At 66.5% G+C, this 56426-nt stretch carries 50 protein-coding genes (1 of these 50 running past the window's edge); 26 read left to right on the top strand and 24 right to left on the bottom strand.

Annotation, left to right across the window (positions count from 1 at the left end):
- The 3 genes from GTK09_RS03615 to GTK09_RS03605 form a co-directional block, all read left to right on the top strand.
- A protein-coding gene (locus GTK09_RS03615; protein ID WP_163461132.1) for a heme biosynthesis protein HemY crosses the window boundary here: on the top strand, positions 1 to 311 show its final stretch. The gene continues 1291 nt to the left of window position 1, outside the view; 311 of the gene's 1602 nt are visible here — the last part of the coding sequence; the start codon falls outside the window, past its left edge; it ends in the stop codon at positions 309 to 311.
- An 81-nt stretch (positions 312 to 392) separates the two neighbouring features.
- Complete coding sequence (locus GTK09_RS03610; RefSeq protein ID WP_163461131.1) at positions 393 to 854, top strand: tellurite resistance TerB family protein; 462 nt, start codon at positions 393 to 395, stop codon at positions 852 to 854.
- Between the two features lie 232 nt (positions 855 to 1086).
- Entirely contained in the window at positions 1087 to 1788 is a 702-nt protein-coding gene (locus GTK09_RS03605) for a glutamine amidotransferase (protein WP_246217683.1), read from the top strand.
- Positions 1789 to 1852: 64 nt separating this feature from the next.
- Here GTK09_RS03605 and aroQ read toward each other — a convergent pair whose 3' ends face one another.
- From aroQ to GTK09_RS03590, 3 genes are all read right to left on the bottom strand, one after another.
- Positions 1853 to 2302: a type II 3-dehydroquinate dehydratase gene (gene aroQ / locus GTK09_RS03600; RefSeq protein ID WP_163461129.1), complete on the bottom strand. Its 450-nt coding sequence runs from the start codon at positions 2300 to 2302 to the stop codon at positions 1853 to 1855.
- Positions 2303 to 2414: 112 nt separating this feature from the next.
- Positions 2415 to 3590 (bottom strand): GNAT family N-acetyltransferase, encoded by a 1176-nt coding sequence (locus GTK09_RS03595; protein WP_163461128.1) that lies wholly within the window; start codon positions 3588 to 3590, stop codon positions 2415 to 2417.
- 345 nt (positions 3591 to 3935) lie between these two features.
- Positions 3936 to 4490 carry a DUF924 family protein gene (locus tag GTK09_RS03590; RefSeq protein WP_163461127.1) on the bottom strand — a complete coding sequence of 185 codons (555 nt, stop codon included), beginning with the start codon at positions 4488 to 4490 and terminating at the stop codon, positions 3936 to 3938.
- A 96-nt stretch (positions 4491 to 4586) separates the two neighbouring features.
- Between GTK09_RS03590 and GTK09_RS03585 the strand changes: the two genes are divergently transcribed.
- Entirely contained in the window at positions 4587 to 4847 is a 261-nt protein-coding gene (locus GTK09_RS03585) for a sulfurtransferase TusA family protein (RefSeq protein WP_312869602.1), read from the top strand.
- A 76-nt stretch (positions 4848 to 4923) separates the two neighbouring features.
- Here the strand turns inward: GTK09_RS03585 and GTK09_RS03580 are convergent, their stop codons facing one another.
- A complete protein-coding gene (locus GTK09_RS03580; protein ID WP_163461126.1) occupies positions 4924 to 6153 on the bottom strand; it encodes a CobW family GTP-binding protein in 1230 nt (409 codons plus the stop codon).
- A gap of 9 nt (positions 6154 to 6162) precedes the next feature.
- Positions 6163 to 7815 (bottom strand): D-alanyl-D-alanine carboxypeptidase family protein, encoded by a 1653-nt coding sequence (locus GTK09_RS03575; RefSeq protein WP_312869601.1) that lies wholly within the window; start codon positions 7813 to 7815, stop codon positions 6163 to 6165.
- A 243-nt stretch (positions 7816 to 8058) separates the two neighbouring features.
- On the opposite strand from GTK09_RS03575, the gene GTK09_RS03570 reads away from it, so the two are divergent.
- Positions 8059 to 9228, top strand: coding sequence for a M20 aminoacylase family protein (locus GTK09_RS03570; protein WP_163461125.1), 1170 nt, complete (start codon positions 8059 to 8061; stop codon positions 9226 to 9228).
- A 10-nt stretch (positions 9229 to 9238) separates the two neighbouring features.
- Here the strand turns inward: GTK09_RS03570 and argB are convergent, their stop codons facing one another.
- Entirely contained in the window at positions 9239 to 10138 is a 900-nt protein-coding gene (argB, locus tag GTK09_RS03565; RefSeq protein ID WP_163461124.1) for an acetylglutamate kinase, read from the bottom strand.
- Positions 10139 to 10370: 232 nt separating this feature from the next.
- Here argB and GTK09_RS03560 point away from each other — a divergent pair, with 232 nt between their 5' ends.
- Positions 10371 to 10940, top strand: coding sequence for a histidine phosphatase family protein (locus GTK09_RS03560; protein WP_203560874.1), 570 nt, complete (start codon positions 10371 to 10373; stop codon positions 10938 to 10940).
- Between the two features lie 3 nt (positions 10941 to 10943).
- Here GTK09_RS03560 and GTK09_RS03555 read toward each other — a convergent pair whose 3' ends face one another.
- The 3 genes from GTK09_RS03555 to GTK09_RS03545 form a co-directional block, all read right to left on the bottom strand.
- Positions 10944 to 12851, bottom strand: coding sequence for a propionyl-CoA synthetase (locus GTK09_RS03555; protein WP_163461123.1), 1908 nt, complete (start codon positions 12849 to 12851; stop codon positions 10944 to 10946).
- 90 nt (positions 12852 to 12941) lie between these two features.
- On the bottom strand, positions 12942 to 13334 hold the full coding sequence (locus GTK09_RS03550) for a response regulator transcription factor (RefSeq protein ID WP_163461122.1): 393 nt from the start codon (positions 13332 to 13334) through the stop codon (positions 12942 to 12944).
- Complete coding sequence (locus tag GTK09_RS03545) at positions 13334 to 14821, bottom strand: RAD55 family ATPase (protein WP_163461121.1); 1488 nt, start codon at positions 14819 to 14821, stop codon at positions 13334 to 13336. The genes GTK09_RS03550 and GTK09_RS03545 overlap by 1 nt, the downstream gene beginning before the upstream one ends.
- A gap of 234 nt (positions 14822 to 15055) precedes the next feature.
- On the opposite strand from GTK09_RS03545, the gene GTK09_RS03540 reads away from it, so the two are divergent.
- Positions 15056 to 16573: a sensor histidine kinase gene (locus tag GTK09_RS03540; protein WP_163461120.1), complete on the top strand. Its 1518-nt coding sequence runs from the start codon at positions 15056 to 15058 to the stop codon at positions 16571 to 16573.
- Positions 16574 to 16625: 52 nt separating this feature from the next.
- Here the strand turns inward: GTK09_RS03540 and GTK09_RS03535 are convergent, their stop codons facing one another.
- Positions 16626 to 17252 carry an HAD family hydrolase gene (locus GTK09_RS03535; protein WP_163461119.1) on the bottom strand — a complete coding sequence of 209 codons (627 nt, stop codon included), beginning with the start codon at positions 17250 to 17252 and terminating at the stop codon, positions 16626 to 16628.
- Entirely contained in the window at positions 17239 to 18369 is a 1131-nt protein-coding gene (gene mutY / locus GTK09_RS03530) for an A/G-specific adenine glycosylase (RefSeq protein ID WP_163461118.1), read from the bottom strand. The genes GTK09_RS03535 and mutY overlap by 14 nt, the downstream gene beginning before the upstream one ends.
- A 216-nt stretch (positions 18370 to 18585) precedes the next feature.
- Here mutY and GTK09_RS03525 point away from each other — a divergent pair, with 216 nt between their 5' ends.
- The 3 genes from GTK09_RS03525 to ppdK all read left to right on the top strand — a co-directional run bounded on the left by GTK09_RS03525 (position 18586) and on the right by ppdK (position 23108).
- Positions 18586 to 19122, top strand: a complete 537-nt coding sequence (locus tag GTK09_RS03525) for a DUF721 domain-containing protein (protein ID WP_163461117.1) — start codon at positions 18586 to 18588, stop codon at positions 19120 to 19122.
- Positions 19123 to 19268: 146 nt separating this feature from the next.
- A complete protein-coding gene (locus GTK09_RS03520; RefSeq protein ID WP_246217682.1) occupies positions 19269 to 20054 on the top strand; it encodes a DsbA family protein in 786 nt (261 codons plus the stop codon).
- A gap of 393 nt (positions 20055 to 20447) precedes the next feature.
- On the top strand, positions 20448 to 23108 hold the full coding sequence (gene ppdK / locus GTK09_RS03515) for a pyruvate, phosphate dikinase (RefSeq protein ID WP_163461116.1): 2661 nt from the start codon (positions 20448 to 20450) through the stop codon (positions 23106 to 23108).
- Between the two features lie 61 nt (positions 23109 to 23169).
- Here the strand turns inward: ppdK and GTK09_RS03510 are convergent, their stop codons facing one another.
- From GTK09_RS03510 to GTK09_RS03500, 3 genes are all read right to left on the bottom strand, one after another.
- A complete protein-coding gene (locus GTK09_RS03510) occupies positions 23170 to 24951 on the bottom strand; it encodes an SLC13 family permease (protein WP_163461115.1) in 1782 nt (593 codons plus the stop codon).
- Between the two features lie 404 nt (positions 24952 to 25355).
- Positions 25356 to 25844, bottom strand: coding sequence for a chemotaxis protein CheW (locus GTK09_RS03505; RefSeq protein WP_163461114.1), 489 nt, complete (start codon positions 25842 to 25844; stop codon positions 25356 to 25358).
- Positions 25844 to 27622 (bottom strand): methyl-accepting chemotaxis protein, encoded by a 1779-nt coding sequence (locus tag GTK09_RS03500; protein WP_163461113.1) that lies wholly within the window; start codon positions 27620 to 27622, stop codon positions 25844 to 25846. The genes GTK09_RS03505 and GTK09_RS03500 overlap by 1 nt, the downstream gene beginning before the upstream one ends.
- Before the next feature lie 997 nt (positions 27623 to 28619).
- Here GTK09_RS03500 and GTK09_RS03495 point away from each other — a divergent pair.
- Entirely contained in the window at positions 28620 to 29522 is a 903-nt protein-coding gene (locus GTK09_RS03495; RefSeq protein ID WP_163461112.1) for a LysR substrate-binding domain-containing protein, read from the top strand.
- A 72-nt stretch (positions 29523 to 29594) separates the two neighbouring features.
- Here GTK09_RS03495 and GTK09_RS03490 read toward each other — a convergent pair whose 3' ends face one another.
- A complete protein-coding gene (locus GTK09_RS03490; protein ID WP_376767940.1) occupies positions 29595 to 30374 on the bottom strand; it encodes a cell wall hydrolase in 780 nt (259 codons plus the stop codon).
- A 247-nt stretch (positions 30375 to 30621) separates the two neighbouring features.
- Between GTK09_RS03490 and GTK09_RS03485 the strand changes: the two genes are divergently transcribed.
- From GTK09_RS03485 to GTK09_RS03475, 3 genes are all read left to right on the top strand, one after another.
- Entirely contained in the window at positions 30622 to 31068 is a 447-nt protein-coding gene (locus tag GTK09_RS03485) for a host attachment family protein (protein WP_163461111.1), read from the top strand.
- A gap of 302 nt (positions 31069 to 31370) precedes the next feature.
- Complete coding sequence (locus GTK09_RS03480; RefSeq protein WP_163461110.1) at positions 31371 to 31718, top strand: hypothetical protein; 348 nt, start codon at positions 31371 to 31373, stop codon at positions 31716 to 31718.
- A 268-nt stretch (positions 31719 to 31986) separates the two neighbouring features.
- A complete protein-coding gene (locus GTK09_RS03475; protein WP_163461109.1) occupies positions 31987 to 32967 on the top strand; it encodes an SH3 domain-containing protein in 981 nt (326 codons plus the stop codon).
- A gap of 268 nt (positions 32968 to 33235) precedes the next feature.
- Here the strand turns inward: GTK09_RS03475 and GTK09_RS03470 are convergent, their stop codons facing one another.
- From GTK09_RS03470 to GTK09_RS03460, 3 genes are read right to left on the bottom strand one after another with little or no spacing between them, the layout of a single operon-like run.
- The gene (locus GTK09_RS03470; protein ID WP_163461108.1) at positions 33236 to 33694 is read right to left on the bottom strand and encodes a GNAT family N-acetyltransferase; all 459 of its coding nucleotides are present in this window, start codon (positions 33692 to 33694) and stop codon (positions 33236 to 33238) included.
- A gap of 8 nt (positions 33695 to 33702) precedes the next feature.
- Positions 33703 to 34167, bottom strand: a complete 465-nt coding sequence (locus tag GTK09_RS03465) for an NUDIX hydrolase (RefSeq protein ID WP_246217681.1) — start codon at positions 34165 to 34167, stop codon at positions 33703 to 33705.
- 5 nt (positions 34168 to 34172) lie between these two features.
- Positions 34173 to 35009: an AAA family ATPase gene (locus GTK09_RS03460; protein ID WP_163461107.1), complete on the bottom strand. Its 837-nt coding sequence runs from the start codon at positions 35007 to 35009 to the stop codon at positions 34173 to 34175.
- 334 nt (positions 35010 to 35343) lie between these two features.
- On the opposite strand from GTK09_RS03460, the gene GTK09_RS03455 reads away from it, so the two are divergent.
- Positions 35344 to 36543 carry an MFS transporter gene (locus GTK09_RS03455; protein ID WP_163461106.1) on the top strand — a complete coding sequence of 400 codons (1200 nt, stop codon included), beginning with the start codon at positions 35344 to 35346 and terminating at the stop codon, positions 36541 to 36543.
- Here the strand turns inward: GTK09_RS03455 and GTK09_RS03450 are convergent.
- On the bottom strand, positions 36510 to 37193 hold the full coding sequence (locus GTK09_RS03450) for a DapH/DapD/GlmU-related protein (protein ID WP_163461105.1): 684 nt from the start codon (positions 37191 to 37193) through the stop codon (positions 36510 to 36512). The genes GTK09_RS03455 and GTK09_RS03450 overlap by 34 nt on opposite strands.
- A complete protein-coding gene (locus GTK09_RS03445) occupies positions 37168 to 38358 on the bottom strand; it encodes an OpgC family protein (RefSeq protein WP_163461104.1) in 1191 nt (396 codons plus the stop codon). Before GTK09_RS03445 ends, GTK09_RS03450 begins: the two co-directional genes overlap by 26 nt.
- A gap of 195 nt (positions 38359 to 38553) precedes the next feature.
- On the opposite strand from GTK09_RS03445, the gene GTK09_RS03440 reads away from it, so the two are divergent.
- The 4 genes from GTK09_RS03440 to GTK09_RS03425 all read left to right on the top strand — a co-directional run bounded on the left by GTK09_RS03440 (position 38554) and on the right by GTK09_RS03425 (position 42358).
- Positions 38554 to 38703 carry a hypothetical protein gene (locus GTK09_RS03440; RefSeq protein WP_163461103.1) on the top strand — a complete coding sequence of 50 codons (150 nt, stop codon included), beginning with the start codon at positions 38554 to 38556 and terminating at the stop codon, positions 38701 to 38703.
- Positions 38704 to 38782: 79 nt separating this feature from the next.
- Entirely contained in the window at positions 38783 to 39373 is a 591-nt protein-coding gene (locus GTK09_RS03435; RefSeq protein WP_163461102.1) for an SCO family protein, read from the top strand.
- 178 nt (positions 39374 to 39551) lie between these two features.
- Positions 39552 to 41465, top strand: coding sequence for a cation:proton antiporter (locus tag GTK09_RS03430; RefSeq protein WP_163461101.1), 1914 nt, complete (start codon positions 39552 to 39554; stop codon positions 41463 to 41465).
- A 2-nt stretch (positions 41466 to 41467) separates the two neighbouring features.
- Positions 41468 to 42358, top strand: coding sequence for a 50S ribosomal protein L11 methyltransferase (locus tag GTK09_RS03425; protein ID WP_163461100.1), 891 nt, complete (start codon positions 41468 to 41470; stop codon positions 42356 to 42358).
- A gap of 126 nt (positions 42359 to 42484) precedes the next feature.
- Here GTK09_RS03425 and GTK09_RS03420 read toward each other — a convergent pair whose 3' ends face one another.
- Positions 42485 to 42688 carry a hypothetical protein gene (locus GTK09_RS03420; protein WP_163461099.1) on the bottom strand — a complete coding sequence of 68 codons (204 nt, stop codon included), beginning with the start codon at positions 42686 to 42688 and terminating at the stop codon, positions 42485 to 42487.
- 256 nt (positions 42689 to 42944) lie between these two features.
- On the opposite strand from GTK09_RS03420, the gene GTK09_RS03415 reads away from it, so the two are divergent.
- Complete coding sequence (locus GTK09_RS03415; RefSeq protein WP_163461098.1) at positions 42945 to 44765, top strand: aminopeptidase P family protein; 1821 nt, start codon at positions 42945 to 42947, stop codon at positions 44763 to 44765.
- A 40-nt stretch (positions 44766 to 44805) separates the two neighbouring features.
- On the opposite strand, the gene GTK09_RS03410 is transcribed toward GTK09_RS03415, so the two are convergent.
- Positions 44806 to 45228, bottom strand: a complete 423-nt coding sequence (locus tag GTK09_RS03410; protein WP_246217680.1) for a BA14K family protein — start codon at positions 45226 to 45228, stop codon at positions 44806 to 44808.
- Between the two features lie 276 nt (positions 45229 to 45504).
- On the opposite strand from GTK09_RS03410, the gene GTK09_RS03405 reads away from it, so the two are divergent.
- Positions 45505 to 46143 carry a DsbA family protein gene (locus GTK09_RS03405; RefSeq protein WP_163461097.1) on the top strand — a complete coding sequence of 213 codons (639 nt, stop codon included), beginning with the start codon at positions 45505 to 45507 and terminating at the stop codon, positions 46141 to 46143.
- A gap of 629 nt (positions 46144 to 46772) precedes the next feature.
- On the opposite strand, the gene GTK09_RS03400 is transcribed toward GTK09_RS03405, so the two are convergent.
- A complete protein-coding gene (locus GTK09_RS03400) occupies positions 46773 to 47678 on the bottom strand; it encodes an ATP-binding protein (RefSeq protein WP_163461096.1) in 906 nt (301 codons plus the stop codon).
- Between the two features lie 263 nt (positions 47679 to 47941).
- On the opposite strand from GTK09_RS03400, the gene yajC reads away from it, so the two are divergent.
- The 5 genes from yajC (at position 47942) to GTK09_RS03375 (ending at position 54289) form a co-directional block, all read left to right on the top strand.
- Positions 47942 to 48286 (top strand): preprotein translocase subunit YajC, encoded by a 345-nt coding sequence (gene yajC, locus GTK09_RS03395; RefSeq protein WP_163461397.1) that lies wholly within the window; start codon positions 47942 to 47944, stop codon positions 48284 to 48286.
- Positions 48287 to 48413: 127 nt separating this feature from the next.
- Entirely contained in the window at positions 48414 to 51011 is a 2598-nt protein-coding gene (secDF, locus tag GTK09_RS03390) for a protein translocase subunit SecDF (protein ID WP_163461095.1), read from the top strand.
- 3 nt (positions 51012 to 51014) lie between these two features.
- Positions 51015 to 51398, top strand: coding sequence for an Mth938-like domain-containing protein (locus GTK09_RS03385; protein WP_163461094.1), 384 nt, complete (start codon positions 51015 to 51017; stop codon positions 51396 to 51398).
- A gap of 122 nt (positions 51399 to 51520) precedes the next feature.
- Complete coding sequence (locus tag GTK09_RS03380) at positions 51521 to 52375, top strand: phytoene/squalene synthase family protein (protein ID WP_163461093.1); 855 nt, start codon at positions 51521 to 51523, stop codon at positions 52373 to 52375.
- A gap of 93 nt (positions 52376 to 52468) precedes the next feature.
- Entirely contained in the window at positions 52469 to 54289 is a 1821-nt protein-coding gene (locus GTK09_RS03375) for a DUF4153 domain-containing protein (RefSeq protein WP_163461092.1), read from the top strand.
- A gap of 61 nt (positions 54290 to 54350) precedes the next feature.
- On the opposite strand, the gene trmFO is transcribed toward GTK09_RS03375, so the two are convergent.
- A complete protein-coding gene (trmFO, locus tag GTK09_RS03370; protein WP_163461091.1) occupies positions 54351 to 55772 on the bottom strand; it encodes a methylenetetrahydrofolate--tRNA-(uracil(54)-C(5))-methyltransferase (FADH(2)-oxidizing) TrmFO in 1422 nt (473 codons plus the stop codon).
- Positions 55773 to 56426: the final 654 nt, after the last annotated feature.

Genomic DNA, 56426 nt, shown 5'->3' with positions numbered 1-56426 from the left:
TCTCCGCGCAGGCGCATGTTCTCGACGAAACGAAGGTTGTGGCGACCGAAGCAGCGTCCGCGCCGAAACCGGTCTCGCATTCGGCCGAGGGCGGCGCGACGTCCGAAATCTCGGGCGAAAGCAAATCGGCTGAGAAATCTCGCCCGGCGGGCTCGCAGCCGGAATCGCCTGCGGCGAAATCGGCCGAAGCGCCGAGCAATGGCAGCGCGGCGGCATCGTCGAAAAAGGCGGAAACCGGCAAGCCGGCCCCGACACCAAAGGCCGAATTCGGTCCTAGCAGCCCAGAGCGCAAGGAAGCGCGGTTCGGCTGATTTATTCCCGCGAGATCCTTCGAGGCGGTCGAAGTCGCTTCGAAGGTTCCCGCGAGGGGCTGGCCAAGACGACGAGGACGCATGTTCGAGCAGATCAAAGAGTTCTTCCGCTCGGTTGTCGTCGGCGACGAGAATGGCGGCGACCGCCGCGAGCACGAGGTTCGCGTGGCGAGCGCCGCTCTGCTCTTCCACATCATCGAGGCCGACGGCATCGTCACCGATGAAGAGCGCCAGCGACTGATCGACGTCCTCGGCGGGGAGTTCGGGCTTTCGGTGACGGAGGCCGAGCGCCTGGCGGGGGAGGGCAAGCTGGCGGACCAGCAGTCGGTCGACCTCTACCAGTTCACCTCGGTCCTCAAACGCGAGCTCGGCGAGGACCATCGCATTCGTTTCGTCGAACTCCTGTGGGAGGTGACCTATGCGGACGGGGAGGTGCACGAGCTCGAGGACAATCTCATCTGGCGGATCTCCGAGCTGCTCGGCGTCTCGACCCGCGAGCGCATGCTGATGAAGCACGAGGCGGCCGGTCGCAAGAGCGGATAGGGGCGGAGGATCGACCGCCGCCGAGGCCCGGTCGGCACGCGACTTGCTTTTCTTGCATCGAAGCCCTTTGCGGCGTAGCCGAAGGGTGATGAAAACCGAGCTTTCCGACGCAACGACCGGGTTGCACCATAGAGCCATGGCATTTCACGAGCACTCACCGACCAATGATGCGGCGCCGGCCCCGAACTTGGGGCAGCCGGAATACGTTCTCGACGCGGCGGACACCCGGCCCATGCTGATCGTGCTGCACCAGGAGACGTCGACGCCCGGGAGAGTGGGCCAGGTCCTGCAGCGTCACGACATTCGGCTCGACATCCGCCGGCCGGTGCTCGGCGACGCGCTTCCCGAAACCCTCGACGAGCATCGCGGCGCCATCGTCTTCGGTGGACCGCCGAGCGCCAACGACGCGCACGACTACATCAAGGCGGAGATCGATTGGCTGAAGGTGCCTCTGGCCGAGGAGCGCCCGTTCCTCGGTATCTGCCTCGGGGCCCAGATGCTGGCGAAACACCTCGGGGCCGGCGTCGCCTCCCATCCCGAGGGCTACGCGGAGGTCGGCTACTATCAGCTGCGCGTCACGCCGCACGGACGGCAGGTCCTGCGTCACTGGCCGGAGATGGTCTATCAGTGGCACAGGGAAGGCTTCGATCTGCCGCGGGGCGGCAAGCTTCTGGCCGAGGGCGACTGGTATCCCAACCAGGCGTTTCAGTATGGACCGGCGGCTTATGGTGTCCAGTTTCACGCCGAACTGACGCTCGCGATGATGCATCGCTGGACAACCCGCGGGCATGAGCGGCTGCGCCTGCCGGGAGCGCAGGCGCGCCGAGCCCATTTCGACGGCCGCGGCGTCTACGACGCGCCGATCCTCAGATGGCTGGAAGCATTTCTGGCGCGCAGTTTCGGCCGTCGGGTCACAGCCGGCGAGGCCGGCTGACGGGCGCCACCGTTCCTGCGCCCTCTCGGCATGCCGGAGCGTCCGAGCAAACGATGCCCCGAGCTCAGCCCTTGGCGTTCGCCTCGATGAGTTCGACCGCGCGCAACAACGCGAAATCGTACCCCTTTGTCCCGAAGCCGGCGATCACGCCCTCCGCCCGTCCTGAGACGAAGGAATGGTGGCGGAATTCCTCGCGCTTGTGGATGTTCGAGATGTGGACCTCGAAGACGCAGCCCTCGAAGGCGTTGAGCGCGTCGAGGATCGCGACCGAGGTGTGGCTGAAGGCGCCGGGATTGATCAGGATCGCCTCGGCCGCTTCCCGCGCCTCGTGGATCCAGTCGATGATCTCGTATTCCCGGTTCGACTGGCGGCAACGCAGCGCGTGGCCGCGTTCGTCCGCCGTCCTTTGCAGCCGCGCCTCGACGTCGGCCAGCGTCTCGGTGCCGTAGATCGCCGGCTGCCGCTTTCCGAGCAGATTGAGGTTCGGTCCGTTGATGCAGAAGATCGTTGCCATGACGCGAATTAACTGCCGAGGGGCGGCGAATGCAAGGCCGCCACCGCCTTGCGAGGCGGCGATGGTCACGCGACGGGCAAACGCGTCGACGTCGTTGCCTCAGCCGGTGGCATTAGCGCCGCAGTAGCGTCTCGCTGACCCATTCGCGGGCGATCCGGGTGAGGTTGCGCGACCGACTGCCGCGGGCGATGCCCTTGACGGCCGCCTCCACCGCCTTGTCGCTGCCGGGGCGAAGGCCCACGACGTGGATCGCGATCGGCAGACGCTCGGGCCAGAAGCGGTTCATCACGAGATTGTCGGGCATCGCGCAGGAATCGGCGGCCTTGATCGCCGGATCGGCGATCAAGGCGCGGGTCGTCTCGTCGATGAGTTGCTGGCCCGGCGAGGCTTTGGCGAAGCTTTCGTCATAGGCCATCTTCCAGGCGAAAGCCTGGCCTGCCTGGATGAGGACGACGAGGCTCGCCACCGGCCGTGCCCCGGCGAGCAGCGTATAGATCCGGGCCCGACCGTCGGCTGCGATCTCGTTGACGGACTCGCGCGCGAAGGCGGCGCGGTAGCGGTCGAGCACCATGGCGCTGCGCGCCTTGCCCTTCCAGCCGCTGGCTTCGAGCGAGAGGAATTCCTCGAGCGCCGTTCTGACGGAGGAAGCGTCGCGTGAGACGTGCAAGCTGACCGGCCCGTGAGCCTCCAGCAGGCGACGCTGACGCTGGAGTTCGCGTCGGCGGCGCGGCGAGACCGACGACGACAGATAGTCGGCTGCTTCGCTCTTCACCAGGCCGGCGCGCTCGTAGGCATCGACGGTGGTGAGCGGAAGGCCTGCCGTCCGGGCAGCGTTTCGAAGGGCTGCGGCAAACCGGCCATCGGTGCGGGTCTCCGGCAGGACGAGAACGCCCGGCAGACCTGCGCCGGCCTCCACGAGCATTTCGAAGAAGCCCAGCAGCGTCTCTTCCGGGTCGTCGCCGTCGAGCGGCAAAGTGCCCAGTCGGCCGAACGGATGGACCCAGGCCCTGATCGTCGAAACGCCCCGCACCGGGGACGTCCGCTCGATGGTGTAGGGCATCAGCAGACGCAGCCTGCTGCGCGCCGATCCTTCGTCGCGAAGCACCATCAGGCGAACGTTTCGGTCGTCGAGCCGGGGCATGGCCGGCACGAAGAATCGCGGATCGAAGAAGACGTTCGGCTCGATCGATCGACGCGACAGATGCTGCAGTTCCTCGATCAGCCCGAAGGCCTGCTCGGGACGATAGATCGTGAAGCGTCGCGTGCCGCCGCTTCGCGCCACTGCCACGTCGAACTCCGTTGGCAACGCGCGTTCGCTCCGCCGCTCCTTCGAGCGAGGGGTGCGCGAGTCCGTCACCTCCGCTTCGCGGGCGGAAGCGGCGCCCAGGGACGGATCGGATGGCAGTTCATCGAACCCGATGGGAGTGCGCTCCATACTCGGCATATTCGCAAACACGCTCGTTGAGACGCCGTCGTCGGTGTCACCTGCCGTCAGCTTCGCAGAGAGTTTTTAACAATTCGTCGTAGATCCCACGACGGACGTATCGTCGCGCCTGCCAAGGCATACCTCAGCATTCCGGCGACAGAAGCGACTGTCCGGCTCTCCCGGGTCGCCGGGCTGCGGAAAGGACGCTCAGCCGGCAAAGCCGCCCTGATCGAGATAGGCCTCTTCCGCTTCGGTGGGCTCGCGACCGAGAATCGGATTTCGATGGGGAAAGCGGCCGAACTTGGCGATGATATCGCGGTGCTCCTCGGCAAATCGGACATTGCTCTCATCGCCGATTCGTTCCATCCAGGCGACGCACTCCTCCTGATCGGCATGGGCCTCGGAATGCATGAAAGGCATCGCCAGGAACTGGTTCACGTCCTCCGCCACGACTTCGTGATCGCCGCGCTCCAGTGCGATCCGGGCGATCGCCAGGGCCTTGCCGTCGGTCGCAAAGGCAAGCGGACTATTGCGAAACATGTTGCGCGGAAACTGATCGAGAAGGATGATCAGGGCGAGGGCGCCATTGGCGTTCTCGGCCCAATGGTCGAGTTCGCCCCGCGCCGCCATCTCGTAGAGGTCGCCGTAGCGCTGTCTGATCGTCTCGTCGAAGGTTTCGTCCTTGCCGAACCAACGTTGCGGGCCCGCCTCGCGCCAGAAGTCGACGATCGTCTGGGGGTCGGCAGAAGATGAGTGCGGCATGGTCGGGACTCTCCGGCGAAAACGACGGGTCCGGCTCCGGCGGACCCAAGCGGCACAGATAGGAATGCGTGGGCGGGCGTCACAGTGGATGATGTGGTGAAAAGCGCAACGGGCGACAGGACGGAGACGGCCGTCGAGATCGACCTCAGAGGCCTGCGATGCCCAATGCCCGTGCTCCGGACGCAAAAGCGCCTGAAGATGATGCAGAGCGGCGATCGGCTGCGCGTTCTGGCAGACGATCCGCTGGCGGCGCTCGACATCGCCAATCTCTGCCGCCAGGAGGGGCACAGGCTGGTCGAAAGCCGCCGGGTGGAGGCCGCCACCTGCTTCGAGATCGTCGTCGGCGGAACGGACTGATTCCGGACGGGCGGTCGCCTCGGCGCCCTTGCCTGATGCTGTGGAGATCGCCGTTTGCGCGATGCCGGTGTTTCCTTCAACGCTGGAAGGCGACACCGGGAATGGCGAGGGGATTGGCCTCGACCGCCGTCCGGTCCGCGGCATCGGGAGCGATCCCGCCGGTGAAGGCCGAGAACAGGTCGCGCGCATAGCGCTCGTCGAGACCCTGGCCGATCAGGACGATGCGCGTCATCGGCGGCGTCTGCCCCGGCCATCCCGGCAGCTGCGTCGGCGGATGCATGAAACCCTGAACACCATGGAGGACCAAGGGGCGGCCGGGACTCTCGGCAAGGAGCACGACGCCCTTCATCCTGAGAATGCGTTTGCCGGCCGTCTCGGACAGGATCTGCAGGAAGCCGGCGATGGCGTCGAAGGGAACCGGCCGATCGGTCTCGAGCGAGAACGACCGGATGCCGTCGCGGCGATGCTCGTGATCGTGCCGACGGTCGTGGTCGTGGTCGTGGTCGTGGTGATCGCCATGGTCATGGCCGGCGTGAGCGTGGTTCCCGTGGTGATGGCTCGCGCCATCCTCGCCGCCTCGCCGACCCGGGGAAGAGGCGTCGACATGTGCGTCCCCGGTCTCGCCGAGCCAGGCGGAGACGCCTTCGCCCCGCGACAGCGCATCGGAAAGCCCGCAGCCGACGAGAATGCCCTCGGCCCCTTCGATCGCCGCCGCATCGACGATCTTTGCCCGCGGGTTCACCCGCCCGACGGCACGGCGCGTCGCCGCCAGGCTCTCGGGGGAGGCGAGGTCGGACTTCGTCAGGACGATGCGATCGGCGACGGCCACCTGCCGCCGGCTGTCCTCATGCTCGGCGAGCGTCCCGGCACCATTGGCCGCGTCGACCACCGTGACGACGCCGTCCAGCGCATAGGCCTGCGACAGCACCGGGTGGGACATCAGCGCCGCGAGGATCGGGCCGGGATCGGCGAGCCCCGTCGTCTCGACCACGACCCGCTTCGGCAGCGCATGATCGAGGTCCGCCCCCGTCCCCTCGGCAAGTTCGACCAGCGTGTCGACGAGTTCGCCGCGCACCGTGCAGCAGAGGCAGCCGTTCGACAGCGAGATCACGCCGTTGCTGGAAACCGCCTCGATCAGCAGCGGATCGATCGCCGCCTCGCCGAACTCGTTGACGACGACGGCGGCATCGGCCAGAGCCGGATCGCCGATCAGGCGGTTGAGGAGGGTCGTTTTGCCTGCCCCGAGGAAGCCGGTCAGGAGGGTGAGCTTCACGGGCGGACGAACCGTCGAGTCGGATCGGGTCATCGCGCCACCTCAGTTCGTCGCATGGTCGGGCGATGTCTCGCGTTGGCCAAATGCGGCGGGCCGAAGGTCGAAGCGGGCCGCGCTGTCGAGGCGCGGACCGCGCTTGGCCATCGGGCTGCGGACGCCGAGCGGAAACCGCAGACGGCTCTCGCCGCCGCTGTAGGAATTGACGGCCGCGGGCTTTTCGGCCGGCCCGTCGGCGGTCGGCAATGGCTGTTCGCGCGAAGGCGTCGCGGCCGTCCCGGCATCCACGGCCGGCTCGGCGCTCTCCTTCGATGGGTTCGGCATCGAAGGGCCCGGCTCAGGCGTCTCGGCGTTCTCGACGCTTTCGACCACGGGCGGCGTCGGGCGCGGTGTCGGGATCGGAATGCCGAAATTGGCGATGATCGAGACGCCCGGTGCGACGAGATCGTTGCCGCTGGCGCCGCCGAGGCCGACCTTCACCGTCACCGGCGGCCGCTTCATCTCGGTGAGGTAGGGCGAGCCGAACATCTCCTCGCGGTCGCTTTCCTCGACGCGCTCGTTGGCCCGCGCCGTGCGGCCGACCTGGGAGCAGATGTAGTCCGAGACGTCGAGCGGCTCGCCGGACGAGACCGGCAGGTCCTCGACCGTCACGTCCTTGGTGGCGGGATCGGTCTCGAAACCGGCCTGGAGGATCGCCGCCGACAGGCGCTCGCGCTCGATCGTGCCGTTGGCGCCGAGGACGACGGCGACGAGCGTGCGGCCGTCCCGTGTCGCCGAGGAGACGAGGTTGAAGCCCGAGGCGCAGATATAGCCGGTCTTCATGCCGTCGGCTCCCGCGAAGCGGCCGAGCAGCTTGTTGCCGTTCTTCATAAGGGCCTTGCCGTTGGTGATCGCCTCGACGTCGAAATAGCCGGAAAAGGCGGGAAATTCGCGGCGGATCTGGACGGCCAGAATGGCGAGATCCTTGGCGCTCGAATGCTGCCCCTCGCCGGGCAGGCCGTTCGGGTTGATGAACCGGGTGTCCTTCATGCCGAGCCGTTCCGCCGCGGCATTCATCATCGCGACGAAGCCTTCTTCCGATTCGCCGGCGAGACTCTGGCCGATCGCCATGGCGATGTCGTTTGCCGACTTCACCAGCATCATCTTCAACGCATTGTCGAGGCGGATGACCGAGCCGGCGGGATAACCCATCTTGCTCGGCGCCTGGGCGGCCGCGAGGCGGGTCACGATGACCGGCGAATCCAGCTGGACGTCGCCGTCGCGTAGCGCCTTCAGTGCCAGATAGGCCGTCATGAGCTTGGTGGTCGAGGCCGGATAGCGCCGCTCGGTGGCGTTCAACTGGGACAGAACCTTGCCGGTGGCGACGTCGACGACGATGCTCGACATGGGCTCCGCGGCGGGCTTTGCCTCAGCCGCCGGCACGGGCGTCTCGGCCGCCTCGGCATCCGCGTCCGCCTCCGCCGGCGGGGCCGGAGCCGCGGCTTCGCCCGGTTCCGCCGGAGCCGGCGCGCTTTCGGCCGCAGGCTTGCTCGCAGGCGCCGCCTCGCCTTTTGCGGCCGCCTCGCCGGAGGGTTTCGGTGTCGGCACGACGGCCGCCGCCGCCGGCGCCCTGGCAGAAGCCGGAGCGGCGATGCATGCGACCGAGAGGGCAAGGGCCGCGCCGCAGAACAGACGCTGCAAGAGGGGCAGACTCACCACGCATTTCTCCTGTGCTCGTCCTCGTCGACGCAACTTAGCCGGTGCCGGGTCTGTTGACAGGCCGCCGCCTGCGTGTCGCACTGCGAAAGACCGGCCGGCTGCGTCGCGCCGTCCAGGGCGGTCCGGGCCTCGCGCATTGCGAACGGCACGGGGCCGCCCCGTGCGTCGGCCCGTCCGCCGCGCACACGAAACGCCTGCCGAATGACGTCCTTCGCCGGACCCTGCCTCGAACGGAAACGGATCATGCCCGTCAGTAACCGAATCGCCGCCCTAAGGCCAGAGATCGAAGCTTGGCGCCGGGCGCTGCATGCCGCGCCCGAGCTGCTCTACGAGGTGAACGACACGGCGGCCTTCGTCACCGCGCGCCTGCAAGAATTCGGCTGCGACGACGTGATCACCGGTATCGGACAGACCGGAGTCGTTGGTCTCATCCATGGTCGCGAGGGGCCTGGCGGACGAATGATCGGCCTTCGCGCAGACATGGACGCGTTGCCGATCGTCGAGGAGACAGGCCTTCCCCATGCCTCCAAGCGCCCCGGCATGATGCATGCCTGCGGCCATGACGGCCACATGGCGATGCTGCTCGGGGCGGCCAAGAGCCTCTCCGAGACGCGCGGCTTCTCCGGCACGGTGGCGCTGATCTTCCAGCCGGCGGAAGAGGGCGGCGCCGGCGGCAAGGCGATGATCGAGGACGGGCTGTTCGCGCGATTTCCGGTGGAAAAGGTCTATGGCATGCACAATCTTCCGGGCATGCCGGTGGGCAAGTTCGGCATGCGCCACGGCCCCATCATGGCATCGACCGACGAATTCGCCATCACGCTGAAGGGCCGCGGCAGCCACGCGGCGATGCCCCACCGCTCGGCCGATCCGATCCTCGCCGGCGCCGTGCTCGTCCAGGCGCTGCAGGCCATCGTCGCGCGCAACACCGATCCGTTGAAGTCGCTGGTGGTCTCGGTGACGCAGTTCCATGGCGGCTACGCCCACAACGTCATTCCCGACACCGCCGAGGTCTCCGGCACGGTCAGGGCGCTGGGCACCGACACCCGCGATCTCGCCGAACGCCGCATTCGCGAGATCGCCGCCGGCATCGCCGCCGCCCACGACCTTCAAGCCGTGATCGACTGGGACCGCAACTATCCCGTCACCGTCAACGACGCCGCCGAGAGCGACTTCTGCGCCGAGGTGGCAATGGACGTCGTCGGCCCCGCCAACGTCGACCCCGCCGCCCCGCCGCTCCTCGCCGGCGAGGACTTCTCCTACATGCTGGAGGAAAAACCCGGCGCCTACGTCTTCATCGGCAACGGCGATTCCTCGGGGCTCCATACTGCGACGTATGACTTCGCCGACGACGCGCTGACCTTCGGCGTCAGCTACTGGGTGCGGCTGGTGGAGAGGGCGTTGCCGGCGGGGTGAGGGGGCGGCCTCACTTCACGATCAGCGTTCCCGCGCCATGCTCGGTCAACAACTCCAGCAGTACCGAGTGGCGGGTCTTGCCGTTGAGGATGACGACGCCTTCGACGCCGCGCTCGATCGCCTCGATGCAGGTTTCGACCTTGGGGATCATGCCGCCCGAGATCGTGCCGTTGCGGATGAGGTTCTTCGCTTCGGAGACCGACAGTTCCTTGATCAGCGCGCCGGACTTGTCGAGGACGCCGGGAACGTCGGTGAGGAAGAGGAGGCGCGAGGCTTCCAGCGCACCGGCAATCGCCCCGGCAAACGTGTCGGCGTTGATGTTGTAGGTGGCGCCGTCGCGGCCGGGGGCGACGGGGGCGATGACCGGGATCATCTCGGAGCGGGCGAGGAGGTCGAGCAGCGTGCGGTCGACCTCGACCGGCTCGCCGACGAAGCCGAGATCGAGCACCCGCTCGATGTTACTGTCCGGGTCGACGACGGTCTTCTTGGCCTTTTCGGCGAAGACCATGTTGCCGTCCTTGCCGCAGAGGCCGATCGCCCATTCGCCCTCGGCGTTGATCAGCCGGACGATTTCCTTGTTGATCGAGCCGGCGAGGACCATCTCGACGATCTTCACCGTCTCCTCGTCGGTGACGCGCAGGCCCCCTTCGAAGCGGGATTCAATGCCCATCTGGGAGAGCATCTTGCCGATCTGCGGGCCGCCGCCATGGACGACGATCGGATTGACGCCGGATTGCTTGAGCAGCGCGATGTCGCGGGCGAAGGCCTGGCCGAGCTCGGCGTCGCCCATGGCGTGGCCGCCATATTTCACGACGACGGTCTTGTTCTCATAGGCCTGCATGAAGGGCAGCGCCTCGGCGAGCACCCGGGCCCTGGTCTCGCCGTTGTCGCTGTCGGGGGATTGGCTCATGGCGCGCTCCGAAGGCGTCGAAGATGGATTGGTCGGGCGGCTTCTAGCGTGAAAACCTCGCAAGCGGAACCAGCCTTGCGCGTGCCGACCCGAGGGCGAGGAGCGATCACGAACAAGCTCACGCGATCGTTGGTCGTCAGCCGCTGGCCCTCGGCAACACCGCGCGCAAGTTGCTAGTCCACACCGTTGCTTGATGTGCAATGATGCCGGATGGCATGAAACGGAGGGGTCGATGACGAAACGCTGGGCGGGCATCATTCTGGCGGCGGCTTTGGCTGCGGTCCAGGCCGCTCCCGTGGCGGCACAGGACGCCTGGGCGGCCGCGCGCGCGGCGGGCACGCATCTCCTGATGCGCCATGCCATCGCACCGGGCACGGGCGACCCGTCGGATTTCAACCTCGGCGACTGCGCGACGCAGCGCAATCTTTCGGAGGAAGGGCGCCGGCAGGCGAGCCGTATCGGTGAGGCGCTGAAGGCGAACGACGTGGCCGTCGACCTCGTCCTGACCAGTCAGTGGTGCCGGGCGCGCGATACGGCGGAGCGCCTCGGCTCTCAGCCGGTCGAAAACGAACCGTCGCTGAACTCCTTCTTCGCCGGCAGGGGCGACCGGCAAGCGCAGACCGAGGCGCTGAAACGGCGCATCGCCGAACTCGACGCGGCCGGACAGAAGGCCGCGCTGGTCAGCCATCAGGTCAACATCACGGCGCTCACCGGCGTCTATCCCTCGTCGGGGGAGATCGTGGTGATCACGCTCGGCGAAGATGGAGCAGTGACGGTCGAGGGGCGGATCGCGACGCAGTAGCCCTCATCGGCCGTTCGCGACGATCGCCCTGATCTCGTCGATCGCCGCCGGATCTTCGATGGTCGCCGGTGTCTCGAAGGGCTTGTCGTCGACGATCGCCTTGATCGTCCGCCGGAGGATCTTGCCGGACCGGGTCTTCGGCAGCCGGTCGACCACCAGCACCCGGCGGAAGGCCGCGACGGGACCGATCTGGTCGCGGACGATGGTGATCAGCTCCTTTTCGATCGCCGCGCGGTCCATCTCGGCGCCCTTCTTCAGGACGACGAAGCCGCAGGGAATCTCGCCCTTGACGTCGTCATGCATGCCGATGACCGCGCATTCGGCGACGGCCGGATGCGTGCCGACGGCCTCCTCCATCTCGCCGGTGGACAGGCGGTGGCCGGCGACGTTGATGACGTCGTCGGTGCGGCCCATGACGTAGAGATAGCCGTCCTCGTCCAGGAAGCCGGCGTCGGACGTCGAATAATAGCCGGGGAACTCCGCCAGATAGCTCTGGCGAAACCTCTGGTCGGCGTTCCACAGGGTCGGCAGGGCGCCGGGCGGCAGCGGCAGCTTCAGGGCGATCGCGCCCATCTCGTTCGCCGCGACGGGGCGACCCATCGGGTCCAGCACCGCGACGTCGAAGCCCGGCATCGGCACCGTCGGGCTGCCGCGCTTGACCGGCAGGAGGCCGAGGCCCAGCGGGTTGGCGACCATTGGCCAGCCGGATTCGGTCTGCCACCAATGGTCGACCACCGGCCGGTCGAGGGCATTCTCCGCCCAGATGATCGTCTCCGGGTCGGCGCGCTCGCCGGCGAGGAACAGCGCCTTGAACTTTGTGAGGTCATGGCGCTTCGGCATTTCGCCGGTCGGATCCTCCTTGCGGATCGCCCGGATCGCCGTCGGCGCAGTGAACAGGATCTTGGCGCCGTGCTCGGCGACGATGCGCCAGTAGGTGCCGGCGTCGGGCGTGCCGACCGGCTTGCCCTCGAAGAGGATCGACGTCGCGCCGCGGATCAGCGGGGCGTAGACGATGTAGCAGTGGCCGACCACCCAGCCGACGTCGGAAGCGCAGAAGAAGGTGTCGCCCGCATCGGTGTCGAAAATGTTCTTCAACGACCAGGCGAGCGAGACGGCATGGCCGCCATTGTCGCGCACCACCCCCTTCGGCTTGCCGGTGCTGCCGGAGGTGTAGATGACGTAAAGCGGGTCGGTCGCCTTCACCTGGACGCAGGGGCTTTCCGCGCCCCCGTCGAGCTTCGCCATGGCCGCGGCGCGGGTCTCGTCCCAGTCGTGGTCACGGCCCTCGACGAGTATGGCCTGAAGTTGCGGTCGCTGCTTGATGACGACGGCACCCGGCTTGTGAGCGGCAAGCTCGATCGCCCGGTCGAGCAGCGGCTTGTATTCAACGGTGCGGGCCGGCTCGATGCCGCAGCTTGCCGAAAGAACCAGCTTGGGCGCCGCGTCGTCGATACGCGCGGCGAGTTCCTTGGCGGCAAAGCCGCCGAAGACGACGGAATGGATCGCGCCGATCCGCGCGCAGGCGAGCATGGCGAAGATCGCCTCGGGGATCATCGGCATGTAGACGATGACGCGGTCGCCCTTGGCGACGCCGAGACCGGTCAGCGTCAGGGCGAGTGCCTGCACCTCGGTGAGGAGTTCACCATAGCTGATGCGACGGCTCGTCCCGGTGACCGGGGAATCGTGGATGATCGCGGTGCGCTCGCCATGTCCGGCGGCGACGTGCCGGTCGATGGCGTTGTGGCAGGTGTTGAGTTCGCCGTCGGGAAACCAACGGCCGTAGACGCCAGCTTCAGGATCGAAGGCCGTCTGCGGCGGCCGCGTCCAGTCGACTTCTCCGCTCGCCTCCAGCCAGAACCCATACGGATCCTCGCGCCACGTCCTGTGGACTTCCCGATAGCGGCTCGTCATCTCGTCCTCCCCGATCCGACATCTCCCTGATCGCCGTTATAGCCGGTTTGGAGGAAATGTCGTCAGGGGGCGCGATGAAGCCGCGAGCCGTCAGAGGGCCGGCGTGCTCGGGGGCTCGTCAGGCGCCGCGAGACCCAGCATCTTGCGGATCGAATCGGCCAGAAGATCCTCGTTGTAGGGCTTGGCCATGTAGAGATCGAAGAGGCCTTCCCCGTTGCGGGGCAACTGATTGCGCGGAATGGCGGTTGTGACGATCGCCGGCACCTTGTGCCCTTCCTCGCGCAGCGCCGACAGCATGGCGATCCCGTCCATCTCGGGCATCATGAAATCGGTCACGATGGCGTCGAAATGCTCGCTGCGGGCAAGCTCGAGGCCCTTGCGGCCGTTGGCTGCCGAGAGAACCTCGTAGCCGTGATCTTCGAGGGCGATGGAAGCGAGCATCAACAGCATCGCCTCGTCCTCAACGACGAGAATGCGCGCCATTATCCGGTCCTTCCGGTGCCGACTGGCCCGGCGGGCGCAGCATCCGTCGTTGGTCGAATGTCGTGGGCCTCAAGCGGCTCCAGGACGAGACCGTTCCGGGTGATCCGGTAGGCGCAGGCCCGATGGTCGAAATCGCTGTCTCTGACCTTCAGGAGCGTCGCCCGCCGCTCGACGCTCGGTCCCTCGAGCGAATAGTGCAGCAGCAGCGTGTTGTCGACGAGCCCCGAGAACTGGCCGGAGCCGAGAACCTCCGGGAAGAACAGCTGCGGCACCTCGTAGGTGTAGACGACTGTCGCGCCGAGGGCCAGCAGGCGGTCGTTGAGGGCCCGCAGGAAGGCGCGAAGGCGCGTGTCGTCGGCGAGGGGCCGGCAGGCCGCGATGAGGCCGTCGAAAACCACCCGTTTCGCGCCGCTGGCCTCGACTTCGCGGATCGCCGTGCGGCCGATCTCGTCGATCAGCGTCTCGTCCGGCGGGAAGCGGACGATCTTTGCCGCTCCGTGAGCGATCAGGCCTTCGAGATCGATGCCGATCCCGGCCGCCTTTCGCAGCAGCCGTTCCGGCTTCTCGTAGAAACCGAAGAACAGGCCCAGCGCTTCCGGCGTCGAATCGGCGAGGAAATGCAGCCCGACCGTGGTCTTGCCGCTTCCGGCCGGCCCCATCACCGCGGTGGCGGAATGCTCCGGGATGCCGCCGCCGGTCATCCGGTCGAGCCCGGGAATGCCGCTGCCGAGGCGCCGCGTGGAAGCCTCCTGCAGGTCCCGCGGGCGCGGCAGGCTTTCCAGCCGGGGATAGACCTCGAGACCGGCATCGCTGATCCGATACTGGTGGCGGCCTCGAAGGATCGGACCGCCGCGCTGCTTGTGGACGACGAGATGGCGGCTAGGATGATGGGACGCCGCGTCGTCGACGAGTTCGATCCAGCCGTCCGCAACCGCATATTCCGGCGAGGACGGGCTGCGATCGGAATTGGTCACGAGCACGATCGTCATGCGATGCTGGGCCGCGAGCGCTGCCAGCTCATTGAGGAAGCGCCGAAGCTCGGTCTCGCCGCCGCTCGGGCCGGAGAGTTCGCCAATGGCGAAGATCCCTTCGAAGACCAGCACGCTCGGCCGGCGTTTCCTGATCTCCTGCACGATCAGGTGCAGGAGAGCGTCGAGACCGTCCTGCCGCAGAGTGGCATAGGCACTGGTGTAGTAGATGTATTCAGGAACCTTCGCCATTTCGAAGAAGTCGAGCGACTGCAGGAATGCGAACATCTGCGAGAAGCTCTCGGACAGAAGCGTCATGTAGAGCGACTTCTGGCCCTTCGCCGCCCGGGCGAAGCAGATCTGGTTGGCGAGGATCGTCTTGCCGGTGCCGGGCGAGCCCTGGATGATGTAGGAGCCGCCGGTGACGAGACCGCCACCGAGAATTTGATCGAGCTCCGGCAATCCACTTTCGAAGCGGGTGAGGGCGGGTTCGCTGGTGTCGGACGCGTCTGAAGTCATCGGCTGCGGTCGATTGCCCCTTCTCGCCGGTCGATTCCGGCGTTGTCCTTGCCCCGATCGGGCCTAAGTCCCGCCGACCTTGGCCACCGAGAATGATGCCTCCTCATAGGGTAAGGCAGCATTGATCCGCAAGGCATACTCTTTTGCGGCAGGTGTCGCACCGCGCACATGCCATTGCCGAAACCGAAAGCGGAACGCTCGGCGGCGATCGCCAGAAACGGAGAATTCGCGTCGATGCAGGACATGTCCCCGTTTGCCGAAGCCGGACACAACGACGGCGGCCGGATCGGTGAAGGCGACAGGTTGGACCGACTGGCTCGCTCCGGCCTTCTCGACACGGAGGCGGAAGACGTCTTCGACCGCGGGGTGAGGCTGGCGACGAAGCTTCTCGGCACCCGCGTTGCGCTTCTCTCGCTCGTCGATCGGGATCGGCAATTCTTCAAGGCGCAGCATGGGTTGCCTGAGCCGCATTCCGAGGCGCGGGAGACGCCGCTTACCCATTCCTTCTGCAAGCACGTCGTCGAGAGCGGCGACGTGCTGATGATCGAGGATGCGAGAAAACATCCTCTGGTGTCTGAAAACCTCGCCATCCGCGATCTTGACGTGGTCGCCTATCTCGGCGTGCCGATCGTCACGGCGGATGGCTACGTTCTCGGCTCCTTCTGTGCCATCGACTCGCAATCGCGGGCATGGACGGGCGACGACGTGGAGACGCTGCAGACGATCGCCAAGGGCGTCGAGAGCGAAATCCGGTTGAGGATCGAGGTCGATGATCGGCGTGCCCTGCAGGAGAAGGCGGACGCGGACCGCGCTCGCCTGGCGCTGGTCCTGGAATCCACTGCCGACGGCATCGTCACGATCGATCGGCAGCTTGCGGTCGGCTATGCCAATCGCGGGGCGAGGACGATCCTCGGTACCGCCGGAGAGCTGGATGGCAGGACCCTCTGGGAGGTGTTTCCGACGACTTGCGGCGATGTCTTCGAGGCGATGGTCGACAGGGCCTTTGCAACCGGCCAGACCGCGGAGGCGACGGCGCTGTGCTCAGGCCTCGGCCGCTGGCTGGAAGCACGGGCCGTGCCGAGCGGCGACAAAGTGACACTGTTCTTCCGCGACGTCTCGGCCCGCCAGCGGGCGCAGGAGTCGCGCCAGCTGCTGGTGCGCGAGCTGCACCACCGGATCAAGAACCTCTTTGCGATCGTCCGCGGCATGATCTCCATGGCGGCGCGTGGAGCCTCCGATCCGGGGGAGATGGCGGAGGCGCTTCAGGGGCGCCTGATCGCACTCGCTCGCGCCCACGACCTGATCCGCCCGGCGCTTTCGCCCGATCTCGAGAGCGACTATCAGGAGATCTTTCTGGGCGACCTCGTCAAGATTCTCGTCGAGCCCTATCGCAGGCAGGGCGCGGGGCACCTGACGATCGGCGGGCCGGACCTGCGCCTCGGCGTCAACTCGACGACGCATGTGGCGCTGTTCATCCACGAGCTCACCACCAACGCCAACAAATACGGCTCTCTCTCCCGCGCCGGCGGCAGCCTGGCGATCGAATGGACGATCGAGGGCGACGTCGTCGACTTTCGATGGACGGAGACGGGCGGGCCCGAAATGGCCAGCGCGCCGGACCGGCACGGCTTCGGCTGCAAACTCGTCAAGCTTTGCATCGAGACACAGCTGGAGGGGGATCTTTCCATCCGGTGGCCGGCGAGCGGCATGCAGCTGGACGCAGGGATCCCGCTTCGCGTCATCGCGCGGTGACGCCGGGCGCTGGGGGCAAGCCACCGGCGCGCCTGCCCGCTCCGCCATCCGCTCAGGCGAGGGGAACCGGCAGGCCGCGCTCGGCCAGATCTTTCGCGAGCTTTTCTGCCGAGACGAAATGAACCGCCTGCCAGCCGGCGGCGCGCGCGCCTTCGACGTTCTTTTCCGCATCGTCGATGAACAGTGTCTTCGCCGGGTCGAGGCTGAAGCTCTCGACGTGAATGTCGTAGATCGCCCGGTCCGGCTTGATCTGCCTGATCACCCCGGAAACCGTGACGCCGCGGGGCCGTTTCAGAAAGGCGAAGCGCTCGGTTGCCTCTTCGAAGGTGTCCGCAGCGAAATTGGTCAGCATCGTCACGTCGATGCCTGCTTCGATCAGGCCGAGCATGACGGCGACGCTGCCGTCATAGGCGTGCGGCACCATCTGGTGCCAGCGTTTGCGGAACGCCCGGATCTGCTCGACGCGATCCGGATGCCGGGCGATCGCCTCCGCCTCGGCGTCCGGCCAGGGTCGTCCGCGGTCCTGTTCGAGGTTCCATTCGTGGGAACACACCTCGCTGAGGAAGAAGTGCCGCTCGTCGTCGTCCGGAATGATCTCCCGATACGCCAGATGCGGGTCGTAATGGATGAGGACGCGGCCGATGTCGAAGACGACGTGCCGGGGTCTATTCTGCGCCATGGAGCCTTCTCCCTCTTCGTTGCGGGACTGCGGATGGCCGCTCCGCCTCGCTCGATCCGATCTCGGCCGCCTTCAGCACCTTGCGCATGACGGTGGGCAGCGCTTCGGCGGCGATGTCCTGCGGCTTCGACCACCAGCCTTCGATGGCAAGTTCGTCCCCCACCGCGGCCGACCAGACTTCGAGCGTCAGCCGAAAATGGGTGAAGCCGTGCTCGATCTCGCCCACCCGCCGCCAGTCGCTGGGGAAGGGTGCGGCGCTTGCGCCGAGTGCGCCGTCGGCGCGGGCAGACCAGTTGGTGGTCGGCGGCTCGCTCATGCCGCCGAGCATGCCGGTGCCGGGGCGTTTGCGCAGAAACACCGCGCCGTCGGGGCGCCGCGCGACGAAGGCGGCACCGCGGCGTTCCGGCACCGCAGCCTTCTTCGCCTTCACCGGATAGCGCTCGGCCTCGGCCGTCCGCGTCGCCGTGCAGAAGGGGCGGACGGGGCAGATGGCGCAGGCCGGTCGGGTCGGCGTACAGATCGTCGCGCCGAGATCCATCATCGCCTGGGCAAAATCCCCGGGCCGCTCTTTCGGCGTCAGCGCCGCGATTTCAGCCTTGATCAGAGGCTTGGCGCGGGGCAGGGGCGTTTCGATCGCATGGAGCCGCGTCACCACCCGCTCGATGTTGCCATCGACGACCGCCGCCGGTTCGTCGAAGGCGATGGTGGCGATGGCGGCGGAGGTGTAGTCGCCGATGCCGGGGAGAGCCTTCAGGGTCGCGGCCGTCTCGGGAAAGCGGCCTCCGTACTCGGCCTCGACGGCCTTGGCGCAAGCGTGGAGGTTGCGGGCGCGGGCGTAGTAGCCGAGCCCCGCCCATTCGGCGAGAACGGCGCCTTCCGGCGCCGCGGCCAGATCGGAAACGCTGGGCCATCGCGCCAGGAATTTCGTGTAGTAGGCCTTCACGGCCGCCACGGTCGTCTGCTGCAGCATGATCTCCGACAGCCAGACGCGGTAGGGATCGGGACGGGCGCCGGCGGCACGCTGGCGTGGCGAGATCCGCCACGGCAGGTCGCGGTGGTGGATGTCGTACCAGGCGAGGAGCGCGGCCGAAAACGCCGTCGGATCGATGGTCGGCATGCTGGAAAGCGAACTCGGCGATGGCGATGGACGGAAGCGCCGAGCGTCTCTGGCGACGGTCCGGCAGCGGGGTCTGGTCGCACGGGCCGAACCCATTGGCAACTGCCAACGGCCGGCCCGGACGCAGAGGGAGGCGCGATCATTTGAGCGTCGGCTTGCGGCAAGCGCACGACCCGCGCTATGCCTCCGACGAACCGCAGAGGAAATGCCGACGGCATGACGGGTGGCGACGAATACGAGGGGCGCCGGGCTGCTGCGCCGCGTTCGCGGCGGGGGGCGCGGCCGCTCGCCGAATTGTCGGGCGAGCTGATGGACCCTATCCTCAGGCGCAAGGCCGGCATGAGCACGGGCCTCGTCGCGGCCTGGTCCGGCATCGTCGGGTCGAGGCTTGCCGAGACCACCCGCCCGGAAAAGCTGCAATGGCCGAAGGATCGTTCCGACGGCGATCCCTTCGAGCCGGCCACCCTCGTCGTTGCGGCCGAGCCCAAGGCGGCGCTGCGCCTGCAGCACCAGACGGGCGAGATCCTTTCCCGCGTCAATGGCTTCTTCGGCTTTCATGCCGTGGCAAAAATCCGCCTGGTGCAGAAGCCGGTGGCGCAGCCGAAGAAAGACCTTCGCCCCCGCACCCGCTCGCTCGGCGTCGACGAGAAGGCCAGGATCGCCGACATGGTCGCGAGGATCGATGATCCGAAACTGAAGTCGGCGCTGGCGGCCTATGCCGAGGCGACGCTTGGGCGGCTGCCGGCAAAATGACCGCCCGGTGCCCTCCAGAGGACAGCTCGCTTGCGAACACAAGGCCGTCACTCGGGGGCACCGGCCATAACCCAGCCTTTAAAATCGCCACGATGTTCCTTAAACCGCCATGGGTCGCCGGCAACGGCAAAGGAGAAAGTTCGTCCATGCAAGTTCAGTTCGCGAAACCCCACGCCGCCCCTCGCTCGATGCGGCGCCGGGCCTTTGCCGCGTCGCTCGCTTTGGCGAGCCTATTCGCGCTCGGTGTCTCGCCTCTCGTCGTGTCGTCCGCCGCGGCCGACGGCGTGACGGCGGAGCGGCCGATGCTTCTCGCTCAGGCTTCGTCTTCGAGTGAAACGGACGCGGCAGCCAACGGCGACGTGACGGCGCCGGAGGCCTCGGGGAAAGTCGATGTCGAGAAGTTGATGGCCGAGCAGGCGCTTCCCGACGTCGTCATCGGCGATGCGAACGCTCCGGTGACGATCGTCGAATACGCCTCGATGACCTGCTCCCACTGCCGGGAGTTCCACGAAAGCTCCTATCCGCAGATCAAGAAGGATTACATCGACACCGGCAAGGCGAAGCTGATCATCCGCGAGTTCCCCTTCGATCCGCGCGCCTTGGCCGCCTTCATGCTGGCCCGCTGCGCCGGCGACGACGCCAAGCGCACCGCGATGGTCGACGTGCTGTTCGATCAGCAGCCGCAATGGGCGTTCTCCAACCAAGCCTCGGCCGAACTCCTGAAGATCTCGCGGCTCGCCGGAATGAGCGAGGAGCAGTTCAAAGCCTGCCTGAACGACAAGGAGCTTCAGAAGAAGGTCGTTGACGTGCAGCAGGCGGGCGAAAAGGAATTCGGCGTCAACGCCACGCCGACCTTCTTCGTCAATGGCGACAAGTATTCCGGGGCGCTCAGCGCAGCCCAGATGGGCGCGGTCATCGACGCGCATATGTGAGAGGACAGGTCGGCAATCCCGGCCATTCACGAACCTGCTGAGACGAAGGGCCGGAGCGGCGCGCTCCGGCCCTTTTCGTGCAAGCGCTCCCCCAAATCCCCGAAGCGGCTGCCTCCTCGGACAGAAGAACGTTTTTGCAACGCAGCAATTGGCGCCGGCGGGATTATGCACTAGTGTCTCGGTTCCGAAGTTCGGCACGGGTGGGAGCGCCGTCCCGCGAACGTCGGAATCGAAAATCCCTCGTCAAACATCTGATCCGACGTGGGTTTCGGTTTGAGGTTCGGGTCGGTGCCTTCCGCCGAAGTTGAAGCGGACTTCCATTCCGCCACACCCGACCGTCGGGACGGCTGCGCTGCGGCCCGAACGACGCTCGTTGAAACGGTACGGCAGGGGATGCCAAAGCGGATTTACACCTTCAGGCAGGGCGATGCCGAGCGGACCGCCGACGCCGTGGCGGCGCTTGGGCTGAAGGGGGCGAATCTGGCTGTGCTCGCGTCGCTCGACGCTCCCGTGCCGCCCGGCTTCACCATCGCGACCCATGCGTGGCGTGAGACCAAGGGCGCGGGCGGCGATCTGCCTCAAGCGCTGAAAGCCGATCTCAGATCCGCTGTCGAATGGCTCGAAGGCGTCACCGGGCGGCGCTTCGGCGGCGATCGGCGGCCGCTGCTTCTGGCCGTGCGCACTAGCGCCGGCACCCAGATGCCGGGCCTTGCCGAGAGCGTCCTCGACGTCGGCCTGACCGACCGGACGGTCGACGTCGTCGCCGCCGAACTGTCGGACAGCGATTTCGCCTATCGCAGCTACCGGCGCTTCATCGAAAGCTATGCGGCGCTGGTCTTCGACGCCGACCTCGCCGAGTTCGAGGATCTTTCCGACCGGGAGAAAGACCGCGTCGGCTGGACGGTCGAGCCCCGCAACGTCTCCGAATGGCGGATGCTGATCGCGCGCTACCATGATTTTCTGGAGCGGGAGCTCGACGCCGTCGTGCCGCAGACGCCGCTGCAGCAGCTGGTCGAGGTCGTGCAGGCGAGTTTCGCCAGCTGGCGCAGCCTGCCGGCGGCGAACCACCGCATGCTCCATGCCGTCCCGGAGAATGCCGGCCTGGCGATCACCGTCCATGCGATGATCTTCAACGAGCGCAACCAGAAATCCGGCCGGGGCCGGGCGGTGTCCCGCGACCTCTCCACGGGGGCGCCGCAACTGGCCGGCGAGTTCTCCATCGGCGGGCGGATCGAGGCCTTCGACGAGCCGCCGGAGCCGATCGATCTGGCGAGCTTCGTCGAACAGGGCGCACCGTCCTTTTCGCCCGTCTTCACCGAGCTTGCCGGGCATGTCCGCCGGATCGAGGCGCATGCTGGCGACGCGGTGGAAGTCGAATTCATGGTCGGTGACGGTTCGCTGTTCCTGATGCAGTACCGGCCGGCGCGGCGCAGCGCCGGCGAAGCCGTTCGTGTCGCCGTCGAGTTGGTCAGCGACGGCATCATCGAGCAGCAGGAAGCGATCCTCAGGATCGACCCCGCCTCGCTCGATCTCCTGCTCCACCCGACCATCGACCGGGACGCCGGCCTGACGGTACTCGCCAGGGGGATGGGCGCCTCGCCCGGCGCCGCCTGCGGCGAGATCGCCTTCACCTCCGAGCGTGCCCAGGCCATGGCGGCCGATGAACGGCCGGTGATCCTGGTGCGCAACGAGACCCATCCCGAGGACATCCACGGCATGCATGTCGCGGAAGGGGTGCTGACCATTCGTGGCGGCACCACCAGCCACGCCGCCGTCGTCGCGCGCGGCATCGGCAAGCCCTGCGTCACCGGCGCCGGTTCGCTGCGGATCAATGCCGCGAGCGGAACTCTCCATGCCGGCGACAGGGTGTTGAAGGAGGGCGACCGGATCACCATCGACGGCTCCTCCGGGGAGGTCATCGAGGGCGAGGTGCGGCTCATCCGGCCGAGCCTTTCCGGCGACTTCGCGACGCTGATGGAATTTGCCGACGGGGCGCGCCGGATGGGGGTGCGGACCAATGCCGAGACGCCCCACGAGGCGCGCGCCGCGCGCAGCTTCGGCGCCGAGGGCATCGGCCTCTGCCGGACCGAGCACATGTTCTTCGAGGGCGACCGGATCCAGTCGATGCGGGAGATGATCTTGGCTTCCGACGAGACCGGGCGCCGGCGAGCCCTGGCCAAGCTGCTGCCGATCCAGCGCTCCGACTTCATCGAACTCTTCGAGATCATGGCCGGCCTGCCGGTGACCATCCGGCTGCTCGATCCCCCGCTGCACGAATTCCTGCCCAACAGCGACACCGAGATCGTCGAGACCGCGCAGAAGCTCGCCGTCGACGAAGCCGTCGTGCGCCAGCGCATCGCCGCGCTCCAGGAATTCAACCCGATGCTCGGCCACAGAGGCTGCCGGCTCGCCATCTCCTACCCGGAGATCGCCGAGATGCAGGCGCGGGCGATCTTCGAGGCTGCGATCGAGGCCGGCGAGCGAGCGGGCGCTGCGGTCGTGCCGGAGATCATGATCCCGCTGGTCAGCCTGCGCCGCGAACTCGATTTCCTGAAAAGCCGGATCGACGCCGTCGCCGCCAAGGTCATGGAAGAGCGCGGCCGGCGGATCGACTATCTCGTCGGCACGATGATCGAACTGCCGCGGGCGATCATCCGGGCCGATTCGATCGCCGAGGCGGCGGAGTTCTTCTCCTTTGGCACCAACGATCTGACCCAGACCGTCTACGGCATCTCCCGCGACGACGCGGCGAATTTCCTCTCGACTTACGTGCGCCAGGGCATTCTCGACCGCGACCCGTTCCAGACCATCGACGTCGAGGGCGTCGGCGAGATGATCGCGCTCGCCTGCGAGAAGGCGCGCCGCACCAAGCCGGACATCTCGCTCGGCGTCTGCGGCGAGCAGGGGGGCGATCCGGCCTCCATCGCCTTCTTCGAGGAAACCGGCCTCGACTACGTGTCCTGCTCGCCCTACCGCGTGCCCATCGCCCGGCTCGCCGCGGCGCAGTCTGCGATCCGGCTCAGCCGTGCCGGGCGGGGGCGGGGGCGGCGCTGAAGCGTGCGACGCAGCGCGCTTGGCGCGGGACTGCTTGGTCGATGCCCGCGCGGACGGCTGATCAGGCCGGATAGTAGAAATAGATCGCGATGGTCGTGGCGATGCCGACGATGATGTTCATCGGCAGGCCGACCTTGACGAAGTCGGTGAAGCGGTAATTGCCCGCCGCATAGACCAGCGTGTTCGTCTGGTAGCCGATCGGCGTCGCGAAGGAGGCAGACGCACCGAACATGACGGCGACGACCAGGCTGCGGGGATCGACGCCGAGCTTCGCAGCGAGGGCAACCGCGATGGGCGTGACGATTACCGCGACGGCATTGTTGGTGACGATCTCCGTCAGCAGCGAGGAGAGCGCGTAGATCACCAGCAGCACGACGAGGTGCGGGGCGTGCTCGATCAGCGGCGTCACGGCGTCGACGATCATCTGCGCGGTGCCGGCCTTCTCCATTCCGGTGCCGATCGCCAGCATGGCGAAAATCAGGATCAGGAGATCGCCGCGGATCGTCCGCCATGCTTCGTCTGCGTCGATGACCCTGAGCAAGAGGATCGCCGCGATGGCGACGAAGGCGGCCGTCTGGATATTGGCGAGGCCGAAGGCGGAGACCAGAATCACCGCGGCGAGGGCGGCAATTGCCAGAGGCGCTTTTTCCCGGCGGAAACGCCGGGCGCGTGAGACGTTCACGCCGACGAGGTCGTTCTCGTCGGAAATCCGGGCGATAGCCTCCGGCGGCCCTTCGAGCAGCAACCTGTCGGCAGGCCGCAGCCGGATCTCCTGCAAGCTGGGGCCCGGCACGTGACGATGGCGCATGACGCCGAGGACCGAGGTTCCGGTGCCCGAAAGCCCCGTCAGTTCCAGCGCCCCGCGGCCGATGCCGCGGCGATGCGGCGCGACGGTCGCCTCGACGACGACACGCTCCTCGTTGGGGCGCTGGGGCTGGCTGCGGGCGATCCGAAACCCGTCGCTGGCGCGCAGCGTCAGGATTTCCTCGGGCGTCGCGAACATCACGATGCGGTCGGCCTTCTGCAGGACGATGTCGGCGAGGTCACGGCGCAGGGTTTCGGTGCCCCGGCGAACGGCAACTGTCCGAATGCCGCGGGACGACAATGCCCCAACCTCTCCCAACGGCTTGCCGATGGCATTCGCCCCATCGCGGACGACGACTTCGGTGAAATAGCCGTCCCTGCCGTTTTCCGCGAGCGCTGCCCCCACGCCGTCTCGCGACGGAAGCAGCCGCCAGCCGACGAGGCCGAGATAAGCGAGCCCGACCACCGCAGTCACCATGCCCACCGGAGCGATCTCGAAGATCGAGAACGGCTCGAGTCCCTGGGCGCGTGCGACGCCGTCGACGAGGAGGTTGGTCGACGTGCCGATCATCGAGCAGGTCCCGCCGAGGATCGTGATGAAGGACAGCGGCATCAGCAGCTTGGTCTCGGCGATCTTCAGCGTACGGGCGATCTCGGCGGCGATCGGAATGAGGACGATGACGACGGGCGTGTTGTTGATGAAGGCCGAGGCGAAGATGACGCCGGTCGCCGTGACGAGGAGCGCCGTCGCCGGGCGGTCGGCGACCCGCGTCAGCAGCCAGCCGGCCGCCGCGTCGAGGACGCCGGTTCGGATCAGCGTACCCGACAGGATGAACATCGCCGCGATCGTGATCGGGGCGGGATTGGAGAAGACCGAGGTGATCTCGTCGGTCTCCAGATAGCCGCACAGAAGGAAGGCGACGGCGCCGCCGCAGGCGACGACCTCGGGCGGATAACGCTCGAGGGCGAAGGCGACGAAGACGAGAAGAATGATGGCCAGCCCGACGAGGGCGGAATGCTGGGCGAGGAACTCGGCCATGGACAACCGTGAGAGACGAGATCGGCCAAAGCTGTCGCTGCCGCTGGATTCGACAAGATGACCCGATCCGAAAAAGCGGTCGTTGTTGTCGCAGTGCCAGAGTGGGCGTTCTTCGGCGAACCGCCACCGCCGTTGCGTCCGGCGGTGGCGCGTTCACGGGATGGGTGCCGTGGAATCGACTGGCTGCGAGAACCAGGCCGATCGGTCGGGCGGCAACGCCCTCGGCCCTTGCCGCAAGACAGGCCCGCCGACATGACGGGAGCCAGTCGGCGGCACGATGCGTCAGCTGCCAGTGGTTATGACGTGCTCGATTCGCCAGGCGCAGGGCGGGCGCAAACCAAAAGCGGGCGCTCCGCCTTTCCGGTGGAGTGCCCGCATGGTCGTCTGATCGAAGGCCCTTTTCGTCAGGCGGCTTCCTCCTCCAGGGAGAAGCCGACGAACATCTTGCCGAGATCGAGGAAGCAGATCATGCCCTGGCCGGTTGCCAGCACTCCGGTAACGTAGCCCCCGGTGAAGCTGCCGCGCATTTCCGGCGTCGGCTGAACGGTCTTCGACTCGACCGTCAGGATGTCGGCGACCCGGTCGACGAGCAGACCGACCACCGCGTTCTGGACCTCGGCGACGATGACGGCGCTGCGGGCATCCGGCTCAGAGGGTGCCATGCCCAGCTTGGAGGCCATGTTGACGATGGGGATGATCGAGCCGCGCAGGTTCATCATGCCCATGATCTCGTGGGGCGATCCCGGCAGCGGGGTGGATTTGCTCCAACCCCGGATCTCGCGGACGGCCGTCGTGCGCACGCAGAACTGCTGGCCGCCGATTTCGAAGGCGATGATCTCGATGGCGGAGTCGCCGAGATCTGTTTGGATCGTGTCGAGAGTCTGAGCCAGCATCAGAAGTTTTCCCAATTGTCCTGCTTGCGTGCAGCGTTGCCGTTGGTGGAGAATGCACGATTGAGGTTGCTTTGGAGTTTACGAGCGGGCGAATTCGCTGGCTTGTGGCGCGTCGCCACGACAGGCGCCTGCCGCGATGAACGGGCGATGGAAAACCTGGCGATCAGGTTGTCGAGCTCAACCGTTTGTGCTGCCAGATTGTGGCAGGCGGCGGTCGCTTCCTCGACCATGGTGGCGTTCTGCTGGGTGCCCTCGTCGATCGAGCCGACCGCCTTGTTGATCTCGGCAAGTCCGATCGACTGGTTGCGAGCGGCCGCGACGATGGCGCGGACGTTTTCGTCGATCGTCTTGACCTCGGTGACGATCATCTGCAGCGCCTTGCCGGTCTCTCCGACGAGGGAGACGCCCTCTTCGACCTGCGACGTCGACTTCTGGATCAGACCCTTGATCTCCTTGGCTGCTTCCGCCGAACGCTGGGCGAGGGCCCGGACCTCTTGGGCAACGACCGCAAAGCCCTTGCCTGCCTCGCCGGCCCGCGCGGCTTCGACGCCGGCGTTGAGAGCGAGGAGATTGGTCTGAAAGGCGATCTCGTCGATCACGCCGATGATCTGCGAGATCTGGGTGGACGAGGCTTCGATCTGGCCCATGGCCGCGACGGCGCGTTGCACGACCTCGCCGGAGCTCTCGGCACCGGCCTTGGTCCGGGCGACGAGCGTTCCGGCCTCTTCGGCTCTGGCGGCGGAAGCGCGGACGGTGTCGGTCAGTTCGCCGAGCGCGGCCGAGGTCTGTTCGACCGATGCGGCCTGCTGCTCGGTGCGGCGGGCGAGGTCGTCCGAGGCAACCCGAATCTCCTCGGTTGCGTAGGAGATCGTCGAGGCGGTCTCGCCGACAGCGCTCAGAGTCTGGCGCAACACCGCAACCGACGCGTTGAAATCAGTGCGCAGCCTTTCGAGCGTCGGGATGAACGGCTCGGCGATTTCCTGGGAGACGTCCCCCTCGGCGAGGCGGCCAAGACCGGTTGCGATCGTGTTGACGGCCGTGACGCGGCCGGTGACGTCGCTGGCGAGCTTCACCACCTTCATGACCTTGCCGTTCATGTCGAAGATCGGATTGTAGGAGGCCTGGATGTAGACCTCCTTGCCGCCCTTGCCGATCCGCTTGAATTCGCCGGAGACGAACTCGCCGCGACCGAGCTTGGCCCAAAATTCGCGATAGTCGGCGCTGCTGGCATAGGCCGGCTCGACGAACATCGAATGATTCCGCCCCTGGATCTCGTCGAGGCCGTAGCCGAGTGCGTTGCAGAAATTCTCGTTGGCCGTGAGGATCGTGCCGTCGGTTTGGAACTCGATGACTGCCTGGGCCCTGGAAATCGCCTCGAGCCTGCCGGCGTTTTCGGCGACACGCAGCCTGGCAGCGGTCACGTCGGTGGCGACCTTGACGACCTTGACGACCTTGCTGCCGGAGAAGACCGGATTGTAGGAGGCCTCGATCCAGATCTCCTTGCCGCCCTTGCCGAGGCGCTTGTACTGCCTGGCGTCGTATTCGCCGCGGCCGAGCTTGGCCCAGAATTCGCTATAGGCAGCGGACTGAATTTCCGCCGGGTCGACGAACATCGAATGGTGCTTGCCGATGATCTCGCTGACATCGTAGCCCATCGCGGAACAGAAATTCCCGTTGGCCTTGATGATCGTGCCGTCCGGCTTGAATTCGATAATCGCCAGCGACCTGTCGAGTGCCTGCAGGATTGCACCGGAACTCGCGCTTGCTTTGCCCTGCATTCCGAACATGCTTTCCTCCACTTACACCGTCAGGTGCTTCTTGGTTGCGCCGATTGGCAGGCCGAAGAGCGACGCGGTGCCGGCCATCAAACCGGCTTCACGGTATCCGTCGGCATCTGCACAATTTTACTCATTCGGGCAGAGATATGTGACGCACTTAAGCCTGGAAGGAGTTAATGATTTGCGAATCATTCAGCCGTGATCATTTTTAAGTCTATGATTGTACTGATGTTTGGATGGGAATTTGAAATTTCAAGGCAGTTTAGCTTTATGCTCGGTGAGGCTTATCATCTTTCCACTTGGCGCTGTGATGGCACAAGAAGTCGCTAAATCGCAGATCTGAAAGACATTTTACGAGAATTAGTGTAAATTTTCTGGAACTGTATTGACGACCGGGCGATCAGCGCGGGGTGTCTTACTCCCCATCGCGTTACGTCAAGATGCCATCCAGGGATGCGCATCGCGCCCCGTGGCGGGGCCGTCCGGCCCTGTGGGGTCCGTTCCGCAGGCTGCGGATTCTCCGCGACGCCGCGGCGACCACCGAATTGACTTCGCGGGTCGCCGCGGCGCTCAGGCACGCTCGAACCGGGGGTCAGACCTCTCCGCGTCGTGGCTGGGCGTCCTGCAATTGCCGAAGCCGCTCCAGAGCGTCGACATCCAGAGGCAGCTGAGCCGCCGCCTCCACCTGGTGCCGCTCAAGCCCGGTGACGTCCCTGAGTATGTCGTTGTCGACCCTGAGAAGCGTCGCGATCGCCTCTCGGCGGAGCTTTTGGCGCCTGCGGTCCCGCGTCCATGACCGAAGCCACCCAGCGGATCCGTGATGGACGTTCGCGGCAGCCGCCTCTTCTATGCGCGGTGAATAAACCCACTGAAGCATCGCACTCTCCTTTGTGTCCCGTGTCTGAAGGGAGAGTGGCATTGCGGGATTGATGAGTCGAACGAAAATGGCTAAGATCATTGATGAGCTCGGCTCATTAAAACAGGGAAGGCCAGCGATATGAACCAGATGGCGCCGATCGTCACCAATCTCGATATCGATCTCGCCCGGACTTTCGTGGCGATCTGCGAGACCGGCAACTTCACCCGGGCGGCCGAACGGGTGTTCCGGTCGCCCTCGGCGGTCAGCCTGCAGGTCAAGAAACTGGAGGATCTGCTCGACCGGCCGCTGTTTCGTCGCGAGACGCGGTCTGTCGAACTGACGAGCGACGGTGAGTATATGCTCGGCTTCGCCCGCAAGATGTTGAAGCTCAACGACGACGTCCTCTCTCACTTCCGCCGGCCGGTGATGGAAGGGCGCGTACGCTTCGGCGCGCCGAACGATTCCGGTGTCTTCGCCGTCCCGGAAATCCTCAAACGCTTCGCTTCGACCCATCCCCATGTCGAGGTGGAAGTGCGGCTCGATACCAGCGCCGAACTCAGGCGCCGATGCGTCGCGCGAGAGCTCGACGTGGCGCTGTTCACCTGCGAGGAGGGTGGGAGCCTTCCGGTTCGCGAGGTGCATACCGAGATGCTCGTCTGGGTCGGGTTGAAGAATGGCTGCGCGGTGACCCGCGATCCGCTGCCGCTGGCGCTGGCCGAGCATGGCTGCTTCTGGCGGTCCCTGGCGCTGGAGGCTCTCGACCGCGCTGGGCTCGACTATCGCATTGCCTATTCGAGCGAGCAGTGCCAGGCGCAGATCGCCGCCGTGGAGGCTGATCTCGCCATCGCCGCCCTGCCGGCGAGCGTCCTCTCACCTCGCCTGGTGCGGCTCGACGGGCCCGGCGGGCTACCGCCGCTCGGCACCTATCGGGTCGACATGATGACGCGGGAGGAGGCCGGCCCGGTTGCCGCAGCGCTCGCCGAACACATCGCCGAGAGTTTTCGGGAACATGCGGGGCAGGGGGTGCGGCTCTTCGCCTGATCGAAAGTCGCTCTCAGGCAGCCGAGCGCCGCAGCGGCGTTCGGCAGTCTTTCGGATGGAGGTCTGGCGCGGTCAGAAACCGCCATTGGCGGCGATGACGTCGTCGAGGCTGATCGGTTCGAGCATGGCGGCGCCGGCGCTCGTTGCCGAAGCGGCATGGATTTCCTGTCCCGCCGGCGGCGTCGCCGGCAGCGGCACCGCCTGCGGTTGCCTGGGGGCGGGCGCAAGGCGTTTCGGCGCCTGGGCGCGAAGGGCCTGGACCGGAGCGGAGTCGTAGCCGCTTTGCGTCGGCGTGGTCTGGTAACCGGTCAGCATCACCCGGGCTGCGCGGTTGGCCGCCTCGAGGCCTGGCGGATTGACGAAGGCGGGGTCGCTCTTGCGCCGGGCGTTCTTGCGCTTCTCGTAAAAGACGTTGCCGCCCGCCTCCACCAGGTAATGCATGTTCGTATAGGGGAAGGTCATGCCCGCGGTGTGGAAGAACTTCGCATCGCGCACGTAGCTGTGGCGGCCGCCCTTCAGCACTTTCGTGGCCATCTGCGCCGCCAGTTTGCTTCCCTTGCCCATTTCTCGGCTGAGGACGCCCGGCGCGAACTGGTTCTTCTGGCCGACGACGGCGCAGACGCTGTTGGGATATTTTTCGCTCTCGACGCGATTCATCACCACCGTGCCGACGGCGAGCATGCCCTCGGGACTCGAGCGGTTGGACTCGAAATACATCACCCGCGTCATGCATTCGTGCTCGCTCATGACCCGGCGGCCCATGAACGACGTGGAGCCGCAGCCCGATAGGCTGGCGGCGAGGAGAAGCAGGGTGGCGTTTCTGAAAGCGCGGGCTGATTTCGATGATGACATTGCAGAACTCGGATGGTTGAATCCATTCGGGCGTTTGGAGCCTGCAATATCCTCCGCGCGAGCTTAACGGGTGGTGCCGATCCGCCATGAATCGCTGTTTATTGGCGAACAAGGTTAATATTTTCGGCAAAGTCGAGCGAGTTGCCCGACGCTTTCGAGTTCCGGCGAAACGCAAGCGCCTCGTCAGCGTTGTCGACTGAGACCGGCCGAGTGGGGCCGGCCGCAGACAGACTGAAAGGGCAATGTCATGTTGGACAAGCCGATCGACTACAAGACCTGGATCCTCGTCGCCGACGGGGAGAAGGCGCTGTTTCTGGAAAACATGGGTGATGGCGAACTGCCGAACTTCGAGATCCGCCGCATCGAAGAACAGGACAATCCGCCGAGCCGGGAGCAGGGCGCCAACGTGCCTGGCCGGATGAGCGACGGTGGCACGGCGCATCGCTCGGCCGTCGAGGACACCGACTGGCACGAGCTCGGCAAGGAGCGCTTCGCCGCCGAGATTGCCGAGATGCTGTATAAAATGGCGCATCGCGGTCGCTTCGAGAAACTCGTCGTCGTTGCGCCGCCGAAGATCCTTGGCGAGATGCGCCAGCATCTCCACAAGGAGGTGCAGTCGAAGATCGTCGGCGAGCTGGCCAAGGATCTCACCAACCACCCGGTCGACCAGATCGAGAAGGTCTTGGCGGCGTAATTTCGCCCGTCACGGCATGCCGGGGAGGCCGCAGCTTCCCCGGCTGACGCGGCAGGCCCGCACCATGCCAAGGCATTTGGGCGGCTGCTTGCCGTCCCCGCTCGAACGTCGAGGCGACTGAAATCGCGTCCCATGAAGACGCGGCGCGGCCCCGACCGATCGTCTGAACGCTCGCCCCGTCGTCCGAGCGTCCCGATCTGTTTCCGCAGCGTCCATTTCCCGCCGTCCACCGTGGCCTCGCATTGATGCGTGGCGCGCCTCGCCTTACGGAACATCGACCTCAACGATGGACCCGTGAACCCATGTACCGTCTCTTCTTCGTCGCGCTTGCGGTGGTTTTTACGAGCGGGGCAGCGCACGCCGACGATCTTCACCAGGACGACTGGAGCTTCAATTTCTTCAACGATTCGCGCCAGACCGTAACGCAGATCAGCACGATCCAGCGGAACGGAAAGTGGAGCCGCAACTGGCTGCGCGAGCCGATGGACCGCGGCACCGGCCTGACGCTGAGCTTCAAGGACAAGGGTGACACGCGCTGCGACGTCCGCACCTATGTGAAGTTTTCCGATGGTTCCTTCTACGACCGGGAGATCAACTACTGCGGCATCGCGATCGTTCGCGTGACGTCCAAGAGATTGACCACCGAATGACACGAGCCGGATCGCGCTCGGCCTCTCCACTGGCTCGGCCGAGTGGTTCGATCCGGGCTGATGCCGATCGCCGGACGATAGGGGCGCGTCTCGGCCTCGCCATCGGCGCAAATCCCTCGCCGGCCGCCTTTCTTCTCAAGATTCTGACTGGTCGCGAGTCGAAGGTCTTCTTCGACTCGCGCGTCCGACGACAGCGCCCGTTCGGCCGCTTCGAGTACAGCCGGCCGCGCGATCCATCCTCGCCGAAACCTCGATAGGGAGTGACAAAATGCCGACATGGCGAATTCTTGCGGCGGGCTTGGCGATCGCCGCCGGCTCGGTGGGGCCGGCTGCGGCCCAGGGGTTCCCCCCGGCTTGCCAGGATCTGGTGGAGAAACTGTGCGGGCGGGTTTCGGTCGGGCGCTGTTTTCAGGACGAGAGCCTATGGGCGTCGGTCAGCTCACAATGCAGCGGCGACATCCAGACGATGATCGAGATGGAGCGCGAGGCGCTGGAGCAGCAGGCCGAAGACCGCAACACCCGACCGCGGGGAAACGAGAACCCGGCGCATCGCCAGACGGCCGGCCAAAGCCGTGAAATTCAGCGGGGCCTTTCCTACGGCGGCATCCTTCGCGCCGGCCCCGGGATGGACTATGCCAAGCTTGGCAGCCTGCAGCCGGACGACGACATCAACATCCTCGAAGACACCGGCGTCTGGTTCAACGATTACAAGTGGTTCAAGGTCGATTCGCCGATCGGCGTCGGCTACCACTGGGGCGGCATCTTTTGCACCGAGGGCAGGGCCCCCGAAGGCGTCTTGTCGAGCTGCGCGCAGGACATCAGCGGAGGCGGCCCGCAGCCCGCCCCGACCGCGGAGCCCGACGAGGCCACCGACGCCGCGGAATACGTGCGGACGACGTTCTACACCGAGGAGATGCTGATGGAGGGATTGAGCCCCGACAACGAGGGCTTCTTCACCAATCCCGCCGTCGACGTGATCCATGCGAACAACGGACCGGGGGGCTCCTGCATCGACGTCAATCCGTTCGTCGACGCGCAGGATTTCGACATCGCCGAGATCAAGCGGACGCTCAGGCTGAACGCCTCGCGGGCCGCCAACGGTCAGATGCTGGTCGAGGCTGATTTCCGCAATTTCGGCGAGAGGAAGTCGATCGTCTGGACCCTCGTCGGCTCGTCCGGCTACTGGCAGGTCTCCGACATCGAGGGCCCGGACAGCGGCTCACGACTCGGGGGGATCCGCTGCCCTTGATGCGCCGCATCAACCCCGTCGGGAAGAAGCGGCGACGCAAGTGACGAAAGCCGGCACGGCCGCCCTCAGGCGCCGTGCCGCTCCTTATCCACCCCCGTAGCAAATGGAGTTCGCCACGTGATCCGCCGCATTCTTGCCGCCGGTGCGCTTCTCGCCGCTGCACGGACACAGGCTCGGGCGAGCGCGATGTCCACGGAGCGGTGGAGGGGCGCTTTCGCTCTACCGCGTCCGCGCTTCTCGATGGACGCCCTGCCGAATAGGACGGCTTTCATCCGGCCGGCCGCTGGTACTTGATGAAGGGCGTCTTTTCGCCGATGCGGTCGTAGAGCATGCGGCCGGCATAGTTGAATTCCTGGGTCATCCAGTAGACCGTCGGGCAGCCCGCTTCCTCCGCGGCCTCATAGACCGCCTCGATCAGGGCGCGGCCGACGCCTTGGCCGCGCACGGCGGGATCGGCGAACAGATCCTGCAGGTAGCAGACGTTCTCGATGCGCCAGCAGTGGCGGTGGAAGAGATAATGCACCAGGCCGACGGGCCGGCCGTCGTGGACTGCGAAGAGGCCGATCGGATCATAGGGCTCGTTCCCCATCAGCCGCGCGAAGGTCGAGGCGTAGACGGGCTCCGGCACCTGCGTTCCGTAGAACTCCAAGTAGCCGGTCCACAGCCGGCGCCATTCCGGCTCGTCTTCGGGGGCGATCGGGCGGATGAGCAGGTCGGTCCGGGACATGGGAGCCTTCATGGTTGCTGCCGCGACGGTCGCGGCGAAAAGAATGGAGCCGAGAGCATCTCGGCCATGCCGTAGCCGAGGCGCGTCCTGGCCTCTTCGATCGGAATCCAGAACAGCCGGAAGAGGACGGGATCGCCCTGGCTCGGCTGGCCTTCCACATGGGTCCATTCGCCCGGCAGATCGGCCGGCGCCTCGAAGGCGAAGCAGTGGCGCTCGTGGCGGACGGGGCGATCGTGTGGCTGGTAGCGGTGCTCCTGGATGCCGAGTTCTTCGAGCGGTGCCGTGATCTCGAAGCCCGTCTCCTCGGCAAACTCGCGAAACGCCGCCTCGCGCGGGCTCTCGCCCGGCTCGACCGTCCCGCCCGGAACCTGGGTCAGCACTTCGGGGCAATCCGGCTCCTCGAAGACGAGAAGCGTCCCGCCGCGACGGGCATAGACGAGGACTTTCGTCTCGTCGAAATGCAGGTGCATCATCGTCTTCAGCCCCGCCGTGCCAGAAACGCCAGCCGCTCGAACAGATGCACGTCCTGTTCGTTCTTCAGGAGCGCGCCGTGCAGCTTCGGCAGGACGCTGGTCGCACTTTCGCGCAAGTCCTTGGCCTCGACGTCCTCGGCGACGAGAAGCCGGATCCAGTCGAGCGCCTCCGAGGTCGACGGCTTCTTCTTCAGGCCGGGCTGCTCGCGGATCTCGTAGAACTGGGTGAGGGCGGCGCGAACCAGATCCTGCTTGATGCCGGGATAGTGGACGTCGACGATCCTTTGCAGCGTCTCGGAATCGGGGAACTGGATGTAGTGGAAGAAGCAGCGGCGCAGGAACGCGTCCGGCAGCTCCTTCTCGTTGTTGGAGGTGATGACGACGATCGGCCGGTGCCGCGCCGCAATCGTCTCCCCGGTCTCAACCACGTCGAAGCTCATCTTGTCGAGCTCCTGGAGAAGATCGTTCGGAAACTCGATGTCGGCTTTGTCAATCTCGTCGATCAGGAGAACGACCCGTTCCTCCGAGGCGAAGGCATCCCACAGCTTGCCGGGCCTGATGTAGTTGCGGATGTCATGCACCCGCTCGTCGCCGAGCTGGCTGTCGCGCAGCCGCGAGACGGCGTCGTATTCGTAGAGGCCCTGTGCCGCCCGGGTGGTCGACTTCACCGTCCATTGCAGGAGCCGCAGGCCGAGCGCCTCGGCGATCTGAAAGGCGAGTTCGGTCTTGCCGGTGCCGGGCTCGCCCTTGACCAGCAGGGGCCTTTGAAGCGTGATCGCGGCATTAACGGCGACCATCAGGTCCTTGCCGGCGACATAAGACTTGGTTCCGGTGAAGCGCATCGGGTATCCTGAAGATCGGTGTCTCGACGGGGAAATCGCGTCAGCCTGTTCCGGCGGCACGGCGCCCGTCGTCGGCCGCCAACGATAGGCTTCGGCGGCGGGCTTGCAAGCCCGAAGGGCGGGGGCATTTGACTGTGCGTCGCCGCTTTCGCGGCTTTCGGTCCCTGGATTCTTTCGTAGTTGCGAATAGGTAGGCGCTGGTGCCGCCAGCGGGTTCGCCCCGCTCGGCGCGCGGTTCCAAACGGTTATCCTCGACGGTTCATCGGAATGCGACAGGCAGGCTCTTGCGGCCCGTTGCTTCGAACGGCCGCTCCTCAGACGGAAACGAGCATCGATGAGCCAACCCGCGACCAAAGCTGCGTCGGGACGCGACAATGCCGGCCTTGGGCCGACGCTGACGTTTCTCTTCGCCCTGTCCTGCGGGGCGCTGGCGGCGAACCTCTATTACGCCCAGCCGCTGGTCTCGCTGATGGGATCGGACATCGGCCTGCCGGTGGCGGCGGAGAGTTCGATCGTCACGCTCGCCCAGATCGGCTACGCCATCGGCCTGGTCTTCCTCGTCCCCCTCGGCGATCTTCTGGAAAATCGGACGCTCATCCTCGCGACTATGGCGGCAAACGTCGTCAGCCTGGCCGGTCTTGCCTTCGCGCCGGGGCTTGCCGCGCTGTTCGCCGGGATGCTGGTCGTCGGCGCGACCTCCTGCGCGGCCCAGATGCTGGTTCCGCTCGCCGCCAACCTGGCGCCGGAGGAACAGCGCGGCGCGGTCGTCGGCAACGTCATGAGCGGCCTTCTCGGCGGCATTCTCCTGGCCCGCCCGATCTCGAGTTTTCTCGCCGACTACGTCGGCTGGCGGGGCGTCTTCGGGCTGTCCGCCGGATTGATCGCCATCCTGGCGCTCGTCTCGCTCGCATTGCTGCCGCGGCGTGTTCCCGGCGGCGAGCGCGGCTACTGGAGCCTGATCCGCTCCCTCGGCAAGCTGTTCGTCGAAGAGCCGGTGCTGCGCCGGCGCGGGCTCTATCACGCCGCGATGTTCGCCGCCTTCTCGCTGTTCTGGACGGCGGCGCCGATCGTTCTCCTGCAGGATCCGTTCGACTTCACGCCGAGCGGCGTCGCCCTGTTCGCGCTGGCGGGCGTCCTCGGCGTCTTCGCCGCGCCCGTCTCGGGGCGGCTCGCCGATCGCGGCCATTCGCGCATCGGCACGGTCGCGGCGCTGTCGATGGTGATCGCCGCCTTTCTCGTCGCGACCTACGGCTCGTCGCTCGCCGCCCTGGTCATTGCCGCCGTCGCCGTCGATCTCGGCGTTCAGGCCAATCTGGTCTTCGGCCAGCGCGAGATCTACCGCCTGGCGCCGAACATCCGCAACCGCCTCAACGCCGTCTACATGACGACGTTCTTTCTCGGCGGGGCGGCCGGCTCGGCGATGGCGAGCCCGGTCCTTCAACACTTCGGCTGGCTCGGCGTCTGCGTGATCGGCATGGCGATGCCGGGCGCGGCGCTGGTCTATTTCGCGCTGGCGGAAGGCACGGGAGACTGATTCTCCCATTTGTCGAGAAAGGCCTCGATCGCCAGCGTCTGCATGTCCGGAACGGCGTCGAACAGCGTCTCCAGCGGCCAGTCCCACCACGAGAGGGCCGCGATACGCGCGGCGATCGGGGCGGGAAACCGGTCGCGAATCGGCCCGGCCGGAACGCCGGCGACGATCATGTAGGGCGCGACGTCCCGGGTGACGACGGAACCGCCGCCGATCACCGCCCCGTCGCCGACCGAAACGCCCGGCATGACGATCGCTCCGTGGCCGATCCAGACGTCGTTGCCGATCGTCACGGCATGTGCCTTGCGGGTTTCCACGACGCTCTGGTCGACGGCAAGCCAGCGGAAATATTCGTTCGGCCGGTAGCTGATCTTGTGGGTGGTCAGCCGCTCCAGCGGATGGGCGAGGGCGTTGATCCGGACATTCGCCGCGATCGAGCAGAACTTGCCGATCCGGGTGTAGACCGCTTCGCCGCCGCGCTCGAAATAGGAAAAGTCGCCGACCTCCACCTCGCGCAGAACGACGCGGGGCCCGATCTCGGCATAGCGCCCGAGCCTGGTCTTCTTCAGCTCCGCCGTCGTCGCGATCCTCGGTTCGGACGGCCGAAAGCGCAGCTCTTCGAAATTCTCAGGTCGCGGGATCTCTTGCGGCATTGCTCATCGGGGGTAGAACTTTCGGCGGCTGCCAACCGTAGTCCCGATCGTCGGTGGATGCCACCAGCATCGAGCGCTTCGGGGATGCCGACGGCCTGCGCTTGCGGCGGTCGAGGTGAACCGCCAGCAACAGCTGGATGGCGACGCCGAGGACGACGAGCCCGACTTCCAGCGGTAGAGGGAGGCCGTTCGAGCCGATGACGAACGCCGTGACGATGTCGGACAGGATGGTGCCGGTGACGAAGACCGGCAGACTGTTTCGGCCGGCTGCAAAGATCGGCCGCAGCCAGCCGGTGGGGCTGGTCCGCCTCAGGACCTCGAGGTTGAAGACGACGTAGACGATGGCAAGCGCGTTGATCAGCCGCAAGGGGCCCTCGCTCGTCTTCGAGACGAGAAAGCGTAACGGCCCGTCGGTGGCATAGCCGCCGAAATGGGCGAGGAGATTGGCCGGGACGGCGCCCACGCAGAAGGCGAGGGCGGCAAGGAACAGCCATCGCCTGTAGGGAAACGCCACCAAGCCCTGCCGGACCCTAAGGCCGGCGAGAATGCCGATCAGAAAGACGATCTGCCAGGAGAACGGGTTGAAATACCAGACGCCCTTCGGCTGGGAGAGATCGATCAGACCGACATGGAAGAGCCCCGCCGAGAGCCACAGGAGGATCGAGGCGGCGACGGCGAGGCGCGGCGATCGCCCGATCAGCGCGAACCAGAGCGGCACGGTGGGGATGAGAACGATGTAAAGCGGCAGGATGTCGAGTTCCGCCGGCAGGTAGCGCAGAAACAGCGCCTCCATGGCAAAGCGCGCGGGATCCTCGGCCAACGGCTGCAGCGACCAGTTCGACAGGAGCGTTTCGTGGTTGGGGAGCGGCACGAGGAAAACGGCTGTCGTCAGCGCCAGCAGCAGCGTAAGATGGACCCGGTAGAGCTTGAAGCTTCGCGCCAGCGTGCGGGCTGCGACCGTGGCGAAGTCGGCGCGGCCGGCGGCGGGATGATAGGCGAGAACCGCCGACATCCCGGCCATCATCACGAAGAGCTCGGCCGCGTCGGAAAAACCGCGGCTTTGCTGCAGCATTTCGGAGAAGGAGACGCTGGCATGGTCGACGAAGATCAGCAGCAGCGAAATGCCGCGAACGAGATCGATGCGGTTTTCGCGCAGGGGCGACATCGGGCTGTTGTCCGGCTCAAACGATGACGTGAAGTCTTGTTCCGACTACGCTGCCACCGTGGCCGGAGACAGGCCCGTCAGGTTGCAGGGGAGGCGAAAATTGCCGGCGCCGTTAACGCATCGCTTATGCCCAGCGCGGGATTTTAAGGGAATTTTCGTCAAGATGTCGCCATCGAAGCCGGCTCGGGGGCAGTTATGACCAAGCCTGCCTCTTCACGCCGGATGGCCGCTTCCGGCGTCGCCGCGCTGCTTGCGCTGGCGGTCCTCGGCTTCACGCTGTGGCTTGATCAGGGCGAGGCACTTTTCGTAAGGCTGGCGGCGGACGCGTGGGCGAGCTGCTTTTGATGATGCCGCCCGATGGCGTCGACGTCCCGCAAGAGGCCGCGGCGGCCAGATCTTGCGAACGATATGCGGAGTGGTGACGATGAAGACTGGCACGATCATCCAGGCGGGCCTGTGGGCCGTGGTGGCGCTGGTGGCGGGCGCCCTGATCTTCACCTATCTGCAGATTTCGCAGCAGGGCGGGGCTGCCGACGCTCCGTACGGGACGCCCTTCACCCTCGTCGACCAGAACGGCAAGCCCTTCGCTTCGTCGGAACTTTCGGGCGAGCCATACGCCCTGTTCTTCGGCTACACGCATTGCCCCGACGTCTGCCCGACCACGCTCTACGAGCTCGCCTCGCATCAACAGGAGATCGAGAAGGAGGGCGGCGATTTCAGGATCGTCTTCGTGACCGTCGATCCCGCCCGGGACACACCCGGGATCCTGAAGGAATACGTCGAGGCGGTGTCGCCGCAGATCGTCGCTCTCACCGGCGATCAGTCCGAGATCGCCGAGACGGCGAAGGGCTGGGGCGCGTTCTATCGCAAGTCGGGCGAGGGCGAGGACTACCTGATGGACCACACGGCGACGACATTCCTGATCGACGGGGACGGCCGGCTCGCCGGCACCATCGCCTATGGCGAGGATCCCAAGACCGTGACGGCCAAGCTTGAACGGCTGGCCGGCGTCTGATCCTGCCGATCCTCCCGCAGCTTCGCGCGCCATATCGAGCGGCAACCGGCGGAACCCAATTCCGCCAATCCGATTGAGGCAGACCATGGGCCGCCTCGACGCGCGCCATATCTTCCACCTTGCCGAATGACTCTGCCGGGACGAAACTTCCGCGCGTAACCGACAGGATCAGACATCCATGCACGATCTCGCCATGCAACTCGCCGTCATCGGCGTGGCCGGCATCGCTTCGCAATGGCTGGCATGGCGCTTCCAGATCCCCGCCATCGTCATGCTGCTCGGCGTCGGCCTTCTCTTCGGTCCGGTCACTGGCTTGATGAACCCGCGGGCGGATTTCGGTGAACTCTATACTCCGCTGGTTTCGACGGCAGTGGCGATCATCCTGTTCGAGGGCGGACTGACGCTGAACTTCCGGGAGATCCGCGAGACCTCGACGGCCGTGCGCCGCGTCGTCCTGGTTTCCGGGCCGATGGTCTGGATCATGACGGCGATCACCGCCCATTACGTCGGCGCGATGTCGTGGCCCGTCTCGATCATTCTCGGCGCGCTTCTCGTCGTCACCGGCCCGACCGTCATCATGCCGCTTCTGCGCCACGCGCGGCTGCGCCCCCGGCCGGCCTCGATGCTGAGATGGGAGGCGATCCTCAACGATCCCGTCGGTGCGCTCTTCGCCGTCGTGTCCTTCGAGGTCTATCTGGTCCTGCGCGGCGCCCACGACGCCGAAAACCTCTTCTTCACGACTATCCTCGCTTTGGTCGTCGCGGTCGCAGGCGGCATCATCGCCGGGCGGACGCTTGCGCGCTTCTTCACCCACGGCCATGCGCCGGAATATCTCAAGGCGCCGATCCTTCTCGCCGTCGTCGTGGCGATGAACGCCGTCACCAACCTCCTCCTCGAAGAAGCAGGTCTTCTGACCGTGACGGTGATGGGCGTCACCATGGCGAACGCCCGGCTCGCCAGCCTCAATGAGCTCAGGCGCTTCAAGGAGACGATCACCGTCCTGCTCGTCTCGGGCCTCTTCATCATCCTGACGGCGTCGCTGCAGCGCTCGGTCATCCTCAGCCTCGAATGGCGGGTGGTGGCGTTCCTCGTCATGGTTCTTGTGGTCATTCGTCCGATCGCGATCTTCGTCTCGACGATCGGGGCGGGGCTCGAATTCAAGGAGCGGCTGCTGGTCTCGTGGATCGCGCCGCGCGGCATCGTGGCGGTGGCGGTGGCAGGCCTCTTCGGCGCGACGCTATCGCGCTACGGCCTTCCCGATGCCGACCGCATGGTCGCCTACACCTTCGCCGTCGTCGCCGCGACGATCATCCTGCACGGTTTCACGCTGCAGCCGCTCGCCCGCATCCTCGATCTGCGCGTCACCAATCGGCCCGGCATCCTCATCGTCGGCGCCTCGCGATTTTCCATCGCGCTGGCGCAGCGTCTGAAGGCGCAGAACGTGCCGGTGCTGATCGCCGACTCCAACTGGTCGCATATTTCCGAGGCCAGACTCGCCGAGGTGGAGGTCTGGTTCGGCGAAATCCTGTCGGAGGAGGCGCATCACTCTTTGGATCTGTCGCGCTTCGACCACATGATCGCTGCCACCGATAACGACGCCTACAACGCCCTCGTCTGCACCGATTTCGGCGCCGAGATCGGCCGCTCCGAGGTCTTCCAGATCAGCTCGGCCACCGGCCGCCCGCAGACCAGCGGCGCCCGCCACACCATGCATTTCGCCCTTGGCGGGATACCCCTGTTCAAGCCTCCGCGCAGCTACAACCAGGTGCGCGACCACGTCATCGACGGCTGGGCCTTCCAGGCGACGCGGCTGTCGGAGGAGTTCGGCATCAAGGAATTCCACGATACGCGCCCCGACGAGACGCTGCCCATCCTCTGGATCCGCCCGTCGCAGGAGATCATCTTCGCTGCCGCGGAAGGGGCCGGCGAGCCGGGACCGGGAGACACGATCGTGTCCTTCGGACCGCCGCGCGCCGAGCGCGACCAGGAGAAGATCGTCCGCGGCACGTTGACCGAACGGGAGGCGAGGCGCGAAAGAGCCCGCAAGACGGGCGAAGAGGTTTCCACCAAACAGGCCGAAGGGACGAGCTGACCGTGCAGGTTCGATACTTCGTGACGGTCTCGCGCAGCGAAGCCGAAATCGCATATTCCAGGCTCGGTGTCGCCTTCGAGGACGAAGGCGCGCCGGTCGCTATCACCGAGATTGACGAGGCGGCGGACCGGTGGGAGGTCGCGGCCTATCTCGATGCGGGTGATGAGGCCGAAGCGGACACCGACCGGACCGAGGAGTTCCGCAATATTGCCGGGCTTGGGCCCGACGCCGAGATCGGCCGCGAGGCGCTGCCGGACCAGGATTGGATGGCGGCCGTGCTGGCCGAGCTGAAGCCCGTGCGGGCCGGCCGCTTCGTCGTCCACGGGGCCCATGACCGCGACAAGATCGGCGCGCACGAGCTTTCCATCGAGATCGAGGCGGGGCTGGCCTTCGGCACCGGCCATCACGGCACGACAGCCGGATGCCTGACGATGCTGGATCGGGTCGTCCGGCTGCGAAGGCCGCGCTCGGCGCTGGATCTGGGAACCGGCAGCGCGGTGCTCGCCATCGCGCTCGCCAAGCTGGCGCGTGTCGGCGTCGTCGCCACCGACGTCGATCCGGTCGCCGTCGCGGTGGCAGAGGCGAATGTCGGCGCCAATGGCGTCTCCGCTCTGGTCGAGACGGCACGCGCCGACGGGTTCGCCGCGGTCGCCATCCGGCGTCGCGCGCCTTACGACCTGATCGTCGCCAACATTCTCGCCGGGCCGTTGATCGCCCTTGCACCGGGCTTTCGCCGGCATGCCACAAGTCGGGCAGACGTCATTCTGTCCGGAATCCTGACCGGCCAGGCCGCAGCGGTCCGCGCGGCATTCCGCGCCCAGGGCTTCGTCCACGTGGATACGTTGACCCTCGGCGCCTGGGTGACGCTGCATCTTCGCCGCGCCTCGGCCTGAAGTGCAACCGGCAAAGAAATGGCCCGGCACTCGCAGGGAGCCGCCGGGCCATCGATTTGAAACTCGTCTTCGCCGCGCTCGGCGGGCCATTCCATGCAGCGCGCGCTGCTGGAGCGCGCCACCGGCTCAGCCGCGCTGCGGCGCGCGGCTCTCGAACTGCGAGGGCATTTCGCCGTCGAAGAGTTCCGTCCCGAAGCGCTTGCCGTAATGGGTGGCGATGTAGCGGCGCGCCTCGCGCTCCCGGGCTTCCATCATCCGGTTGAGGACGCTGCGCATGATGCCGACGCTCTGCTGGCGCGGGCGGGTGGTGTTCGTCTCGTTGTTGGCCATTTGCTATCTCCTTCAGAAAGCTGGTTCCGGCCTCCCCTTGCAATGCAATATGACGGCGTTGCCCGCAGGTCGGTAGTCCCGCGGCCGCATAGGTCCCTTCCGCATATTGCAATGCAGCATCACCCGCTTGTTCACTGAATGATAAGGCTCGCCTCGCCGCCGCTTGGCGGCAGACCACGTCGCGGTCTTGCGATGTCCGGGAAAATACCGGACACAGGCGGAAAGGGGCGCGGCGAGGCCGCGGAAAGAGGCGGGCATGTTCCAGAATTTCGATAGTTCCAGCGATTTCTCGAAAAGCGCCGAACGGGTCGAGGCGTTGCGATCGCGCCTGAAAGAGGCGGGCGTCGACGGCTTCGTCGTGCCGCGCGCCGACGAGCACCAGGGCGAATACATTCCCCCCTCCGCCGCGCGGCTCGAATGGCTGACCGGCTTTTCCGGCTCGGCCGGCGCTGCCGTCGTGCTTCAGGACCGGGCAGCCATCCTGGTCGATGGACGCTATACGCTGCAGGTGCGCGATCAGGTCGACGTTGCCGTCTTCGAACCGCTCTCGTCGATCGAGACGCCGCTATCGACCTATCTCGAGCGAGAGGCCGCCGGCCTGCGGATAGGCTACGATCCGTGGCTTCACACCATCGCCGAGGTCGAGCGGCTGCGCGACGTCATGGCGGCGACGGGCGGCGAACTCGTCGCCCTCGACCACAACCCCATCGACGTGGTCTGGCCCGATCGTCCGGCGCCGCCGAAAGGCCGCGCCTTCCTGCATGGCGACAACCTCGCCGGCCGGGCGTCGCGCGAAAAGCTCGACGAGATCCGTGCGGCAATCGGCAAGGCGAAGGCCGACCTCGCCGTTCTCACCGATCCGTCCTCGATCGCGTGGACCTTCAACATCCGCGGTGCCGACGTCGACCACACGCCGCTCATGCTTGCTTTCGCCATCGTGCCCACCGAGGGCAAGCCACGGCTCTACGTCGATCCGGACAAGCTGGACGAGGGCGTCGCGGGCCACCTTTCGACCCTTGCCGACATCCATGGGCCGGATGAATTCGAGAGCGATCTGGGCACTATGGCAAGAGATCGCGCCGCGGCTCTCGATCCCGGTCTCGCCGCGGCCCGGCTCGCCGAGATCGTCGAGGCGGCCGGCGGCGCGGTGGTGCAACTCGCCGATCCCGCCCGGCTGCCGCGCGCGATCAAGAACGAGGGCGAACTCGCCGGCAGCCGGGCGGCCCACCGCCGGGACGGCATCGCGATGGTTCGCTTCCTCTCTTGGCTCGATCGCCAGGCGCCGGGATCGACGGACGAGATAACGGCTGCCGAGCGTCTCGAAGCCTTCCGGGCCGAGGCCGGCAAGGCGGCCGGCATGGCGCTGATGGACATTTCCTTCGACACCATTGCCGGCGCGGGGCCGAATGGCGCGATCGTCCACTACCGGGTCAACCGGCAGACCAACCGGACGCTCGGCGCCGGCGAACTCTTCCTGATCGATTCGGGGGCGCAATATCTCGACGGGACGACGGACATCACCCGCACCGTTCCAGTCGGCGAACCCGGGCCGCTGATGCGGACCCGTTTCACCCAGGTCCTCAAGGGCATGATCGCAATCTCGCTGGCGCGGTTTCCGAAGGGGACGCGCGGCGTCGACATCGACGTCCTCGCCCGCATCGCCCTGTGGAAGGCCGGCTGCGACTATGCCCACGGCACCGGCCACGGCGTCGGCGCGTTTCTCGCCGTTCACGAGGGGCCGCAATCGATCTCTCGGCGCGGCATGGCGGTGCTGCAGCCGGGCATGATCGTCTCTAACGAGCCGGGCTACTACAAGGAGGGCGCCTTCGGCATCCGCATCGAGAACCTCCTCGTCGTCACGAAGGCCGAAGCGATCGAGGGTGGCGATGCGCCGATGCACGGCTTCGAGACGTTGACGCTGGCGCCGGTCGATCGCCGGTTGATCGACAGGACACTCTTGAGCGAAGACGAGCGCGACTGGCTGAACGCCTATCACGCTATGGTGCGCGAAGCCCTGTCCGCCGATCTGCCGGCCGAGGACGCGGTCTGGCTGGAGGCGGCGACCCGGCCGGTCTGAGCTGCGCCCGCCGCATGCGGGGGGCGAACCTTCAGGGTCTTCAGCGACAGAGGCGCCGGGGGCCGTGATAGGGCTGGAAGGTCCCCGAGCGGGCATCGAAGGAGCGGTACCGCGCATTGCAATAGCGGTACCATGCCCGCGTGTAGGGCCTGGGGCCGTAGCGGACCCGCTGGGGGTGGATCCGGTAGAGCGGGCGCGGCCCATAATCGTAGTACGGGTCGTAGTAGTATGGCGGTTCGGCGACGGACAGACCGAGCCCGATGATGCCGCCGATGACCGCCGCCGCTCCGGCATCGATCCCGTGATGATGACGGTGGTAACGCCAGTGTCCCGCTTCGGCCATGGTCGAGCCGACAACAGGCGTTCCAACCGGAAGCGTCGCGGGGGCGACGATGAGCGCGACGGCGGTTGCAAGCACTGTCAGCGAGAGCCTCGACAACATGCGCTTCGGGGTGAATGCCATGGTGATTGCCTCCCGGTTGCTCGAAGCAGGCTGTGCGGCCGTGGCGCTGGCGATGCGGAGGTCCCCGGTCGGTTTCCGCAGCGCTCCGGTCGTCGTCTCGGGGGGCCGATGCCTCTCGATTTTTGACTGAAATGGACTTGCCGGTCCATCATGGCCGATCTGACTGGCCTATGCAACCAACGGTAGATTTTTTAATCGTCCGATCCATGCGCCCTCTGCCCGCGGCATCGAAGCGAGGCGGGTTCCATCTGGTCGGCACAAGCGTGGAGGTCGTCGATGATCCCGCATCTCGTCTATTTCGCCGATCCGATGTGCTCGTGGTGCTGGGGCTTTTCGCCGGCGATCGACGCCATCGCCAGGAGCCATCCCGATCTGCCGATCCGCCTCGTTCTCGGCGGCCTGCGCCCCTTCACCGAAACACCGATGGACGAGCAGGCGAAGGCGAAGACGCGCCAGCATTGGCAGCATGTCGAGGCGGCGAGCGGTCAGCCCTTCGACTACGGCTTCTTCGACCGCGAGAGCTTCGTCTACGACACCGAGCCGGCGGCGCGCGCCGTCGTCGCCGCGCGGCGATTGGATGCCGGCCACGCCTTTCCGCTGAACCGACGCATCGCCCATGCCTTCTATGCCGAAAATCGCGACGTCACCGACCCGAACGTCCTGATCTCGCTCGCCGCCGAAGAGGGCCTGGAGGCCGAGGCCTTCGCGGCGGTCTTGAACGACGATGCCACGCGCGAAGAGACCCTGGCGGATTTCGCCGTCAGCCAGGCCTCCGGCGTCACCGGATTTCCCACCTTGGTGGCCGGACCTGCCGCCGAAAATCGCGCCGACTACGTCGCCGTTGCCATCGGCTTTCGCCAGACTGAGGCCGTGCTCGAAGCAGTCGGGCAGTTCCTGCGAAACAACGCTTCGTGAGATCCCGCCGATGCAATCACAAATCATCCGGCGCGGCCGACTCGGCGCTCGACTCAAGCGTGGAACTATGCTGTCCTTACGTTAAGAGAGTTGCAGGGCTGTCGTTCCGCTTTGCATTGCCGAGCCCTCTTCACGGAATATTCGGCGGTTGCCGTGCAACGGTGGGATGATCGGAATTGTCAGGCAGGACGCCTGACCTCGGACTCGGACGCGGCGATTGGTTCGGCGCTTTCCGTTCGAGCTCGCTCACCCGGCGGATCGGCCGGAGCCGCGCTTCTCTATCCGGCGGTGGGTCAGCGGCCAGTAAGGCCCATCGTCATCGTCCCGCCGGCTCCTCGGATACCCGGCGTGCCGAAGGGTGTGCGCCGGCAGGTGGGGCGCCTGCCGGCCATGCCTTCGGAGACGCGGCCCGAAGCTGGCCTCGAAGGACGTGGGCCGGACGGCGTTTTCTAAGGACCTGCTCCTTCTCCGACGCCCTTCCAGGCGTCAGCACCGAGAGGCGCCCTTCGTACCGCAAATGCGCCTGCCCGTCGGCACCGTTCCGGTGATGGAAGAGCAACGGCGGCGGTTCGCTCGTGTATCGCGGATGCGGAGCCGGCCTCTCGCTCCATCAGCCGAGCTGAGGATCGTCAGCCGCCGTTGTCGTCCGCGATTCGGAGCGGCCGGCCGAGCCGACCGGCGAGATCCATGATGAACTGATGGGCAACCCGGCCCGAGCGGCTGCCGCGCGTGGTCGCCCATTCGAGCGCTTCCTGGCGAAGTTCGTCTTCCGCAACCAGGCTCGTCAGCCCATAGGCATCGACATAGCCCTCGATCATCGCGAGATATTGATCCTGGCTGCAATTGTGAAAGCCGAGCCACAGCCCGAAGCGGTCGGACAGGGAAACCTTTTCCTCCACGGCCTCGCTGGGATTGATCGCCGTCGAGCGCTCGTTCTCGATCATGTCCCGCGGCAAGAGGTGGCGTCGGTTCGACGTCGCGTAGAACAGGACGTTCTCGGGGCGTCCCTCGACGCCCCCTTCGAGCGCGGCCTTCAGCGACTTGTAGGCGGTGTCGTCGTGATCGAAGGACAGATCGTCGCAGAACAGGAGGATCGGGTAGGGCGCCCGCACCAGGAGATGCATCAGATCCGGCAGGTGAGCGATGTCCTCGCGCGGGATCTCGACGAGCTTCAGCGGCGGCCGCCCGGTGCCCGCCAACTCGGCGTTCACAGCCGCGTGGACGGCCTTCACCAGCGACGACTTCCCCATCCCGCGCGCGCCCCAAAGAAGCGCGTTGTTGGCAGGCAGGCCCTTGGCGAAGCGCGACGTGTTGTCGAAGAGCGTGTCGCGCGACCGGTCGATCCCCTTGAGAAGCACGATCGGCACCCGGTTGACGCGCGGCACCGGTTTGAGCCCCGTCTGCGGTTCGAAGACGAAGCAATCGGCCGCGGCAAAGTCCGGCTCGGTCATCCGACGGGGGCCGAGTCGGCCGAGCGCTTCGGCGACGGCCTCGAGGCCCGCGGCGATCCGGGCGAGTTCGCTCTCGTTGGTCATCACAAGTTCCGTGTGTCTGGAATTCACGATAAGTGGCAGTCGCGTCGCCTTTTGGCCGGCACGCGGCGACGGGACGATGCGGCGACACTGAATAGGCGCTCGCCCGCCCAGCCGCAAATGCCGGCGCTTGTTGCAATGAGGGGGGGCGTTCGTATATTGCGGCCACGTCCGGCGGGTCTTTCGAAAGGCCATCGGGCGCCTTCCGATGGCCTTTCAGAGCCGTTGCGCCCTTTGCCGAAGAACTCTTTCTAGCGAGGTTGATGATGTTCGTCTCCGAGGCTTTCGCCCAGACCCCCGGTGGTATTGCCGGCGGCGGAAGCGAATTGTTGATCAGCATTCTTCCGTTCATCGCGGTTTTCGCGATCATGTATTTCCTCATCATCCGCCCGCAGCGGACGCAGATGAAGAAACGCGCGGAGATGCTGCAGAACATCCGGCGCGGCGATACCGTCGTCACCGGCGGCGGCATCGTCGGGAAGGTGACGAAGGTCCTCGACAATGGCGAACTCGAGGTTCAGATCTCCGAGCAGGTTCGCATTCGGGTGGTGCAGGGCACGGTGAGCGACGTCCGCGTCAAGGGCGAGCCGACGGCTGCGAACAACAAATAGTCAATTGCTTGAATGAACGTCACCTCGTGACGTAATCTCGCCGGGTTCCGCTGTCTTTGCGGCACTCGGCAAACACGCTGAAATCGGACTCGGGCACGGCGCGAGGTCCGCCACTTCCGAGACCGCCATGCTGTATTTTTCGCGCTGGAAGACGATTCTCATCTGGCTGACGGTTCTCATCGGGATCGTCTACGCCGCGCCGAACGTGCTTCCGCGCAACGTCACCGACGCCATGCCCGGCTTCTGGCCGAAGGATTCGGTGACGCTCGGTCTCGACCTCCAGGGCGGATCCTACATCCTCCTGCAGATCGATCGCGAATCGCTCATCCAGGAGCGGCAGCAGGCCGTGCAGGACGAGGTTCGCCAGCTCCTGCGCAACGAGCGGATCGGCTATTCGGCGATTTCTGCGAACGAGCGGGTCGTGACGATACGGCTGCGCGATCCGTCCCAGGCGGATGCCGCGCGCGAGGCGCTCCGTCCGCTGACCCAGTCGATCTCGAGCGGTCTGATGGCGGGCGGTTCGGTGGCGGAAGTCGCGTTGGATGAGCCCCAGCCCGGGGTTTTGACCGCGTCGCTGACCGACGAGGGCGTCCAGTACCGGGTGTCGACCGCGGTCACTCAGTCGATCGAGGTGGTCAGGCGGCGCGTCGACGAACTCGGCACCACCGAGCCGGTCATCCAGCGCCAGGGCGACGACCGGATCATGGTGCAGGTTCCCGGCCTCGGCGATCCGCAGCGACTCAAGGAGCTGTTGAACCAGACGGCCAAGCTGACCTTCCAGCTCGTCGACCAGAGCGAGAATGCCGAGCAGGTCGCGCGGGGCGGGCGTGTGCCGCCGGGCTCTCGGCTTCTCTATACGACCGATACCCCGGCGCAGCCGATCCTCGTACGCAACCAGGTCATGGTTTCGGGCGAGAACCTGACCGATGCGCAGGCCGGCTTCGATCCGCAGACCAACGAGCCGGTCGTCAACATTCGCTTCGATTCGCAAGGGGCGCAGCGCTTCGGCCGCGTGACGCAGGCCAATGTCGGCAAGCCGTTTGCCATCGTCCTCGACGACAAGGTGCTGTCCGCTCCGGTGATCCGCACTGCCATCCTGGGCGGACAGGCACAGATTTCCGGCTCCTTCACCGTCCAGAGCGCCAACGACCTTGCGGTCCTGCTGAGGGCCGGCGCCCTGCCGGCGACCCTCGACATCATCGAGGAGCGCACCGTCGGTCCGGGCCTCGGCGCCGACTCGATCGCCGCCGGCGAGATCGCCGGCATCATCGGCGCGATCGCGGTCGTCTTCTTCATGCTGGCGGCCTACGGCTTCCTCGGCATCGTCGCCAACATCGCTCTCGCCGCCAACGTCATTCTTCTGTTCGCGATCCTCACGGTGATCGGCGCGACGCTGACGCTGCCCGGCATCGCCGGCATCGTCCTGACCGTCGGCATGGCGGTCGATTCGAACGTCCTGATCTACGAACGCATCCGCGATGAACGACGACAGGGCCGCTCTGTGGTCCAGGCGATCGACATCGGGTTTCAGAAGGCGCTGGCGACGATCCTCGACGCCAACATCACCACGCTGATCGCCGCCGTCGTCCTGTTCTTCCTCGGCTCCGGTCCCGTTCGCGGCTTCGCCGTGACGCTCGCAGTCGGTATCATCACGACCATCTTCACCGCCTTCACGCTGACTCGCTGGCTGGTCGCGGCCTGGGTCCGCAGCCGCCGTCCGCGCGAACTGCCGAGGGGCTGGCTCCGTCTCGTCCCGGACGTCACCAGCATCCCGTTCATGAAGGTGCGGTTGAAGATCTTCGGCCTGTCGATGGCGTTGTGCGTCGCCTCGATCGTCTCGCTGTTCGCCATAGGGCCGAATTTCGGCATCGATTTCACCGGCGGTACGCTGATCGAGGTTCAGGCCAAGCAGGGCGAAGCCGACATCGGCAACATCCGCGAGCGTCTGGCACAGGCCGGGATCGCCGATCCGCAGGTGCAGGAATTCGGCACCGACCGTGAGGCGCTGATCCGCATCGGCTCGGCCGGCGAGGTCTCGGACGCCTCGCAGCAGTCGCTGGTCGACAACGCCAGCCAGGCGATCGCCGCGGACTACGACATCCGCCGGACTGAGGTCGTCGGCCCGACCGTCTCGGGCGAGCTTGCATGGGCTGCGATCCTCGGCGTTCTGGCCTCGTTGGTAGCCATCATGTTCTATGTCTGGCTGCGCTTCGAATGGCAGTTCGCCGTGGGCGCAATCATCGCGACGATCAACGACGTCATCCTCACGCTGGGCTTCATCACCGTGACGCAGCTCGACGTCAGCCTGTCCACCGTCGCGGCGATCCTGACCATCGTCGGCTACTCGCTGAACGATACCGTGGTCATCTACGACCGCGTGCGCGAAAATCTCCGGCGCTACAAGAAGATGCCGCTCGGCCAGCTGCTCGATCTGTCGGACAACGAGATGCTGTCGCGAACGACGATGACCTCGGCGACGACACTCCTCGCCCTCGCCGCGCTGTTCGTCTTCGGCGGAGAGGTGATTCGCTCGTTCGTCGCCTCGATGCTGTTCGGCGTCGCCATCGGCACCTTCTCGTCGATCTTCGTCGCCGCGCCGGTTCTGATCTTCTTCAAGCTGCGGCCGACCGATGCCGCCGAGGCGGCGCAGGCCGCCGAGGACAGGGAGAAGGCGGAGGCCGAGGACCCGACCGAGCGTGGCACCACCAATCCGGGCCGAGCCTGATCGATGCCGAAAGGGATCGAGATCCGCGAGGCTCATTTTCCGGGCCGGGCGCCGATCGAGGCCTATGGCAATGGCGGCTTTCGCTTCGCCTCGATGTCGCATCGCGGCTCGATTCTCTGCCTGCCCTCGGGCATCTACGGCTGGCCTGCGACGATCGAGACGCCTTTCGTCGGCGACAGGCTCGACCTCGTCTTCAAGGAGGATATCAAGTTCCTCCTGTTCGGAACCGGCAAGGACATCCGGCGTCTGCCGCCGGGGCTTGCCGAGCGGCTGAAGCGGGCGGGCATTTCCTGCGATCCGATGTCCACCGGGGCAGCGGTGCGGACCTTCAACATCATGCTGTCCGAAGGCCGCCCGGTCGGTGCGGCGCTCGTCGCCGTCGACTGAGGGGCCGCGCGGCCGGAGAGCGCTCCGTTCCCGCTCGAAGGTGGCCGGCGAAATCGGCGTCGGCCCGCGGACGTCGCCGTCTTCGTCGCCAGGCAAGATCAATGCGTCCGCGAGGAGCTTCAATGGCCCGTATCGAGAGCGATCCCTGCCGTGATCTCGTCGAAGAGGCCGACCGCGACCGTGGGCTCTCTCTGGCCTTTGCCGCACAGGATCGACGGGCCGATCTGGCGGCGCTCTACGCCTTCAACGTCGAGGTGGCGCGGGTGCGCGACCAGATCAGCCAGCCGCTGCCGGGCGAGATCCGGCTGCAATGGTGGCGGGACGTGATCGCACAGGCCGGCGCCAGGGACGAGATGCCGGGTGGCGGCGAGGCCGGGCATCCCGTCGCGAGCCGGCTGGTCGACGTCATCGCGCGGCATCGGCTGCCCGTCGCGGCCTTCGATCGGATGCTGGAGGCAAGGATCTTCGACCTTTACGACGATCCGATGCCGTCGCGGCAGCACTTCGAAGCCTATGCCGGCGAGACGGCCTCGACGCTGATCATGCTCGCCGCCACCATCCTCTCGCCGCGCGATGCCGATACCATCGCCGACGCCGCCGGCCATGCCGGCGTCGCCCAGACCACGGCGGGCGTTCTGCGCCTGTTGCCGATCCACAGGGCGCGGCGCAAGGTCTTTCTTCCTGCCGACATTCTCGCCGCGGCCGGCTGTTCGTCCGAGGATCTGATCACGGGCGAGGGGGAGGCGTCGACGCGGGCGGTGGCGGCGATGGTCGCTTTCGGCCGGGATCATGCGGAGAAGGCGCGCGGGCATTTCGCCGGTGTGCCAAAGCCGGTGCGCGCGGCCTTTCTGCCGGCGCTTCTCGCCACGCCATATTTGGACCGCATCGAACGCTCAGGAGCGGAAGTGCTGCGACACCCGCCGGACGTCTCGGCACCCCGCAAGGCCTTTCTCTATTGGCGGTCGATGCGCGGGTGAAACCTTCGTGGAGACAGGTCCGGGACGGCGCAACGCGCTGCTGCGTCTGCCATAGAATCCTTTTCTCGTACGGATGGGCGAATGGACGGCGATATGAACACCGACTCCGAACCTGACCGTTCGCCGCACTGGCGGGGCTGGGCCGGTCGGTTTGCCGGCTCGCTCGCCCATGGCACGGAGACGGCGCTGCTGCGCTTTCCGGTGGCGTGCGTCTGCGTGTGCCTGTTCGCGCTCTTCAGCAACATGGCGGTCGCGGGCGTCGAGTTTCCCGATCCGCGGCGGCTCGTCTGGCTGCTCGCCGCGCTCTTCGGCGCGGCCGCGGCGGCCGTGGCGATTACGCTGGCGGCGGAAGCCCGCGGCTGGCGGCGCCCGGTTTCGCAGGCCTTGGCGCTGGTGGTGGCGCTCGCCGCGGGTGCCGCCCTTTACTGGGGTGGTAGGGCCGACAGCCATCTACCGGCGCTCACTTCGGCGCTGACCCTTGCCATCCCGCTCGCGCCGTATGTCGGTCGAGGTGGGCCCGGCCGCTTCTGGACCTTCGCCCTGTGGGCGGCGGTCGGGGTGGGGCTCGCCTTCCTGTCCGTCCTGCTCTTCGTCCTAGGCCTGTCGGCGATCTTCGAGATGATCCGCTTCCTGTTCGAACTGGGGCTCAGTTCGAGCGACTACGAGCACATCTACACCACGGCCTTCACCCTCGTCGGGCCGCTCTTTGCTCTCGGGCGACTGCCGCGCGACTTTCAGGAACATGCGGAACTCGCCGAGGATCGCCTCGTCGGCGGGGTGCGCCTCCTGGTCGACTGGGTGGCTGCCCCTCTGGCGCTTGCGACGGCCGTCATCCTGCACCTCTACGCCGCGAAGATCGCGGTGACGGGGACCTTGCCGAAGAACGAGATCGGCTGGATCGTCACCTTCTACGCCCTCCTCGTGCTGGCCCTGAGGATTGCCGCCGAGCCGTTTCTGGCAGGCGGGGCCCTGCCGACGCGGCTGTTCGCGCGGCTCTGGCACGTCAGCCTGGTCGTGCCCCTGGCTTTGGGGGCTCTCGGTATCGGGATCCGAATCGGTGCCGAGGGGGTGACGCTGGAGCGCTATTACGTCGCGCTCGCCGTTTTCGCCGCCGCTCTCGTCCTCCTCGTCCAACCGGTTCCCCGGATCGGCCGGGACATCCGCGTGATGGCGGCGATCCCGGTCGTCCTCCTGGCGCTTTCCGCCTTCGGGCCCTGGGGGGCGTCGAGCCTCGTCGGCCGCAGCCAGGCCGGGCGGATCGTCGCCGAATTCGGACAGCGTGTTCCCGGCACGGATTCCATCGCCGTCCGGGCCGGCGGCCGCGGTCCGGAAGCGCAGATCCGGCTTCGTTCGCGGCTGTTCGCCCTCGATGCGGCGGGCCGTCTCGGCGATCTGACGCCGTATCTCGAACCCGAGCTTGCCGAGCGCCTCCAGACGGCACTGCGCAGCGAGCCCGGGCAGGCGATCGCCCTCGTCAACGAGGGGCTCGGGGCGGACGTCTCGGCCTGGGCGCAGGCGCGCCCGCGTGGCTTCGCGGCGCTGAAGCCGGGCGAGATCGACGCCGGCGGCTACGACCGCGTGGCCATCGCCCGGATCGCGACGGCCGATCCGCCATCCGAGGATGCATCCTCGCGGACACGGGTCGAAGGGATGATCTTCACGCTGGAGGGGGACGATCTCGTCGCCGCGCGTGCCGATGCGCGAGACCGGTTTCCGCTTGCCGCCGTGATCGCCGCCCTGCCGCCGGGGCTCTTCACCGCCGACGCGCGGGAAACCGCGCCACCGGTGGTCGATCTCAGCAGCAAGGACGGGCGCAGCCTTCGCCTCGCCATCCGGCGTCTTGCCCAGGACGACGACGGTGCCGTCAGCTTCCTGGAATTCGACGCGTGCTATCGCCTTTCCGAATGGCGGTGAGCGGAGCGGCCGCCGTCGCTCATGGACGGCATGAAGGTGGCGTGACCGACCCGACGAAGGCCTACTCGGCCGCCTGCCGCGTCTCGGCGCCTGCGAGCCAGGCCGCGAAGTCGGCGAGCGCCCGGCGGGATAAGGCGTTCTTCTTGGCGACGGCCTTTTCCTTGCCACGGAAGCGCTTCTGCCCTTCCGGCTTCTGGATGGCGCCGGGCTCCAGCGGCGCGAACAGGCCGAAATTGACGTTCATGGGCTGGAAGGAGCGCTTGCCACCCTCTTCCTCGTGGGCGAGATGGCCGCCGGTGATGTGGGCGAGCAGAGCACCCATGGCGGTCGTCTGCGGCGGCGAAAGGAGCGTCTCGCCGCGCCGCTCGGCGGCGGTGAAGCGCCCCGCCATCAGCCCGACGGCGGCCGATTCGACATACCCCTCGCAGCCGGTGATCTGCCCGGCGAAGCGGACATGCGGGCGCGCCTTCAGCCTGAGCGACGCATCGAGCAGCACCGGCGAGTTCAGATAGGTGTTGCGGTGGAGGCCGCCGAGACGGGCGAACTCGGCGTTCTCGAGTCCCGGGATCATCCGGAAGATCTCGGCCTGCGCGCCGTATTTCAGCTTCGTCTGGAACCCGACCATGTTGTAGAGGGTGCCGAGCGCATTGTCCTGACGAAGCTGGACGACGGCATAGGGCTTCACCTCGGGATCGTGGGCGTTGGTGAGGCCCATCGGCTTCATCGGGCCGTGCCGGAGCGTCTCGGGTCCGCGCTCGGCCATCACTTCGATCGGCAGGCAGCCGTCGAAATAGGGCGTCCCTTCCCAGGACTTGAACTCGGCGCGATCGCCCTCGACGAGGGCGGCGACGAAGCGCTCGTAGATGTCTTTGTCGAGCGGGCAGTTGATGTAGTCCTTGCCCGTGCCGCCCGGGCCGACCTTGTCGTAGCGCGACTGGAACCAGGCCTTGTCGAGGTCGATCGAGTCGAAATGGACGATCGGCGCGATGGCGTCGAAGAAGGCGAGGGCGTCCTCTCCCGTGGCTTGGCGGATCGATTCGGCGAGCGAGGGGGCTGTGAGCGGTCCGGTGGCGACGATGGTCGTGCCCCAGTCTTCGGGTGGCAGCCCGTCGACCTCGCCGCGCTCGATCGTCACCAGGGGATGCTCGGCGAGCGCCCGAGTCACGGCCGCGGAAAAGCCCTCGCGGTCGACGGCGAGCGCACCGCCCGCCGGAACCTGATGCCTGTCGGCCGTCGCCATGATCAGCGAGCCGGCGAGCCGCATCTCGGCATGGATGACGCCGACGGCGTTCGCCGTCGCGTCGTCCGACCGGAACGAGTTCGAGCAGACGAGCTCGGCGAGCCCGTCGGTCTTGTGCGCCTCGGTGCCGCGCACCGGCCGCATCTCGTGCAGGATGACGGGAATGCTGGCCTCGGCGATCTGCCAGGCGGCCTCGGAGCCGGCGAGACCGCCGCCGACGACGTGAATGGGTTGATTGCTCATGTCCGGTATTTAAGCGATGCGCCGGCGAAGCGAAACCGCGCCGTGCCACCGAATGCGGCGGGGCGCGGCCTTTTTTAACACCAGGAACGACAAAGCCCGTCGGGGGAGGACCGACGGGCTTCGCTTTTCTGACCTGCATTTGGGAGGAGGATCTGCAGGCCGTATCCGCTCCGGCCCGGGAGGAGGTGGGCCATCGCGAAACCTTCAAACTCTCGGGTTCCGAATGAGCCCGCCGGGGGAGGACCGGCGGGCTGCATCGGATGGTCTGCCTATTCGGGAGGAGGTTGGCAGACCGTTTTCGCCTCGGCCCGGGAGGAGGTGGGCTTTGGCAAACCTTGAAACTCTTGGGTTCCGAATGAGCCCGCCGGGGGAGGACCGGCGGGCTGCATCGGACGGTCTGCCTATTCGGGAGGAGGTTGGCAGACCTCTTTCGCCTCGGCCCGGGAGGAGGTGGGCTTCGGCAAACCTGGAAACTCTTGGGTTCCGAATGAGCCCGCCGGGGGAGGACCGGCGGGCTGCATCGGATGGTCTGCCTATTCGGGAGGAGGTTGGCAGACCTCTTTCGCCTCGGCCCGGGAGGAGGTGGGCTTCGGCAAACCTGGAAACTCTTGGGTTCCGAATGAGCCCGCCGGGGGAGGACCGGCGGGCTGCATC

This window comes from Jiella pacifica (assembly GCF_010500815.1).
GTDB classification, from domain to species: Bacteria; Pseudomonadota; Alphaproteobacteria; order Rhizobiales; family Rhizobiaceae; genus Jiella; species Jiella pacifica.
This window is presented reverse-complemented; position numbering and strand designations above follow the sequence as displayed.

Coding starts and splice junctions, on each gene's coding strand:
- GTK09_RS03610 (WP_163461131.1), top strand. CDS start 393: ATGTTCGAGCAGATCAAAGAGTTCTTCCGCTCGGTTGTCGTCGGCGAC.
- GTK09_RS03605 (WP_246217683.1), top strand. CDS start 1,087: ATGCTGATCGTGCTGCACCAGGAGACGTCGACGCCCGGGAGAGTGGGC.
- aroQ (WP_163461129.1), bottom strand. CDS start 2,302: ATGGCAACGATCTTCTGCATCAACGGACCGAACCTCAATCTGCTCGGA.
- GTK09_RS03590 (WP_163461127.1), bottom strand. CDS start 4,490: ATGCCGCACTCATCTTCTGCCGACCCCCAGACGATCGTCGACTTCTGG.
- GTK09_RS03580 (WP_163461126.1), bottom strand. CDS start 6,153: ATGACCCGATCCGACTCGACGGTTCGTCCGCCCGTGAAGCTCACCCTC.
- GTK09_RS03570 (WP_163461125.1), top strand. CDS start 8,059: ATGCCCGTCAGTAACCGAATCGCCGCCCTAAGGCCAGAGATCGAAGCT.
- argB (WP_163461124.1), bottom strand. CDS start 10,138: ATGAGCCAATCCCCCGACAGCGACAACGGCGAGACCAGGGCCCGGGTG.
- GTK09_RS03560 (WP_203560874.1), top strand. CDS start 10,371: ATGACGAAACGCTGGGCGGGCATCATTCTGGCGGCGGCTTTGGCTGCG.
- GTK09_RS03555 (WP_163461123.1), bottom strand. CDS start 12,851: ATGACGAGCCGCTATCGGGAAGTCCACAGGACGTGGCGCGAGGATCCG.
- GTK09_RS03550 (WP_163461122.1), bottom strand. CDS start 13,334: ATGGCGCGCATTCTCGTCGTTGAGGACGAGGCGATGCTGTTGATGCTC.
- GTK09_RS03545 (WP_163461121.1), bottom strand. CDS start 14,821: ATGACTTCAGACGCGTCCGACACCAGCGAACCCGCCCTCACCCGCTTC.
- GTK09_RS03540 (WP_163461120.1), top strand. CDS start 15,056: ATGCAGGACATGTCCCCGTTTGCCGAAGCCGGACACAACGACGGCGGC.
- GTK09_RS03535 (WP_163461119.1), bottom strand. CDS start 17,252: ATGGCGCAGAATAGACCCCGGCACGTCGTCTTCGACATCGGCCGCGTC.
- mutY (WP_163461118.1), bottom strand. CDS start 18,369: ATGCCGACCATCGATCCGACGGCGTTTTCGGCCGCGCTCCTCGCCTGG.
- GTK09_RS03525 (WP_163461117.1), top strand. CDS start 18,586: ATGACGGGTGGCGACGAATACGAGGGGCGCCGGGCTGCTGCGCCGCGT.
- GTK09_RS03520 (WP_246217682.1), top strand. CDS start 19,269: ATGCAAGTTCAGTTCGCGAAACCCCACGCCGCCCCTCGCTCGATGCGG.
- ppdK (WP_163461116.1), top strand. CDS start 20,448: ATGCCAAAGCGGATTTACACCTTCAGGCAGGGCGATGCCGAGCGGACC.
- GTK09_RS03510 (WP_163461115.1), bottom strand. CDS start 24,951: ATGGCCGAGTTCCTCGCCCAGCATTCCGCCCTCGTCGGGCTGGCCATC.
- GTK09_RS03505 (WP_163461114.1), bottom strand. CDS start 25,844: ATGCTGGCTCAGACTCTCGACACGATCCAAACAGATCTCGGCGACTCC.
- GTK09_RS03500 (WP_163461113.1), bottom strand. CDS start 27,622: ATGCAGGGCAAAGCAAGCGCGAGTTCCGGTGCAATCCTGCAGGCACTC.
- GTK09_RS03495 (WP_163461112.1), top strand. CDS start 28,620: ATGAACCAGATGGCGCCGATCGTCACCAATCTCGATATCGATCTCGCC.
- GTK09_RS03490 (WP_376767940.1), bottom strand. CDS start 30,374: ATGTCATCATCGAAATCAGCCCGCGCTTTCAGAAACGCCACCCTGCTT.
- GTK09_RS03485 (WP_163461111.1), top strand. CDS start 30,622: ATGTTGGACAAGCCGATCGACTACAAGACCTGGATCCTCGTCGCCGAC.
- GTK09_RS03480 (WP_163461110.1), top strand. CDS start 31,371: ATGTACCGTCTCTTCTTCGTCGCGCTTGCGGTGGTTTTTACGAGCGGG.
- GTK09_RS03475 (WP_163461109.1), top strand. CDS start 31,987: ATGCCGACATGGCGAATTCTTGCGGCGGGCTTGGCGATCGCCGCCGGC.
- GTK09_RS03470 (WP_163461108.1), bottom strand. CDS start 33,694: ATGTCCCGGACCGACCTGCTCATCCGCCCGATCGCCCCCGAAGACGAG.
- GTK09_RS03465 (WP_246217681.1), bottom strand. CDS start 34,167: ATGATGCACCTGCATTTCGACGAGACGAAAGTCCTCGTCTATGCCCGT.
- GTK09_RS03460 (WP_163461107.1), bottom strand. CDS start 35,009: ATGCGCTTCACCGGAACCAAGTCTTATGTCGCCGGCAAGGACCTGATG.
- GTK09_RS03455 (WP_163461106.1), top strand. CDS start 35,344: ATGAGCCAACCCGCGACCAAAGCTGCGTCGGGACGCGACAATGCCGGC.
- GTK09_RS03450 (WP_163461105.1), bottom strand. CDS start 37,193: ATGCCGCAAGAGATCCCGCGACCTGAGAATTTCGAAGAGCTGCGCTTT.
- GTK09_RS03445 (WP_163461104.1), bottom strand. CDS start 38,358: ATGTCGCCCCTGCGCGAAAACCGCATCGATCTCGTTCGCGGCATTTCG.
- GTK09_RS03440 (WP_163461103.1), top strand. CDS start 38,554: ATGACCAAGCCTGCCTCTTCACGCCGGATGGCCGCTTCCGGCGTCGCC.
- GTK09_RS03435 (WP_163461102.1), top strand. CDS start 38,783: ATGAAGACTGGCACGATCATCCAGGCGGGCCTGTGGGCCGTGGTGGCG.
- GTK09_RS03430 (WP_163461101.1), top strand. CDS start 39,552: ATGCACGATCTCGCCATGCAACTCGCCGTCATCGGCGTGGCCGGCATC.
- GTK09_RS03420 (WP_163461099.1), bottom strand. CDS start 42,688: ATGGCCAACAACGAGACGAACACCACCCGCCCGCGCCAGCAGAGCGTC.
- GTK09_RS03415 (WP_163461098.1), top strand. CDS start 42,945: ATGTTCCAGAATTTCGATAGTTCCAGCGATTTCTCGAAAAGCGCCGAA.
- GTK09_RS03410 (WP_246217680.1), bottom strand. CDS start 45,228: ATGGCATTCACCCCGAAGCGCATGTTGTCGAGGCTCTCGCTGACAGTG.
- GTK09_RS03405 (WP_163461097.1), top strand. CDS start 45,505: ATGATCCCGCATCTCGTCTATTTCGCCGATCCGATGTGCTCGTGGTGC.
- GTK09_RS03400 (WP_163461096.1), bottom strand. CDS start 47,678: ATGACCAACGAGAGCGAACTCGCCCGGATCGCCGCGGGCCTCGAGGCC.
- yajC (WP_163461397.1), top strand. CDS start 47,942: ATGTTCGTCTCCGAGGCTTTCGCCCAGACCCCCGGTGGTATTGCCGGC.
- secDF (WP_163461095.1), top strand. CDS start 48,414: ATGCTGTATTTTTCGCGCTGGAAGACGATTCTCATCTGGCTGACGGTT.
- GTK09_RS03385 (WP_163461094.1), top strand. CDS start 51,015: ATGCCGAAAGGGATCGAGATCCGCGAGGCTCATTTTCCGGGCCGGGCG.
- GTK09_RS03380 (WP_163461093.1), top strand. CDS start 51,521: ATGGCCCGTATCGAGAGCGATCCCTGCCGTGATCTCGTCGAAGAGGCC.
- GTK09_RS03375 (WP_163461092.1), top strand. CDS start 52,469: ATGAACACCGACTCCGAACCTGACCGTTCGCCGCACTGGCGGGGCTGG.
- trmFO (WP_163461091.1), bottom strand. CDS start 55,772: ATGAGCAATCAACCCATTCACGTCGTCGGCGGCGGTCTCGCCGGCTCC.